Annotated in this window: 3 protein-coding genes (1 of these 3 only partly in view); all 3 read left to right on the plus strand. The window is 73.9% G+C overall.

From position 1 onward, the window contains the following. Positions 1 to 5,282, plus strand: the 3' portion of a protein-coding gene (locus ABZ883_RS22795; RefSeq protein ID WP_360908796.1) for a type I polyketide synthase. Its footprint begins 4,339 nt before the window's first position; only the last 5,282 of its 9,621 coding nucleotides appear in the window; the start codon falls outside the window, past its left edge; it ends in the stop codon at positions 5,280 to 5,282. A 60-nt stretch (positions 5,283 to 5,342) separates the two neighbouring features. Next, positions 5,343 to 32,900 (plus strand): SDR family NAD(P)-dependent oxidoreductase, encoded by a 27,558-nt coding sequence (locus ABZ883_RS22800; RefSeq protein ID WP_360908798.1) that lies wholly within the window; start codon positions 5,343 to 5,345, stop codon positions 32,898 to 32,900. A 65-nt stretch (positions 32,901 to 32,965) separates the two neighbouring features. Beyond that, positions 32,966 to 49,810, plus strand: coding sequence for a type I polyketide synthase (locus ABZ883_RS22805; protein WP_360908800.1), 16,845 nt, complete (start codon positions 32,966 to 32,968; stop codon positions 49,808 to 49,810). Positions 49,811 to 49,953 lie beyond the last annotated feature (143 nt).

Here is a 49,953-nt window from a genome sequence, read left to right on the forward strand (position 1 = left end):
GCGCCGCCGTCGAGAGCATCCGTGCCGACGCCACCGAGGGCGCCGGAGACGTCGGGGAGTTCTCCCGGCGGCTCGCCGGTCAGCCCGCGGCCGAGCAGGAGCGGCTGCTCCTCGACCTCGTCCGCACCGCTGTCGCCGCCGTGCTGGGGTACGCGGGTCCCGAAGCGGTCGAGGCCGGGCGGGCGTTCAAGGAGCTGGGCTTCGACTCACTCACCTCCGTCGAACTCCGCAACCGCCTGGTCGCCGCCAGCGGTCTCAAGCTCCCGCCCACCCTCGTCTTCGACTACCCGACGGCCACCGTCCTCGCCCGGTACCTGCGCGAGGAGATGTTCGGGCGGGACAGCGCGTCGGCCGTCGTGACGCCGAGTGCCGCGGTCCTCGACGCCGAGCCCGTGGCGATCGTCGCGATGGCGTGCCGCTTCCCCGGCGGGGTGCGTACCCCGGAGGAGCTGTGGCAGCTGCTGGTCTCCGACGGCGACGCCCTCTCCCGGTTCCCCGCCGACCGCGGCTGGGACATCGAGGCGCTGTACGACCCCGACCCCGACGCGCAGGGCACCTCGTACACCCGCGAGGGCGGATTCCTGTCCGGGGCGGCCGAGTTCGACTCCGGGTTCTTCGGGATCTCGCCGCGTGAGGCGCTGGCGATGGACCCGCAGCAGCGGCTGCTGCTGGAGACGTCCTGGGAGGCGTTCGAGCGGGCCGGCATCGACCCGCAGACCCTGCGCGGCAGCCAGGCCGGCGTCTTCGTCGGCACGAACGGCTCGGACTACGCCGAACTCGCCCGCACCGCGACCGAAGGCCTCGAAGGCCACCTCGCCAGCGGCAGCGCCGGAAGCGTCGTCTCCGGCCGCATCTCGTACACCTTCGGTCTCGAAGGCCCGGCGGTCACCGTCGACACCGCCTGCTCCGCCTCGCTCGTCGCCCTGCACCTCGCCGTCCAGGCGCTGCGGGCGGGGGAGTGCTCGGTGGCCCTGGCCGGCGGCGTGACGGTCATGTCGACGCCCGGCACCTTCATCGAGTTCAGCCGCCAGCGCGGACTGTCCACGGACGGCCGCTGCAAGGCGTTCTCCTCCGACGCCGACGGCTTCAGCCCCGCCGAGGGCGTCGGCATGCTGCTCGTGGAGCGGCTGTCGGACGCGCGCCGCAACGGCCACCCGGTGCTCGCGGTCGTCCGCGGCTCCGCCATCAACCAGGACGGCGCCAGCAACGGCCTCACCGCCCCCAACGGCCCGTCCCAGCAGCGCGTCATCCGTCAGGCCCTCGCCAACGCGCGTCTGTCGGCGGCGGACGTCGACGTCGTCGAGGCGCACGGCACCGGCACGACGCTCGGTGACCCCATCGAGGCGCAGGCCCTGCTCGCCACCTACGGCCAGGACCGCCCCGACGGCCGGCCCCTGCTGCTCGGCTCGATCAAGTCGAACATCGGCCACGCGCAGGCCGCCGCGGGTGTCGCGGGCGTCATGAAGATCGTGCTTGCCATGGAGCACGGCGTGCTGCCGCGCAGCCTCCACATCGCCGAGCCCACCCCGCACGTCGACTGGACCGCGGGCGACATCGACCTCCTGACCGAGGCGCGGCCCTGGCCGGACACCGACCGCCCCTGGCGAGCCGGAGTCTCGTCGTTCGGCTTCAGCGGCACCAACGCGCATGCCATCATCGAGCAGGCCCCCGACGCCGCCGACGACACGACCCCGGAGCCGGCGCCGACACCCCTACTGGCCGGGGTGACCCCTGACGGCTCCCCGTCGGGCCCGTCGACCACCCTGCCCTGGGTCCTCACCGCACGGACGCCGAAGGCCCTGCGCGGGCAGGCCGAACGCCTCCTCACTCATCTCGCCGCCCATCCTGACCTGCGACTTGTCGACGCGGCCCACTCCCTGGCCACGACCCGCGGCGCACTGGACGAACGCGCCGTCGTCGTCGGTCGCGAGCGCGCCGATGTGGTCACCGCCCTGACCGCCCTGGCCGCGGGGGAGACCTCACCGGTCCTGGTGCAGGGGTCCGCGATCGGGGGAAGGACGGTGTTCGTCTTCCCCGGACAGGGGTCGCAATGGGTAGGCATGGCCGAAGGGCTGTTGGACGCTTCAGCCGTGTTCGCTGCCCGGATGGAGGAGTGCGCTCAGGCGCTGGAGCCGTTGACCGGCTGGTCGCTGGTCGATGTGCTGCGCGGTGTCGAGGGCGCTCCGTCGCTGGAGCGCGTGGACGTGGTCCAGCCTGCGCTGTTCGCGGTGATGGTGTCGCTGGCGGAGGTCTGGAAGGCCGCCGGCGTGCGTCCGGCTGCGGTGATCGGGCATTCGCAGGGCGAGATCGCGGCGGCCTGTGTTGCCGGGATCCTGTCGCTGGAGGACGCGGCCCGGGTGGTGGCTCTGCGCAGTCAGGCGATCGGCCGGGTGCTGGCGGGTCTGGGCGGGATGGTGTCGGTGGCGCTGCCGGCCGCACAGGTGCGGGAGCGGATCGCGGCGTGGGGTGAGGAGCGGATCTCCGTTGCCGCGGTGAACGGCCCCTCCTCGGTTGTGGTCTCCGGCGAAGTGCAGGCCCTGGAGGAGCTGCTGGCTTCGTGTGAGGCGGACGGGGTGCGGGCGCGGCGGATCGCGGTGGACTACGCCTCCCACTCCGCACAGGTTGACCTCCTGCGGGACGAGCTGGCCGAGCTTCTTGCGCCGATCACCCCGGGCGATGCACAGGTGCCGTTCCTGTCGACGGTGACCGGCGAGTGGATGACCGGACCCGAGCTGAACGCCGGGTACTGGTTCAGCAACCTGCGCCAGACCGTCGAGCTGGAGCAGGCGGTCCGAACCTTGCTGGAGCAGGGCTTCGGGGTGTTCATCGAGTCCAGCCCCCACCCGGTGCTGACGGTCGGTCTTCAGGAGACCGTCGAGGACGCCGGCCGTGACGCGGCGGTCCTGGGTTCGCTGCGCCGCAACGAAGGCGGTCTGGAGCGGTTCTGGCTCTCGCTTGGTGAGGCTTACGTCCACGGTGCCTCCGTGGACTGGCAGGCGGTGTTCGCCGGAACCGGCGCGCAGCGCGTGGACCTGCCCACCTACGCCTTCCAGTCGCAGCGGTTCTGGCCCGAGATCGCCCCGGCGCCCGCGTTCGAGGCGCCGGTGGAGAGCGAGATCGACGCCCGCTTCTGGGCGGCCGTCGAACGCGAGGACCTCGACACCATCACCTCTGAACTCGCCGTCGACGCCGACCAGCCGCTGACCGCGCTGCTTCCGGCGCTGTCGTCGTGGCGCCGGCAGAGCCGTGAGCAGTCCACCGTCGACGGCTGGCGCTACCGCGTCACGTGGAAGCCGGTGTCCGAGCCGGCCTCCGGCCGCCTCACCGGGACCTGGCTGCTCGCCGTCCCCGGCACGCTCACCGGCCCGGACGAGGAGTGGACGGCCGCAGTCGAGCGCACGCTCACCGACCGCGGAGCGCAGGTGCGCACCGTGCGCGTCGACCACGGCACGGCCGACCGCGAGCAGCTGGCGGCAGAGCTGAAGGCCGCACTCGACGACACCGCGCCCAGCGGTGTCCTCTCCCTCCTCGCCCTCGGCGGCGGCAGCGCCCCGCTGCGCGAGCACGCCGGACTGCTGGCGACTGCCGCCCTGGTCCAGGCACTCGGCGACGCCGAGGTCACCGCGCCCCTGTGGTGCGTGACCCGCGGCGCGATCGCCACCGGCCGCTCCGAGCAGGTGACCGATCCCGCCCAGGCACTCATCTGGGGCTTCGGCCGGACGGCCGACCTGGAGTACCCCGACCGCTGGGGCGGTCTCGTCGACTTGCCCGGCACGGACACCGCGGACGACCGTACGCTCACCCGCCTCGCGGGCCTGCTGGCAGGGGACGGCGCGGAGGACGAGGTCGCGGTCCGCGCCTCCGGTGTCTTCGTGCGTCGGCTCGCCCACGCGTCCGGTGCCGACGCGCCCGCCGGCAAGGTGTGGAACCCGCACGGCACGGTGCTGGTCACCGGCGGCACGGGTGCGCTCGGCGCGCACGTCGCCCGCTGGCTCGCGTCCAACGGCGCCGAGAACCTGGTGCTCACGAGCCGCCGGGGCATCGACGCCCCCGGCGCCGCCGAGCTGCGCGACGAACTGACCGCGCTGGGAACGGAAGTGACCGTGGCCGCCTGCGACGTCGCCGACCGCGACGCCCTGGTCGCGCTCCTCGGGGACGTCCCCGCGAACCGTCCCCTGACCGCCGTCGTCCACACCGCCGGTGTGCTCGACGACGGTGTCATCGACGCGCTCACGCCCGAGCGGTTCGCGACCGTCCTCGCCCCCAAGGCGGAGGCGGCGCTCGCCCTGCACGAGCTCACCCGCGACCTGGACCTGTCCGCGTTCGTGCTCTTCTCCGGGGTCGCCGGCACGCTCGGCGACGGCGGGCAGGGCAACTACGCGGCGGCCAACGCCTATCTGGACGCCCTCGCGGAGCAGCGGCACGCCGAGGGGCTGGCCGCGACTTCCGTGGCATGGGGCCGGTGGGGCGACAGCGGACTGGCGGCGGGCGGCGCGATCGGCGAACGCCTCGATCGCGGCGGCGTGCCCGCGATGGCGCCCGGTTCCGCGATCCGTGCGCTTCAGCAGGCCCTCGACCTGGGCGACGTGACCGTCGCGGTCGCCGACATCCAGTGGGAGCGGTTCGCGCCCGGTCACACCGCCGTGCGGCCGAGCCCGTTCCTGGCCGACCTGCCCGCGGTGCGGCGGCTGGCGGAGGCGGCGCGTTCCGGCGGGGCGGACGGCGATCCGTCCGGTGCCGGGCTCTCCCCGGCGGAGGCGCTGCGCCGCCGCCTGGAGGTCATGCCGCGGGCCGAACAGGGCCTGGCCGTCGCCGAGCTGGTCCGTACCCACGCGGCCGCGGCGCTCGGCCACCCGAACACCGACGAGGTCGGCGCGCAGCGCGCGTTCAAGGAGCTCGGCTTCGACTCCCTCATCGCGCTGGAGCTGCGCAACCGGCTGAACGCCGCGACCGGACTGCGGCTCCCGGCCACCCTCGTCTTCGACCACCCGAACCCGGCCGTCCTGGCCGACTTCCTGCTCGGCGAGATCGTCCCGGACGGCGGCCCCGGCGCCGCCCCCGGCATGGCGGAACTCGACAAGCTCGAGTCCGCGCTGTCCGTGCTCGACCCGGACGCCGCGGACACCCCGACCCGTACCGACATCGCGCTGCGTCTGCAGGCCCTCCTGGCGAAGTGGGGTGAACCGCACACCGATTCCCGTGGCGAGGCCGTCACCGAAAAGCTCCAAGAGGCCACGCCCGACGAGCTCTTCGCCTTCATCGACAAGGAGCTCGGGATTTAAGCAGGCGGACAGCAGGCAGCACGCAGCAGGCAGCAGCAGCGCGAAGGTGTGACGAGAAGCATGGGTGAGGTTCCAATGGCAGATCAGGACAAGATCCTCGGCTACCTGAAGCGGGTGACGGCCGATCTGCACCAGACCCGGCAGCGGCTCCGCGAGGTCGAGTCGGCGGAGCCGGAGCCGATCGCGATCGTCGGCATGAGCTGCAGGTTCCCCGGCGGCATCACGTCGCCGGAGGGCCTGTGGGACCTGGTCGCCCAGGGCCGCGACGCCATCACCGACTTCCCGTCCGACCGCGGCTGGGACATCGACTCGCTGTACGACGCCGACCCCGACCAGGAGGGCACCAGCTACACCCGCGAGGGCGGATTCCTCAACGGCGTCGGGGAGTTCGACGCCGCGTTCTTCGGGATCAGCCCTCGCGAGACCCTCGGCATGGACCCTCAGCAGCGCCTGCTGCTGGAGACCGCCTGGGAGACCTTCGAGCGGGCCGGGGTCGACCCGGGCACGCTGCGCGGCAGCAAGGCCGGTGTGTTCATCGGCACCAACGGCCAGGACTATCCCGAGATGCTGCACGACGTCCCCAAGGGCGTCGAGGGATACCTGATGACCGGCAACGCGGCCAGCGTCATCTCCGGCCGCCTGTCGTACACCTTCGGGCTCGAGGGCCCTGCCGTCACCGTCGACACCGCCTGCTCCGCCTCGCTCGTCGCGCTGCACCTGGCCGTCCAGGCGCTGCGCAACGACGAGTGCACGATCGCCCTCGCGGGCGGCGTCACCGTCATGTCGAGCCCGCGCGCCTTCATCCAGTTCAGCCGGCAGCGCGGGCTGGCCCCCGACGGCCGCTGCAAGCCGTTCGCCGACGGCGCCGACGGCACGGGCTGGGGCGAGGGCGTCGGCATGCTGCTCGTCGAGCGGCTCTCCGACGCCCGCCGCAACGGGCACCCCGTGCTGGCGATCGTCCGCGGCTCCGCCATCAACCAGGACGGCGCCAGCAACGGCCTCACCGCCCCCAACGGCCCGTCCCAGCAGCGCGTCATCCGCCAGGCGCTGACCAACGCCGGGCTGAGCCCCGCGCAGGTCGACGTCGTCGAGGCGCACGGCACCGGCACCACCCTCGGCGACCCCATCGAGGCGCAGGCGATCCTCGCCACCTACGGCCAGAACCGTCCCGACGGGCGCCCGCTGTGGCTGGGCTCGGTCAAGTCCAACATCGGCCACACGCAGGCCGCCGCCGGTGTCGCGGGCATCATCAAGATGGTGCAGGCGATCCGGCACGGCGTCCTGCCCAAGTCGCTCCACATCGACGCGCCCTCCACCAACGTCGACTGGACCTCCGGCGACGTCGCCCTGCTCACCGAGTCGGTGCCGTGGCCCGCGACCGGGCAGCCGCGCCGCGCCGGCATCTCCTCCTTCGGCGTCAGCGGCACCAACGCGCACACCGTCATCGAGGAGGCCCCGAGCGCCGACGAGCCGCAGGAGCCCGCCGACGACGCCGCCGCCCCCGCGGCCGAGGCCGTCCAGGGCGCCGACGGCCCGGTGCCGCTGCTGCTGTCCGGCCACGGCGACACCGCCCTGCGCGCACAGGCGGAGCGCCTCGCCGCCCACCTGCGCGCCCACCCCGAACTGGCCGCCGACGCCGCGGGCCTGACCGACCTCGGCTTCTCGCTCGCCACGAGCCGCGCTGCCCTGGACCGCCGGGCCGTGCTGTTCCCCGCCGACCGCCAGGCCCTGCTCGCCGGCCTCGACCTGCTGGCGGATGCCGACCGCACCGAGCAGCCCGCGGAGGCCGTCCTCGGCACGGCGGGCGAGGGCAAGACCGCGTTCCTCTTCACCGGACAGGGCAGCCAGCGCCCCGGCATGGGCCGCGACCTGTACGCGACCCACCCGGGCTTCGCGCGCGCCCTGGACGAGGTCCGCGACGAGCTCGACCGGCACCTCGACATCCCGCTGTACGACGTGCTGTTCGCGCCGCAGGACAGCCCGCGCGCCGCCCTGCTGGACCAGACCGCCTACGCCCAGACCGCCCTGTTCGCGGTCGAGGTCGCCCTCTTCCGCCAGCTGGAACAGTGGGGCGTGGCCCCCGACTTCCTCATCGGCCACTCCATCGGCGAACTGGCCGCCGCCCACGTCTCCGGCGTCCTCACCCTGCCCGACGCGGCCCGCCTGGTCGCCGCCCGCGGTCGGCTGATGCAGGCGCTGCCCACCGGCGGCGCCATGATCGCCGTCGAGGCCGCCGAGGAGGAAGTGACGCTGCTGCTCACCGGCCGCGTGGGCATCGCCGCCGTCAACGGCCCGCGCTCCGTCGTCGTCTCCGGCGAGGAGGACGCCGCCGAGGCCATTGCAGAGGAACTGCGCGCCCAGGGCCGCAGGACCAAGCGCCTGACGGTCAGCCACGCCTTCCACTCCCCGCTGATGGACGGCATGCTGGAGGCGTTCCGCGACATCGCCGGGACCATTGACTACCGGCCGCCGGTCATCCCGATCGTCTCCAACCTCACCGGCGCCTCCGTCACCGCCGACGAGATCGGCACCGCCGACTACTGGGTCCGCCACGTCCGCGAGGCCGTCCGCTTCCACGACGGCGTGCGCCGGCTGGCCGCGCAGGGCGTCACCGCCTTCGTCGAGGTGGGACCCGGGGGCGTGCTGACGGCCCTCGCCCAGGAGTGCGTCGACGACCCGGACGCCCTGTTCGTGCCCGTGCTGCGTGCGGACCGCGCCGAACCGGCCGCCCTGGCCGGCGCCGTCGCCCAGGCCCACGTGCACGGTGTCGCCGTCGACTGGCGGGCCGTGTTCGCGGGCCGCGGCGCCGGCCGCGTGGACCTGCCCACGTACGCCTTCCAGCGCGAGCTGTTCTGGCCCGAGCAGCCCACCGCCTGGGCGGGCGACGTCACCGCCGTCGGCATCGGCTCCGCCGACCACCCGCTGCTGGGCGCGGCCATCGCCCTGGCCGGCGGCGACGGCCACCTCTTCACCGGCCGGCTCTCGCTCGCCACCCACCCCTGGCTCGCCGACCACACGGTGATGGACACCGTGCTGCTGCCCGGCACCGCCATGGTCGAACTCGCCCTCCAGGCCGGCGACCACACCGGCTGCCCCCTGCTGGACGAACTCACCCTCGAAGCGCCGCTCGCGCTGCCCCCGCACGGCGGCGTGCAGATCCAGCTCGCCGTCGGCGCGCCCGACGCCGAGGGACGCCGCGCGCTCACCCTGCACTCGCGTCCCGAGGACGCGGCGGACGACACCTGGGGCGAGGGCGCCTGGACCCGCCACGCCACCGGTGTCCTCGCCCCCGCCGCGCCGGGCGCCACCGCGCCCGCGGGCGACCTCGCCGCCTGGCCGCCCGCGGGCGCCGACGAGGTCGTCGTCGACGGCCTGTACGACTACCTGACGGAGTCCGGCTTCGCCTACGGCCCCGTCTTCCAGGGCCTGACCGCCGCCTGGCAGCGCGGCGACGAGGTGTTCGCCGAGGTCCGCCTGCCGCAGCAGGCGCACGCCGAGGCCGGACTGTTCGGCGTCCACCCCGCGCTGCTGGACGCGGCCCTGCACGCCGTCGGCATCGGGTCGCTCCTGGAGGACACCGAGCACGGCAGGCTCCCGTTCTCCTGGAGCGGTGTCGCCCTCCACGCCGTCGGCGCCCGCGCCCTGCGGGTCCGCCTCGCGCCCGCGGGCAACGACACCGTCTCCGTCACCCTCGCCGACGAGACCGGCGCCCCCGTCGCTTCCGTCGACGGGCTGCTGCTGCGGCCGGTCTCGCCCGAGCAGGTCCACGCCGCGCGCACGGCCTTCCACGAGTCGCTGTTCCGCGTCGAGTGGACGGGCGTCCCGGCGCCCGCCGCGACCACCGTCGCCGCCGGCCAGTGGGCCGTGCTGGGCGAGGCGGGCGGCGCGTTCACGGACGCCCTGCCCACCGCGGCCGTCCACGCCGGCCTCGACGCGCTCGGCGCCGCCCTGGCGGCCGGCGGGCCCGTCCCGCAGGCCGTCGTCGTGCCCTTCGGCGACGGCGGGGAGACCTCCCTCGACGCCGACCTGCCGGGCGCCGTCCGCACCGCCCTGCACGACGCCCTCGTGCTCGCCCAGGCCTGGCTCGCCGACGACCGCTTCGCCGCCTCCCGCCTGGTGTTCGTCACCCGCGGCGCCGTCGCCACCACGGCCGGATCCGACGTCGCCGACCTCGCCCACGCTCCGCTGTGGGGCATGCTGCGCTCCGCCCAGTCCGAGCACCCCGACCGCTTCGTCCTGGCCGACCTGGACGGACGCGAGGAGTCCCTGCGCGCCCTGCCCGGCGCGCTCGCCCTCGCCACCGCGGAACCCCAACTCGCCGTCCGCGACGGCAAGGTTCTCGTACCCCGCCTGACGCGGGTCGCCGCCACGCCCGAGCAGCAGGCGCCCGCCCTCGACCCCGACGGCACCGCCCTCGTCACCGGCGCCACCGGCACCCTCGGCGGGCTCGTCGCCCGCGACCTCGTCACCCGGCACGGCATACGCCGGCTGCTGCTGACCAGCCGCCGCGGCGAGGCCGCCCCCGGCGCCGCCGAACTCCTCGCCGACCTGCGCGAGCTGGGCGCCGAGGTCACCCTCGCCGCCTGCGACACCGCCGACCGCGACGCGCTGGCCGCACTGCTCGACTCCGTACCGGCCGAGCACCCCCTGACGGCCGTCGTGCACACCGCGGGCGTCCTCGACGACGGCATCCTCGAAGCGCTCACCCCCGAGCGCGTCGACCGCGTCCTGCCCGCCAAGGTCGACGCCGCCGTGCACCTGCACGAGCTGACCCGCGACAACGACCTCGCCGCCTTCGTCCTGTTCTCCGCCGCCGCCGGCACCCTCGGCGGTCCCGGCCAGGCCAACTACGCCGCCGCCAACGCCTTCCTCGACGCGCTCGCCCACCGCCGCCACGCCGAGGGGCTGCCCGCCACCGCGCTCGCCTGGGGCCTGTGGGCCGAACGCAGCGGCATGACCGCCGACCTCGCCGACACCGACCTGGAGCGGATCTCCCGCGCCGGCGTGGCCGCGCTCTCCTCCGAGCAGGGCCTGGCGCTGCTCGACACCGCCCGCGCCGTCGGCGAGCCCACCGCCGTCCCCATGCACCTGGACCTGGCGTCCCTGCGCCAGGCCGACGCGAGCATGGTGCCCGCCCTGCTGCGCGCACTCGTCCGCCCTGCGGCCCGCCGCGCCGCCGACACCGCCGAGGCCGCCCCGGCCGGCGGGCTCGCCGGCCGGCTCCTGCCGCTGACCCCCGCCGAGCGCGACCGCCTCCTGCTGGACACCGTCCGCGTCCAGGTCGCCGCCGTCCTCGGCTTCCCCGGCCCCGAGGCCGTCGACCCGGCACGCGCCTTCAAGGAACTCGGCTTCGACTCGCTGACCGCCGTCGAACTGCGCAACCGCCTCGGCTCGGCGACCGGGGTGCGCCTGCCCGCCACCCTCGTCTTCGACTACCCGACCCCGAACGCGCTCGTCGCGTTCCTGCGCACCGAACTCCTCGGCGCCGAAGCCGACTCCGCCCCGGTCAAGGTCGTCACCACCGTCACCGCGACCGACGACGAGCCGATCGCCATCGTCGGCATGAGCTGCCGCTACCCGGGCGGAGTCACCACCCCCGACGAGCTGTGGCAGCTCGTCGCCGGCTCGGTCGACGCCATCACCCCGTTCCCCACCGACCGCGGCTGGAACCTCGCCGCGCTCTACGACGCCGACCCCGGACGGGCGGGCACCAGCTACACCCGCGAGGGCGGCTTCCTCCACGACGCCGCCGACTTCGACCCGGACTTCTTCGGCATCAACCCGCGCGAAGCCCTCGCCATGGACCCGCACCAGCGGCTGCTGCTGGAGACGTCCTGGGAGGCCTTCGAGCGCGCCGGCATCGACCCCACCTCGATGCGCGGCAGCCGCACCGGCGTCTACGCCGGCGTGATGTACCACGACTACCTGACCCGGCTGGCCGCGCTTCCCGAGGGCCTGGAGGGCTACCTCGGCACCGGCACTGCGGGCAGCGTCGCCTCCGGCCGCGTCTCGTACACCCTCGGCCTGGAGGGCCCGGCCGTCACCGTCGACACCGCGTGCTCCTCCTCGCTGGTCGCCCTGCACCTGGCCGTCCAGGCGCTGCGCAGCGGCGAGTGCGACATGGCCCTCGCCGGCGGCGTCACGGTCATGTCGACCCCCGACACCTTCATCGACTTCAGCCGCCAGCGCGGCCTGTCCACCAACGGCCGCTGCAAGTCCTTCTCCGCCGACGCCGACGGCACCGGCTGGGCCGAGGGCGCCGGCATGCTCCTCGTCGAACGGCTCTCCGACGCCCGCCGCAACGGCCACCGCGTCCTCGCCGTCGTCCGCGGCACCGCCGTCAACCAGGACGGCGCCAGCAACGGCCTCACCGCGCCCAACGGCCCCTCCCAGCAGCGCGTCATCCGCGCCGCGTTGGCCGGGGCGGGCCTGACGACCGCCGACGTCGACGCCGTCGAGGCGCACGGCACGGGCACCACGCTCGGCGACCCCATCGAGGCGCAGGCGCTGCTCGCCACCTACGGCCAGGGCCGCGCCGCGGACCAGCCGCTGCGCCTGGGCTCCATCAAGTCCAACATCGGCCACACCCAGGCCGCCGCCGGCGCCGCCGGCATCATCAAGATGATCCTCGCCATGCGGCACGGCGTCCTGCCGCAGTCCCTGCACATCGGCGAGCCGTCCCCGCACATCGACTGGTCCGCCGGCGCCGTCTCCCTGCTGACGGAGGCCGAGCCCTGGCCGGCGGCGGACCGCCCCCGCCGCGCGGGCATCTCCTCCTTCGGCGTCAGCGGCACCAATGCGCACGTCATCATCGAGGAGCCCCCCGCCGACGCCGCCGACGTCACCGCGGTCGCCCCGGCGGCCGTCCCCGCGACCGCCCCGCTGCCCTTCGTACTGTCCGGCCGCACCCCCGCTGCGCTGCGCGCCCAGGCCGCCCGCCTGGCCGCCCACCTCGCCGAGCGGCCCGAGGCCGCCCCCGCCGACGTGGCGCTGTCGCTGGCCACCACCCGCACCGCCCTGGACCGCCGGGCCGCCGTCGTCGCCCACGACCGCGACGGGCTGTTCGCCGGCCTCGCCGCGCTCGCCGGGGACCAGGACGGCGCCCACGTCGTCCGGCACACCGCCGCCGACGGCAGGACCGCGATCCTGTTCACCGGACAGGGCAGCCAGCGCCCCGGCATGGGCCGTGAACTGTACGACACCCACGCCGTGTTCGCCGCCGCGCTGGACGCCGTGTGCGAGGAGTTCGCCCCGTACCTCGAACGCCCCCTGAAGGACGTGCTGTTCGCGTCCGACGGCGACGAACTCGACCGCACCGCGTACACCCAGCCCGCCCTTTTCGCCCTGGAGACCGCGCTCTACCGGCTCGTCGAGTCCTGGGGCGTCCGCCCCGACTACGTCTCCGGCCACTCCATCGGCGAGATCACCGCGGCCCACGTCGCCGGTGTCCTCACGCTCCCCGACGCGGCCCGGCTCGTCGCCGCCCGCGGACGGCTCATGCAGGCCCTGCCCGAGGGCGGCGCCATGATCGCCCTGGCGGCCGCCGAGGACGAGGTGCTGCCGCTGCTGGCCGGCCACGAGGACCGGATCGGCATCGCCGCCGTCAACGCCGCCGACGCCGTCGTCATCTCCGGCGAGGAGACCCTCGCCCTGGAGATCGCGGCCGAGTTCGAGCGCCGCGGCCGCCGCACCCGGCGCCTGACCGTCAGCCACGCCTTCCACTCCCCGCTGATGGACGGCATGCTCGACGCCTTCCGCGACGTCGCCGAATCGCTGACCTACCACCGGGCGACCATCCCCGTCGTCAGCAACCTCACCGGGCGGCTCGCCGGCGACGAACTGGCCACCGCCGGCCACTGGGTCGCGCACGTCCGCGAGGCCGTCCGCTTCCTCGACGGCATCCGCGCCCTGGACGCCGAACACGTCACCACCTACCTCGAACTCGGCCCCCAGGGCGTGCTGTCCGGCCTCGGCCGCGACTGCCTCCCCGAGACCGCCGACCCCGCCGACGCCCCCGTCTTCCTGCCCGCCCTGCGCCGCGACCGCGGCGAGGCCGAGGCCCTGACCGAGGCCCTGGCCGCCGCCCACACCCGGGGCATCGCGGTCGACTGGCAGGCGTACTTCGCCGGGACCGCCGCGCAGCGCACCGAGCTGCCCACCTACGCCTTCCAGCGGGAACGGTTCTGGCTGGAGACGCCGGCCGGATTCGTCGGCGACGTCGAGTCCGCCGGTCTGGGCGCCGCCCACCACCCGCTGCTCGGCGCCGCTGTCGCCCTCGCCGACGGCGAGGGGTTCCTGCTGACAGGCCGCCTCTCCCTCGACACCCACCCCTGGCTCGCCGACCACGCCGTCATGGGCTCCGTCCTCCTGCCCGGCACCGCCTTCGTCGAACTCGCCGTCCGCGCGGGCGACCAGGCCGGCTGCGACCTGCTGGAGGAACTCACCCTCGAAGCCCCCCTCGTCCTCGCGCCCGGCGCCGTCGTCCGCATCCAGCTCGCCGTCGGCGCCCCCGACACGACCGGACGCCGCGCCCTGGACGTGTGGTCCACCGACCACGACGCCCCCGCCGACGAGCCGTGGACCCGGCACGCCACCGGCCTGCTCGCCGGCGGAGCGCCCGCCCCCGCCTTCGACCTCGCCGCCTGGCCCCCGCAGGGCGCCGAAGCCGTCGGCGTCGACGGCCTGTACGAGCACCTCGGCCAGGGCGGCTTCGCCTACGGCCCGCTCTTCCAGGGCCTGCGCGCCGCTTGGGTTGCCGGCGACGACGTCTACGCCGAAGTCGCGCTGCCCGACGACCAGCAGGGCGAGGCCGCCCGCTTCGGCCTGCACCCGGCACTGCTCGACGCCGCCTTGCACGGCACCTTCGTCCAGCCCGCCCCCGACGGCGAACGCCCCGGCCGGTTGCCCTTCTCCTGGCGCCAGGTGTCCCTGCACGCAGCCGGCGCCTCCGCACTGCGCGTCCACCTCACCAGCAGCGGCGAGGACACCCTCTCCCTGCTCATCGCCGACACCACCGGCGCACCCGTCGCCACCGTCGGCAGCCTCATGGTGCGGCCGGTCGCCGCAGGCCAGATCGGCGGCGGCGCGCGTTCCGCCCACCACGAGTCCCTGTACCGCGTCGACTGGGCCACCCTGCCCCTGCCCGCCGACGCCCCCGCCGCCGGCGCGCCGTGGGCCTGTGTCGGGCCGGACGCGCTGGACGTCCCCGGCGTCGAGACCACCGCCCACAGCGGCCTGGACGCCCTCACCGCCGCCATCGAGGCGGCCAGTGCCCCCGCGCCCGCGTACGTCCTCGCCCACCTCGCCCGCGCCGCGGCCCCCGACACCCTTGCGGACTCCGCGCACAGCGCCGCACATGAGGCGCTGGCCCTGGTCAAGGACTGGCTCGCCGACGACCGGCTCGCCGCCTCCCGCCTGGTGCTCGTCACCCGGGGCGCCGTCGCCACCCAGAGCGACTGGGACGTCGCCGACCTCGCCCACGCGGCCGTGTGGGGCCTGGTCCGCACCGCGCAGTCCGAGAACCCCGACCGGTTCGTCCTCGTCGACCTCGACGGCGACCCCGCCTCCGCGCAGGCGCTGCCCGCGGCCCTCGCCACCGGCGAACCCCAACTCGCCGTCCGCCGCGGCACCGTCCACGCGCCCCGCCTGGCCCGGGTGCCCGCCACGACAGCGCTGACCCCGCCCGCGGACACCACCGCCTGGCGCATGGACATCCAGGACAAGGGCACCCTGGACAACCTCACCCTGCTGCCCAGCCCCGAGTCCGAGGCACCGCTGGAGCCCGGCCAGGTCCGCGTCGCCGTCCGCGCCGCCGGCCTCAACTTCCGTGACGTCCTCAACGCCCTCGGCATGTACCCGGGCGACCCGGGCCTCATGGGCAGTGAGGGCGCCGGCCTCGTCGTGGAGACCGGCCCCGGCGTCACCGACCTCGCCCCCGGCGACCGTGTGATGGGCATGCTGCCGGGTGCGTTCGGCCCGCTGGCCGTCGTCGACCGGCGCATGGTCGCGCCGATGCCGGACGGCTGGACCTTCGCCGAGGCGGCGTCGGTGCCGATCGTCTTCATGACGGCGTACTACGCGCTCCACGACCTCGCGGGACTGCACGGCGGTGAGTCCGTCCTCATCCAGGCGGCCGCGGGCGGCGTCGGCATGGCCGCCGTCCAGCTCGCCCGCCACTGGGGCGCCGAGGTGTACGCCACCGCCAGCCCCGGCAAGTGGGACACCCTGCGCGGACTCGGCCTCACCGACGACCGCATCGCCTCCTCCCGCACCCTCGACTTCGAGGACGCCTTCCGCACCGCCACCGGTGGGCGGGGTGTCGACGTCGTCCTGGATTCCCTGGCGCGGGAGTTCGTGGATGCCTCGCTGCGGCTGCTGCCGCGAGGCGGACGCTTCGTGGAGATGGGCAAGACCGACGTCCGCTCGCCCGAGGACGTCGCCGCTGCCCACCCCGGCGTCGCCTACCAGGCCTTCGACCTGACCGAGGCCGGCCTCGACCGCATCCAGGAGATGCTCACCGAGCTGCTGGTCCTCTTCGACGCCGGCGCCCTGCGGCCGGTCCCGGTCTCCGCCTGGGACCTGCGCCAGGCCCCCGAGGCCTTCCGGTACCTCAGCCAGGCCCGCCACGTCGGCAAGATCGTGCTGACCCTGCCCACCGGCTGGGACCCCGAGGGCACCGTCCTCATCACCGGCGGCACCGGCACCCTCGGCGCGCTCGTCGCCCGGCACGCCGTCACCGCGCGCGGGGCCCGCCACCTGCTGCTCACCAGCCGCCGCGGCGAATCCGCGGCCGGAGCCCGTGAACTCGCCGATGAACTGCGCGAGCTGGGCGCCGAGGTCACCCTCGCCGCCTGCGACACCGCCGACCGCGACGCGCTGGCCGCGCTGCTCGACTCCGTACCGGCCGAGCACCCTCTGACGGCCGTCGTGCACACCGCGGGCGTCCTCGACGACGGCGTCCTGGACTCCCTCACCCCGGAGCGGCTCGACACCGTCCTGCGTCCGAAGGCCGACGCGGCGCTCCACCTGCACGAGCTCACCCGCCGGTTCGACCTCGCGGACTTCGTCCTCTTCTCCTCCGCCGCGGGCACCTTCGGCGGCGCCGGCCAGGCCAACTACGCCGCCGCCAACGCCTTCCTCGACGCCCTCGCCCGCCACCGGCAGGCCCACGGCCTCGCCGGTACCTCCCTCGCGTGGGGACTGTGGGCCGAGGCCAGCGGCATGACCGGCGAACTCGACACCGCCGACAAGGACCGCATGACCCGCTCCGGGGTCCTCGGCCTGTCCTCCGACGAGGGCCTGGCCCTCCTCGACACCGCCCGCGGCACCGGCGACGCCCTCCTCGTCCCCATGCACCTCGACCTCGCGCCGCTGCGCCGGGCCGACGCGAGCATGGTGCCCCACCTCCTGCGCGGCCTGGTCCGCACCACGACCCGCCGCGCCGCCGCCGGGGCTCCCGCGGCAGGCGGCGGGACGCCGCTCGTGGAGCGGCTCGTCCGCCTGCCCGAGGACGAACGCGAAGCCCTCCTGCTCGACCTCGTCCGCGGCCAGGTCGCCGCCGTCCTCGGCCACGCCACCCCGGACGCCGTCGAACCCACCCGCGCGTTCAAGGACCTCGGCTTCGACTCGCTGACCGCCGTCGAGTTCCGCAACCGGCTCGGCGCGACCGCCGGCATCCGCCTGCCCGCCACCCTCGTCTTCGACTACCCGACGCCGATGGTGCTCGCCGGCTACCTCAAGGACGAACTCCTCGGCTCGCAGGCGGCGGTTGCCGCAGCGGCCGCCGCCGTCCCCGGCCGGGCCGCGAACGCCGCCGAGGCCGACGACCCCATCGCGATCGTCGCCATGAGCTGCCGCTTCCCCGGCGACGTCCGCACCCCCGAGGACCTCTGGAGCCTGCTCGCCGACGGCCGCGACGGCATCGGCCACCTCCCCACCGACCGCGGCTGGGACCTCGACGGCCTCTACAACCCCGACCCCGACAGCCCCGGCACCTCGTACGCCCGCGAAGGCGGCTTCTTCTACGACGCCCACCACTTCGACCCCGCGTTCTTCGGGATCAACCCGCGCGAGGCCCTGGCCATGGACCCCCAGCAGCGGCTGCTCCTGGAGACGTCCTGGGAGGCGTTCGAGCGGGCCGGCATCGACCCGGGCGACCTGCGCGGCCGCCAAGTCGGCGTGTTCGTCGGCCAGATGCACAACGACTACGTCTCGCGGCTGAACACGGTCCCCGAAGGCGTCGAGGGCTACCTCGGCACGGGCGGCTCCAGCAGCATCGCGTCGGGTCGCGTGTCGTACACCTTCGGCTTCGAGGGCCCGGCCGTCACCGTCGACACCGCGTGCTCGTCGTCGCTGGTCGCCCTGCACCTCGCCGCGCAGGCCCTGCGCAACGGCGAGTGCACGATCGCCCTCGCGGGCGGCGTCACCATCATCACCACCCCCGACGTCTTCACCGAGTTCAGCCGGCAGCGCGGCCTGGCCGCCGACGGCCGCTGCAAGCCCTTCGCGGCCGCCGCCGACGGCACCGCGTGGGGCGAGGGCGCCGGCATGCTGCTCGTGGAGCGGCTGTCGGACGCGCGCCGCAACGGCCACCCGGTCCTGGCGGTGGTCCGCGGCTCGGCGGTCAACCAGGACGGTGCGAGCAACGGCCTCACGGCCCCGAACGGCCCGTCCCAGCAGCGGGTGATCCGCGCCGCGCTCGCGAACGCCGGCCTGACGGCCGCGGACGTTGACGCGGTTGAGGCGCACGGTACGGGCACGACTCTGGGCGACCCGATCGAGGCCCAGGCGCTCCTGGCCACCTACGGCCGCGACAAGACCGAGGACCAGCCGCTGTGGCTGGGCTCCATCAAGTCCAACTTCGGCCACACGCAGGCCGCGGCCGGTGTCGCGGGCATCATCAAGATGGTCCTCGCGATGCAGCACGGCGTGCTGCCGGAGACCCTGCACGTGGACGCGCCCAGCCCGCACGTCGACTGGTCCGAGGGCGCGGTCTCGCTGCTGACCGAGCAGATGGACTGGCCCGAGACCGGTCGCCCGCGCCGTGCCGGCATCTCCTCGTTCGGCATGAGCGGCACCAATGCCCACGCCATCATCGAGCAGGCCCCCGACACGGTTTCGGCCCCGGTCCCGGCCCCGGCCCCGGCTGGGGACGTGCCCGCCGCGCGCACCCTCCCGTGGCTCCTCTCCGCCCGGACGCCGGAAGCGCTGCGCGCCCAGGCCGGCGCCCTGCACGCCCACGTCGAGGCCCACCCCGACGCCCGCCCCGCCGACATCGGCCACTCCCTCGTCACCAGCCGCGCCCTGTTCGACCAGCGTGCGGCGGTCGTGGCGGCGGACCGGGACGAGCTGCTGCGCGGCCTGGCCGCTCTGGCGGCGGATGCCACGTCGGGTTCGGTGACGCGGGGCGCCGCCGGTGCCGGGAAGCTGGCGTTCCTGTTCACGGGGCAGGGGAGTCAGCGGCTGGGGATGGGGCGTGAGTTGTACGACGCCTATCCGGTGTTTGCGCAGGCGCTGGACGCGGTGCGTGAACGGCTGGGTCTGGATGCGCTGTTCGGTGACGACGCGAAGGCGTTGGACCGTACGGAGTTCGCGCAGCCGGCGCTTTTCGCGGTGGAGGTCGCTCTCTTCCGGCTGCTGGAGTCCTGGGGTGTGAAGCCGGACTTCGTGTCCGGCCACTCCATCGGCGAGATCGCCGCCGCCCACGTTGCCGGTGTGCTGTCGCTTGAGGACGCGTGCACGCTGGTCGAGGCGCGTGGGCGGTTGATGCAGGCGCTGCCCACGGGCGGTGTGATGATCGCGGTGCAGGCGTCGGAGGACGAGGTCCTGCCGCTGCTCACCGAGCGTGTGAGCATCGCCACCGTCAACGGTCCGCAGGCGGTGGTGATTGCCGGTGACGAGGATGCCGCGGTCGCGATCGTGGAGTCCTTCGGCGACCGGAAGTCGAAGCGTCTGACGGTCAGTCATGCGTTCCACTCGCCGAACATGGACGGCATGCTCGACGCCTTCCGTGAGGTCGTGACAGGGCTCTCCTTCGAAGCCCCCCGTATCCCGGTCGTCTCGAACCTCACCGGTGCCGTCGTCACCGACGAGATGTCCTCGCCCGAGTTCTGGGTGCGCCATGTCCGTGAGGCCGTGCGCTTCCTGGCCGGTGTCCGTGCCCTGGAGGCCGCGGGCGTCACCACGTACCTCGAACTCGGCCCCGACGGTGTGCTGTCGGCCATGGCTCAGGAGTGCCTGACCGGCGAGAACGCCGCCTTCGCCCCGGCCCTGAGGAACGGCCGGCCGGAGGCCGAGACGCTGCTCACGGCAGTCGCGACCGCCCACGTCCGCGGTGTTCCCGTCGACTGGCAGACGTACTTCGCCCCCGACCGCCCCCAGCGCGTCGACCTGCCGACCTACGCCTTCCAGCGCTCCGTCTACTGGCTGGACGCGGGTCGCTCGCAGGGCGATGTCGCGTCGGCCGGTCTCGGTGCGGCGGATCACCCGTTGCTGGGTGCGGCGGTCGAGCTGCCGGATTCGGATGGGGTGGTGTTCACCGGTCGTCTGTCGCTGACGACGCATCCGTGGCTTGCGGATCATGCGGTCATGGGCTCGGTGTTGCTGCCGGGTACGGCCTTCGTCGAGTTGGCGGTGCGTGCGGGTGAGCTGGTCGGGTGTGAGGTTCTTGAGGATCTGACGCTTGAGGCGCCGTTGGTGCTGCCGGAGCACGGTGGTGTGCAGCTGCGGCTGTCGGTGGGTGCCGGTGACGGTGAGGGCCGGCGGGCGCTGGTGCTGCATTCGCGGTTCGAGGGTGCGGCGGAGGATGCGTCGTGGGTGCGGCATGCCGCTGGTGTGTTGGCCGAGCGAGGCGCGGTGCCGGGCTTCGAACTGGCGGTGTGGCCGCCGGTCGGGGCGGAGCCGGTCGCGATTGACGGTCTGTACGAGGGTCTGGCGGAGGCCGGGTTCGGTTACGGGCCGGTGTTCCGTGGTCTGCGGTCGGTGTGGCGTCTCGGTGACGACGTGTTCGCCGAGGTGCGGCTGCCGGAGTCGGTGGAGGCCGAGGCGGCTGCCTTCGGGCTGCATCCGGCGCTGCTCGACGCGGCGCTGCACGCGCTGGGCGTGAGTGCAACCGAAGGCGCGGACGGTGAGGCGAAGCTGCCGTTCTCCTGGCAGGGCGTGACCGTCCACGCCGTCGGCGCGTCCGCGCTGCGCGTGCGGTTCACCCCCGTCCACGGCGACGAGGTCGCCCTGCAGATCGCCGACACCACCGGTGCGCCGGTGGCGTCCGTGGCCGGCCTCGCACTCCGCGGCGTGAGCCGCGACCAGCTGAGCACGGCCCAGGACGCCACCCGCGACTCCCTGTTCCGCGTGGACTGGCCCGAGCTCCGGACCGCCGCTGCCGCCGGTTCCGTGGCGGACGACTGGATGCTGCTGGGCGCCGGATCCCAGGCGTTCGCCGACCTGGCGGCGCTGCGTGGTGTGGCCGCCGAGGGCGGGACCGTCCCGGCGGTGCTGGTCGTACCGTGCGTGACCGACGACCCGATGCGAGATGTCGTCGATGCGGCGCATGCCGCCGCGCAGTGGGCGCTGGATCTCGTGCAGGAGTGGCTGGGTGACGAGCGCTTCGGCGACTCGCGTCTGGTGTTCCTGACGCGTGGCGCCGTCGCGGCCCTGCCCGGTGAGGACGTGGCGGACCTCGCGCACGCCTCGCTGTGGGGCCTGGTGCGGTCGGCGCAGTCGGAGAACCCGGGCCGTTTCGGCCTGATGGACGTCGACACCGACATCAACTCGCTTTCCGTGGGCGTTCTGCCGAAGGCGCTGGCGACCGCCGAGGCCCAGTTGGCCGTACGCGGCGACACCCTCCGCGTGCCGCGACTGGCCGCCGCTGCCGCGGCCGGCGACACCGTCCCTGCGCTGGACGCACAGGGCACGGTGCTGGTGACGGGTGCCAGCGGTGAGCTGGGCGGTCTGTTCGTGCGTCATCTCGTGTCCGAGTACGGGGTGCGGGATCTGCTGCTGGTCAGCCGCCGTGGCGAGGACGCCCCGGGCGCGGCGGCCCTGTCCGCTGAACTGGCAGAGCTGGGTGCGTCGGTGTCGTGGGCGGCGTGCGATGTGGCGGACCGGGACGCCTTGGCCGGGCTGCTGGCGGAGCGGCCGCTGACGGCGGTGGTCCACACTGCCGGTGTCCTGGACGACGGTGTGGTCGGGTCGCTGACGGCGGAGCGTTTGTCGGCGGTGCTGCGTCCGAAGGTGGACGCTGCGTGGAATCTCCACGAGCTGACGCGGGACATGGATCTGTCGGCGTTCGTGCTGTTCTCCTCCGCTGCCGGTGTCTTCGGTGGCGCGGGTCAGGCGAACTACGCGGCGGCGAACGTCTTCCTGGACGCCCTCGCCGCGCACCGCAGGTCGCAGGGGCTGGCGGCGACGTCGCTGGCCTGGGGCCTGTGGGACGGCGGCATGGGCGGGGACCTGGGGGAGACCGATCGCGAACGGATCAACCGCGGCGGCATCACCGTACTGGCCCCTGAGACCGGCCTCGCCCTCTTCGACGCCTCGCAGCGCACGACCGAGCCGCTGCTCGTCCCGCTGCCGCTGGACATGCCCGCCCTGCGCCTCCAGGCGCGCAGCGGGATGCTGCCCGACCTGCTGCGCGGGCTCGTTCGCGTCCCGGCGCGACGGGCGGCCGCGCACGGTGCCGCGGCCGGCGCGTCCGCACTGCGTGAGCGGGTGGCCGGACTCGCCGAGAACGAGCGCCTCGCCGCGCTGCTGGACGTGGTGCGGGGTGAGGTGGCGGGTGTTCTGGGTCATGGTTCGGTCGACGAGGTGCCTGCGGACCGTGCGTTCAAGGAGCTGGGCTTCGACTCGCTGACCGCGGTGGAGTTGCGGAACCGGTTGGGTTCGGTGGCGGGTGTGCGGCTGCCGGCGACGCTGGTCTTCGACTACCCGACGGCCGGCGCGCTGGCGGAGTTCTTGCTGGGTGAGGTTCTGGGTCTGGTCGAGCAGCCGACTGGCGCGGCGTCGGTGCCGGTACGGGCCGGGGTGCTGGACGACGAGCCGATCGCGATCGTGGGCATGAGCTGCCGGTATCCGGGTGGGGTGGAGACCCCGGAGGATCTGTGGCGGCTGGTGGTCGGTGGCGGGGATGCCATCTCGGTGTTCCCGCAGGGTCGTGGGTGGGATCTGGACGCGCTGTTCGATCCGGACCCGGACGGCCGCGGGACGAGCTACACGCAGTCGGGTGGCTTCCTGCACGACGCGGGTCGCTTCGACCCTGCGTTCTTCGGGATCTCGCCGCGTGAGGCGGTGGCGATGGATCCGCAGCAGCGGCTGCTGCTGGAGACCTCGTGGGAGGCGTTCGAGCGGGCGGGCATCGACCCGGCCGCGATGCGCGGCAGCCGTACCGGCGTCTTCGCGGGCATCATGTACCACGACTACGCCACCCGGATCACCTCCGTGCCTGACGGCGTCGAGGGATACCTCGGCACCGGCAATTCCGGGAGCATCGCATCGGGCCGTGTGTCCTACGCGTTCGGGCTCGAGGGCCCGGCGGTCACGGTCGACACCGCGTGTTCGTCGTCGCTGGTGGCACTGCACTGGGCGATCCAGGCGCTGCGCAACGGCGAGTGCACGATGGCGCTCGCCGGTGGTGTGACGGTCATGGCGACGCCGGGCACCTTCACGGAGTTCAGCCGGCAGCGCGGCCTGGCCCCCGACGGCCGGATCAAGTCCTTCGCTGCGGCGGCGGACGGTACGAGCTGGGCCGAAGGCGCGGGCATGCTGCTCGTGGAGCGGCTGTCGGACGCGCGCCGCAACGGCCACCCGGTGCTGGCGGTGGTCCGCGGTTCGGCGATCAACCAGGACGGCGCGAGCAACGGTCTGACGGCGCCGAACGGTCCGTCGCAGCAGCGGGTGATCCGCGCCGCGCTCGCGAGCGCGGGCCTGTCGGGCGACGAGATCGACGCGGTCGAGGCGCACGGCACGGGCACGACCCTGGGTGACCCGATCGAGGCCCAGGCGCTCCTTGCCACTTACGGCCAGGAGCACAGTGACGAGCAGCCGCTCTGGATCGGCTCCATCAAGTCCAACATGGGCCACACCCAGGCCGCGGCCGGTGTCGCGGGCATCATCAAGATGATCATGGCGATGCGCCACGGCGTGCTGCCGCGGACCCTGCATGTGGACGAGCCGACCCCGCACGTCGACTGGTCCGAAGGCGCGGTCTCCCTCCTGACCGACTCGGTTCCGTGGCCCGAGACGGGCCGCCCGCGGCGCGCCGGCATCTCGTCCTTCGGTATCAGCGGCACCAACGCCCACACGATCATCGAGCAGGCCCCCGACGACCTCGCCCCGATCACGAAGGCAAGGCCGACTCCCGCCGCTCCGGCAACCACCGTACTGCCCTACGTGCTGTCGGCGAAGACCGAGGACGCCGTGCGCGACCAGGCGGCCCGCCTGCGTACGCACCTCCTCGAAGAGGCCCCGGAGATCGGCACCGCCGATGTGGCCTACTCGCTGGCCACCAAACGCGCCGCATTCCAGCAGCGTGCGGCGGTCGTGGCGGCGGACCGGGACGAGCTGCTGCGCGGCCTGGCCGCCCTCGCCGAGGGACAGGGTGCCGCGGGCCTGGTGCGGGGTTCGTCCCCGACCACGGGCAAGCTCGCGTTCCTGTTCACGGGGCAGGGCAGCCAGCGGCTCGGGATGGGGCGTGAGTTGTACGACGCCTATCCGGTGTTCGCGGAGGCGCTGGATGCGGTGCGTGAGCGGCTGGGTCTGGATGTGCTGTTCGGGGACGACGCCGAGGCCTTGGACCGTACGGAGTCCGCGCAGCCGGCGCTGTTCGCGGTCGAGGTCGCTCTCTTCCGGCTGCTGGAGTCCTGGGGTGTGAAGCCGGACTTCGTGTCCGGCCACTCCATCGGCGAGATCGCCGCCGCCCACGTTGCCGGGGTGCTGTCGCTGGAGGACGCGTGCACGCTGGTCGAGGCGCGTGGGCGGTTGATGCAGGCGCTTCCGGCCGGTGGCGTGATGATCGCGGTGCAGGCGTCGGAGGACGAGGTCCTGCCGTTGCTGAACGACCGCGTGAGCATCGCCGCGGTCAACGGCCCTCAGGCGGTGGTGATCGCGGGTGACGAGGACGCTGCGACGGCGATCGTGGAGTCCTTCGGTGACCGCAAGTCGAAGCGCCTGACGGTCAGTCACGCCTTCCACTCCCCGCACATGGACGGGATGCTGGACGCGTTCCGCGAGGTTGTTGCCGGGCTGTCGTTCGGCGCCCCGCGTATCGCGGTCGTCTCGAACCTGACCGGTGCCGTCGTCACCGACGAGATGTCCTCGCCCGACTTCTGGGTCCGGCACGTCCGCGAGGCTGTCCGCTTCCTCGACGGCGTCCGCGCTCTGGAGGCCGCGGGCGTCACCACCTATCTCGAACTCGGCCCCGACGGCGTCCTGTCGGCCATGGCCCAGGACTGCCTGACCGAGGACGGGGCGACCTTCGCCCCGGCACTGCGCGGCGGCCGACCCGAGGTCGGCACCCTGACCGCTGCTCTGGCCCAGGCCTACACCGCCGGAGTCACCGTGGACTGGGAGGCGTACTTCGCGCCGACCGGCAGTCGGCAGGTCGAACTGCCCACCTACGCCTTCCAGCGCGAGTGGTTCTGGCTCGAGTCGGGCGGCGCACAGGCCGGCCGCGGCGATGCCACAGGATTCGGTCTCGGTGTGGCGGATCACCCGTTGCTGGGTGCGGCGGTCGAGCTGCCGGATTCGGACGGGGTCGTCTTCACCGGGCGTCTGTCGCTGACGACGCATCCGTGGCTTGCGGATCACGCGGTCATGGGCTCGGTGTTGCTGCCGGGTACTGCCTTCGTCGAGTTGGCGGTGCGTGCGGGTGAGCTGGTCGGGTGTGAGGTCCTGGAGGATCTGACGCTTGAGGCGCCGTTGGTGCTGCCGGAGCACGGTGGAGTGCAGCTGCGGCTGTCGGTGGGTGCCGAGGACGGTGAGGGCCGTCGTGCGCTGGTGCTGCATTCGCGGTTCGAGGGCGCGGCGGAGGATGCGTCGTGGGTGCGGCATGCCGCTGGTGTGCTGGCCGGGCGAGGTGCGGTGCCGGGCTTCGATCTGGCGGTGTGGCCGCCGGTCGGGGCCGAGCCGGTCGCGATTGACGGCTTGTACGAGGGTCTGGCGGATGCGGGCTTCGGATATGGGCCGGTGTTCCGCGGTCTGCGGTCGGTGTGGCGTCTCGGTGAGGACGTGTTCGCCGAGGTGCGGCTGCCGGAGTCGGTGGAGGCCGAGGCGGCTGCCTTCGGAGTGCATCCGGCGCTGCTGGACGCGGCGCTGCACGCGTTGGGTGTGAGCGGCACCGACAGCGCGGACGGTGAGGCGAAGCTGCCGTTCTCCTGGCAGGGCGTGACCGTCCACGCCGTCGGCGCGTCCGAGGTACGGGTGCGGCTGTCGCGTACGGGCCGCGATGTCGTGGCGCTGGAGCTGGCGGACGCCGAGGGCGTTCCGGTGGCGTCCGTGGCCGGTCTTGTGCTGCGGGCGTTCTCGCCGGAGCAGTTCGCCGGGCCGGGTGCCGGTCAAAGTGACCAGCTGTTCCGCGTCGAGTGGTCGCCGGTGCAGGCCGGCGGTTCGGTCGGCGACTGGACGCTGGCGAGTGCCGGACTCCAGACCTTCGATGCTGAGGGCGGCGCGGTTCCGGCGGTGCTGGTCGTGCCGTGTGTGGTCGACGAGTCGGTGCCGGACGTGGCCGGTGTGGTGCATGCGGAGACCGGGCGGGTGCTCGCGCTGGTGCAGGAGTGGCTGGGCGATGAGCGGTTCGCCGACTCGCGTCTGGTGTTCCTGACCCGGGGCGCGGTGGCCGCTGCACCCGGCGACGAGGTCGCGGATCTGGTGCACGCCCCGGTGTGGGGCTTGGTCCGTTCGGCGCAGTCGGAGAACCCGGGCCGTTTCGGTCTGGTCGACCTCGACGGTGAGATCGCCCCGGAGACCGTGGCGGTGGCGTTGGCCACCGGTGAGCCGGAGATCGCGGTCCGGGCCGGGGAGTTCCTGGCGCCGCGTCTGACGCGGGCCGTCGCGGATCCCGACGTCGAACTCCCGGTGCTCGATGGCACGGTGTTGGTGACGGGTGCCAGTGGTGCGCTGGGCGGCCTGTTCGCCCGCCATCTGGTGTCCGAGTACGGGGTGCGGGATCTGCTGCTGGTGAGCCGCCGGGGTGAGGACGCTCCGGGTGCTGCGGAGCTGACGGCGGAGCTCACGGATCTGGGTGCGTCGGTGGCCTGGGCGGCGTGCGACGTGGCCGACCGGGACGCACTGGCCGGGCTGCTGGCGGAGCGTCCGCTGACAGCGGTGGTGCACACCGCCGGTGTCCTGGACGACGGCGTCATCGCGTCCCTGGACCAGGAGCGTCTGTCGGCGGTCCTGCGTCCGAAGGTCGACGCGGCGTGGAACCTCCACCAGCTCACGCAGGACATGGACCTGGCGGCGTTCGTGCTGTTCTCCTCCGCTGCCGGTGTCTTCGGTGGCGCGGGTCAGGCGAACTACGCGGCCGCCAACGTCTTCCTGGACGCCCTCGCCGCGCACCGCCGGGCGCAGGGCCTGGCCGCGACCTCACTGGCCTGGGGCCTGTGGGACGGCGGCATGGCCGGCGAGGTGGCGCGTTCCGGTCGGGGCGGCGTGGACGCCCTGACGGAGGACGAGGGCCTCGCGCTCTTCGACACCGCCAACGCCACTCAGGCCCCGGTCCTCGTGCCCATGAAGCTCGACCTGGCCGCGCTCCGCGCTCAAGCGGGCAGTGGGATGCTGCCGCCGCTGCTGAGCGGCCTGGTCCGCGTTCCCACTCGCCGTGCCGCGAAGGCCGGTTCGGCCGCGGCGGGCAAGCTCGCCCGGCAGCTCGCAACGCTGCCCCAGGACGAGCGGGCCGAGGCCGTACTCGATGTGGTGCGGGGTGAGGTGGCGGGTGTTCTGGGCCATGGTTCGGTCGACCAGGTGCCTGCGGACCGTGCGTTCAAGGAGTTGGGCTTCGACTCGCTGACCGCGGTCGAGCTGCGGAACCGGTTGGGTTCTGTGGCGGGTGTGCGGCTGCCGGCGACGCTGGTCTTCGACTACCCGACGGCCGGGGCCCTCGCGGAGTTCTTGCTGGGCGAGGTTCTGGGTCTGGTGGAGCCGGCCGGTGCCGCGTTGGTGCCGGTGCGGGCCGGGACGCTGGACGACGAGCCGATCGCGATCGTGGGCATGAGCTGTCGCTATCCGGGTGGGGTGGAGACCCCCGAGGATCTCTGGCGCTTGGTGCTGGGTGGCGGCGATGCGATCTCGCCGTTCCCGCAGGGTCGTGGCTGGGATCTGGACGCGCTGTTCGACCCGGACCCGGACGGCCGGGGGACGAGCTACACGCAGTCGGGTGGCTTCCTGCACGACGCGGGTCGGTTCGACCCCGCGTTCTTCGGGATCTCGCCGCGTGAGGCGGTGGCGATGGATCCGCAGCAGCGGCTGCTGCTGGAGACCTCGTGGGAGGCGTTCGAGCGGGCGGGCATCGACCCGGCCGCGATGCGCGGCAGCCACACGGGCGTCTTCGCCGGTGTGATGTACCACGACTACTCGAGTCGTCTGACGGCTGTTCCCGAGGGCGTCGAGGGATATCTCGGCACCGGCAATTCCGGGAGCATCGCGTCGGGCCGTGTGTCCTACGCGTTCGGCCTGGAGGGTCCGGCGGTCACGGTCGACACCGCGTGCTCGTCGTCGCTGGTGGCACTGCACTGGGCGATCCAGGCGCTGCGCAACGGCGAGTGCACGATGGCACTGGCCGGTGGTGTGACCGTCATGGCGTCGCCCGGCACCTTCACCGAGTTCAGCCGCCAGCGTGGCCTGGCCCCCGACGGCCGGATCAAGTCCTTCGCTGCCGCTGCCGACGGCACCAGCTGGGCCGAAGGCGCGGGCATGCTGCTCGTCGAGCGGCTGTCCGACGCCCGCCGCAACGGCCACCCGGTCCTCGCGGTGGTCCGCGGCTCGGCGATCAACCAGGACGGTGCCAGCAACGGCCTCACCGCCCCCAACGGTCCCTCCCAGCAGCGTGTGATCCGGCAGGCCCTGGCCAATGCCCGGCTCACCGCCGCCGAGATCGACGCGGTCGAGGCGCACGGTACGGGCACGACGCTGGGCGACCCGATCGAGGCCCAGGCCCTCCTGGCCACCTACGGTCAGGAGCACGGCGACGAGCAGCCGCTGTGGCTGGGCTCGGTCAAGTCCAACATCGGCCACACCCAAGCCGCGGCAGGCGTGGCGGGCATCATCAAGATGATCATGGCGATGCGCCACGGCGTGCTGCCGCGGACGCTGCACGTGGACGAGCCGACTCCGCACGTGGACTGGTCCGAGGGCGCGGTCTCGCTGCTGACCGAGCAGACGGACTGGCCGGAGACCGGCCGCCCGCGCCGCGCCGGCATCTCGTCGTTCGGCATCAGCGGCACCAACGCCCACACGATCATCGAGCAGGCCCCCGACGACCTCGCCCCGCGCCAGAGCGTCGCCCAGGCTCCCGCCGAGGACGACGGTTCCGTCCGCGCGTACGTGCTGTCGGCCAAGACCCCGGACGGCCTCCGCGACCAGGCGGCCCGACTGCGGGCCCACCTCGAAGAGGCACCTGGCCTCGCCGCCGCCGATGTGGCGTACACCCTCGCCACCCGGCGCGCCGCCTTCGAGCACCGTGCGGTCGTTGTCGCCCCCGGCCGGGACGAGCTGCTGCGCGGCCTGGCGGCCGTGGAGGCCGACGGCCCGGCGGCCTCGGTGGTGCGGGGCACGGCAGGCGCCGGAAAGCTCGCCTTCCTCTTCACCGGGCAGGGCAGCCAGCGACTCGGCATGGGCCGGGAGCTGTACGACACCTACCCGGTGTTCGCCGGCGCGCTCGACGCGGTCTGCGCGCACCTCGATGTGCCGCTGAAGGACGTCCTGTTCGGCGACGACAGCGACCTGCTGAACGAGACCGCGAACACGCAGCCGGCCCTCTTCGCCGTCGAAGTGGCGCTCTTCCGACTGGTCGAGTCGTGGGGCGTGAAGCCGGACTACCTCTCCGGTCACTCCATCGGCGAGATCGCCGCCGCCCACGTCGCCGGGGTGCTGTCCCTGGCGGACGCCAGCACGCTGGTCGAGGCGCGCGGACGGCTGATGCAGGCACTGCCCACGGGCGGTGTGATGATCGCCCTCGAAGCGGCCGAGGACGAAGTCCTGCCGCTGCTGAACGAGCGGGTGAGCATCGCCGCCGTCAACGGGCCGCGCTCGGTGGTCATCGCCGGTGACGAGGACGCCGCGGTCGCCATCGCCGCGGAGTTCCCGGACCGCAAGTCGAAGCGGCTGACGGTCAGCCACGCCTTCCACTCCCCGCACATGGACCCCATGCTCGCGGACTTCCGCAAGGTCGCCGAGGGCCTGTCCTACGCCTCGCCCCGCATCCCCCTCGTCTCCAACCTCACCGGCGCCCTGGTCACCGACGAGGTGACGTCGCCCGACTTCTGGGTGCGGCACGTCCGTGAGGCCGTCCGCTTCCTCGACGGCGTCCGGGCCCTGGAGACGGCGGGCGTCACCACGTATCTCGAACTCGGCCCCGACGGCGTCCTCTCCGCCATGGCCCAGGACTGCCTGACCGCCGAAGGCGCCGCCTTCGCCCCGGCCCTGCGCGGCGGCCGGCCCGAGGCCGAGACCGTCACCACCGCACTCGCCCAGGCCCACGCCACGGGAGTGACCGTGGACTGGGAGGCGTACTTCGCGCGGACCGGTGGCCGGCAGGTCGAACTGCCCACCTACGCCTTCCAGCGCGAGTGGTACTGGCTGGAGTCGGGCGGCCACTTCATCGGCGACGTCACCTCGGCCGGACTCGGCGCGGCGGACCACCCGCTGCTCGGCGCGGCGGTCGAGCTGCCGGACTCGGACGGGGTCCTCTTCACCGGGCGCCTGTCGCTGACCACGCACCCGTGGCTCGCGGACCACGCCGTCATGGGCTCGGTGCTCCTGCCGGGCACCGCCTTCGTCGAACTGGCGCTGCGCGCCGGCGAGCAGGTCGGCAGCGAGGTCCTGGACGACCTGACGCTGGAGGCGCCGCTGGTGCTGCCGGAGTCGGGCGGTGTGCAGCTGCGGCTCTCCGTCGCCGGCGCGGACGACGACGGCCGCCGGGCCGTGGCGCTCCACTCGCGCGGCGAGAACGCACCCGCCGACGAGCCGTGGACGCGGCACGCGGGCGGTGTGCTCGCCCCCGCGGCGGCGGTCCCGGCCCCCGCTTCCGACCTGGCGGCCTGGCCGCCGCCGGGTGCGGAGCCGATCGCCATCGACGGGCTGTACGACGGCATGGCAGCCGCCGGATTCGACTACGGCCCGGTCTTCCAGGGCCTGCGCGCGGCCTGGCGACTTGGTGACGAGGTCTTCGCCGAGGTGGGCCTCGACGAGGACGCGGCCGCGACGGCGGAGTGGTTCGGGCTGCACCCGGCCCTCCTCGACGCCACCCTCCACGCCGCCGGCCTCGGCGGACTCGTGGAGGACACCGGGCAGGGACGTCTGCCGTTCGCGTGGGGCGGAGTGCGCCTGCACGCCACCGGCGCGGCGGCGGTACGCGTCCGGCTGGCCCCGGCCGGCCGCGACACGGTGTCCCTGCACCTGGCCGACGCGACCGGGGCGCCCGTCGCCTCGGTGGAGTCGCTCGTGCTGCGGGCCGTCTCGCCCGAGCAGATCGGTGCCGCGGCGCGCGGCGGGCGCATGGAGTCGCTGTTCGAGGTCGACTGGACGGCGCTGCACCTCGCCCCGGTGCCGGCCGCCCAGCAGCGCCCCATGGCACTGCTGATGGCCGACGGTTCCGGCCACGCGGGTCTCGACGCCGCGGGCGTCCGCTACGAGATGTGCGCGGGTCTGACCGCCCTCGCCGGCGACGGCGAGGCCCTGCCGGAGGTCGTCGTGGTGCCGCTGGCCGGTGCCGCGTCCGACGACCTGCCGGGTGCGGCGCACGCCGGGACCGGACGGGTGCTCGCACTGCTGCAGGAGTGGCTCGGCGACGAGCGGTTCGCCGATTCACGCCTGGCCTTCCTGACGCGGGGCGCGGTGGCGTCCGTCCCGGACGAGGAGGTCGCGGACCTGGCGCATGCCCCGGTGTGGGGCCTGGTGCGGTCGGCGCAGTCGGAGAACCCGGGCCGCTTCCTCCTGATCGACACCGACGACGCAGAAGCCTCCTACCAGGTGCTGCCCGCCGTGCTCGCCGCGGGCGAGCCGGAGGCCGCCGTGCGGGACGGCGCGGTCCGCGTGCCGCGCCTCGTCCGCGCGGTCGTGGCACCGGACGCCGAGCCGCTCGCCCTGGACGGCACGGTGCTGGTGACGGGTGCCAGTGGTGCGCTGGGCAGCCTGTTCGCCCGCCATCTGGTGACCGAGTACGGCGTACGGGACCTGCTCCTGGTCAGCCGCCGCGGCGAGGACGCCCCCGGTGCCGGGGACCTGACCGCCGAACTGGCGGGTCTGGGTGCGTCGGTGGCGTGGGCGGCGTGCGACGTGGCCGACCGCGATGCGCTGTCCGGGGTGCTGGCGGAGCGTCCGCTGTCGGCGGTGGTGCACACCGCCGGTGTCCTGGACGACGGCGTGATCGCGTCCCTTGACCAGGAGCGCCTGTCGAGGGTCCTGCGTCCGAAGGTGGACGCGGCGTGGAACCTCCACGAACTCACGCAGGACATGGACCTGGCGGCCTTCGTCCTCTTCTCCTCCGCCGCCGGTGTCTTCGGCGGCGCGGGTCAGGCGAACTACGCCGCCGCCAACTCCTTCCTCGACGCACTCGCCGCGCACCGCAGGGCGCAGGGCCTCGCGGCCACGTCACTGGCGTGGGGCCTGTGGGACGGCGGCATGGCAGGCGAGCTGGAGGCCGGCGAGGTGTCCCGCCTCGGACGCGGTGGCGTCAATGCCCTGTCCGAGCAGGAGGGCCTGGCCCTCTTCGACAGCGCCGCCGCCTCAACGACCGCGGCCCTCGTACCCGTCAAACTCGACCTGACCGCCCTGCGCGCCCAGGTCACCGGCGGAGGCATGCTGCCGCCGCTGCTCAGCGGTCTGGTCCGCGTCCCCAACCGGCGCGCGGCGGGTGCCGCCGACGGAGGTGCGCAGGGAGGCGCCGCCCTGCGGGAGCGCCTGGCCGGACTGTCGAAGGAGGGACGCGAGGAGGCGCTGCTGGAGCTGGTCCGCGGTCACGTCGCGGGCGTGCTCGGCTTCGCCGGTCCCGAAGCGGTCGACGGCGCACGGTCGTTCAGCGACGTCGGCTTCGACTCCCTCACCGCGGTCGAACTCCGCAACCGCCTGGGCGCGGCAACGGGAGTGCGGCTGCCGGCCACGCTCGTCTTCGACTACCCGACCCCGAACGCCATCGTGGAATTCCTGCGCGACGAGCTCTGGCAGGGCGGCGCCGCGGCGGTTCCCCCGCTGCTCGCCGAACTGGACCGCCTGGAGCGGACGCTCGTCGAAGCCGTGCCGGACGACGACGGCCGGAACCGGATCACCGAGCGACTGCAGGCCCTGCTGGCGGCGTGGAGCGCGGCAGGTGAGACCGAGGGCTCCGACGGCGCCGACGTGGCCGAAGTGCTGGAGACCGCCACCGATGACGACCTCTTCGACTTCATCGGCAAGGAATTCGGGATCTCCTGACGCGACGGTCCGGCCCGCCCTTCCCACGACTCCGCCTTTCTGACTTCCGTACGAGGGATGCAAGCATGAACGAGGAAAAGCTTCGGTACTTCCTGAAGCGCGTGACGGCAGATCTCCACGAGACCCGTCGCCGGCTTCAAGAGGTCGAGTCGGCGGAGGCGGAGCCGATCGCGATCGTCGGCATGAGCTGCCGCTACCCGGGCGGCGTCGAGTCGCCCGAGGACCTGTGGCGGCTCGTGTCGGAGGGGGCCGACGCCATCTCCCCGTTCCCCACCGACCGGGGCTGGGACATGGAGCGGCTGTTCGACGCCGACCCCGACGGGCAGGGCACGAGCTACGTGCAGCAGGGCGGCTTCCTGCACGACGCCAACTGGTTCGACCCCGCGTTCTTCGGGATATCGCCGCGCGAGGCACTGGCCATGGACCCGCAGCAGCGGCTCCTGCTGGAGACCTCGTGGGAGGTGTTCGAGCGCGCCGGCATCGACCCGGCCTCGCTGCGCGGCAGCCGGACCGGTGTCTTCGCGGGCGTCATGTACCACGACTACGCGGCGCGCCTGCGGTCCATCCCCGAGGAGGCCGAGGGCTACCTCGTCACCGGCGCCTCCAGCAGCGTCGCCTCGGGCCGCGTGTCGTACACCTTCGGCCTGGAGGGGCCGGCCCTCACCGTCGACACGGCCTGCTCGTCCTCCCTCGTCACCCTGCACCTCGCCATGCAGTCGCTCCGCAAGGGCGAGTGCTCGCTCGCCCTCGCCGGCGGCGCCACCGTCATGGCCACGCCGGGCACCTTCACCGAGTTCAGCCGGCAGCGCGGCCTGTCCTTCGACGGCCGCTGCAAGTCCTTCGCCGACGCGGCCGACGGCACCGGCTGGGCCGAGGGCGCGGGCATGCTCCTGGTCGAGCGCCTGTCGGACGCGCGGCGCAACGGCCACCCCGTGCTCGCCGTGGTCCGCGGCTCCGCCGTCAACCAGGACGGCGCGAGCAACGGCCTCACCGCCCCCAACGGCCCGTCCCAGCAGCGCGTGATCCGCGCCGCCCTGGCCGACGCGCGCCTCACGCCCTCCGATGTCGACGCCGTCGAGGCACACGGCACCGGCACGACGCTGGGCGACCCCATCGAGGCGCAGGCCCTGCTGGCCACCTACGGCAAGGAGCACAGCGACGACCAGCCGCTGTGGCTCGGCTCGATCAAGTCGAACATCGGCCACACGCAGGCCGCCGCCGGCGTCGCCGGCATCATCAAGATGGTCATGGCGATCCGCCACGGCAGGCTCCCCAGGACCCTGCACGTGGACACGCCCTCGTCCAACGTGGACTGGTCGGCCGGCGCGGTCTCCCTGTTGACGGAGGGTCAGGCCTGGCCGGAGACCGGTCGCGCGCGCCGGGCCGCCGTCTCCTCGTTCGGTGTCAGCGGCACCAACGCGCACATCATCATCGAGGAGGCGACTGCCCCCGCTCCTGCGGAGGCCGAGACCCACGCCGAGACCGACGCCGAGGTCGCGGAGACCGCCGACGAGGCGGCGACCGCGGAGCCGGAGCAGCCTCCCGTCCTGATCGCGTCGAGCCTTTCGGACGTCCTGCCCTGGACGCTGACCGCCAAGAGCGAGAACGCGCTGCGCGGCCAGGCCGAACGTCTCCTCGCCCACCTGGAGGCCCATCCCGGCCTGCGCCCCGCCGACGTGGGCCACTCCCTGGCCACCACCCGCGCCGCACACGCACGGCGCGCGGTCCTGGTCGGCCGCGAGCGTGCCGACTACGTACGGGCCCTCACCGCTATGGCCGCGGGCGAGCCGTCGTCCCACGTCGTCCAGGGGTCGACCCACAGCGGCAAGACGGTGTTCGTGTTCCCGGGCCAGGGCTCGCAGTGGGTCGGTATGGCGGCGGAGTTGCTGGATTCCTCGCCGGTGTTCGCGGAGCGGCTGGGGGAGTGTGCGCGGGCGCTGGAGCCGTTCACCGATTGGTCGCTGGTGGATGTGCTGCGCGGTGCGGAGGGCGCTCCTTCGCTGGAGCGCGTGGATGTGGTGCAGCCCGCGTTGTTCGCGGTGATGGTGTCGCTGGCGGAGGTGTGGAAGGCCGCGGGGGTGCGTCCGGCTGCGGTGATCGGTCACTCGCAGGGCGAGATCGCGGCCGCGTGTGTGGCGGGGATCTTGTCGCTGGAGGATGCGGCCCGTGTCGTGGCTCTGCGCAGTCAGGCGATCGGCCGGGTGCTCGCGGGTCTGGGTGGCATGGTGTCGGTGGCGCTGCCGGCCGCGCAGGTGCGCGAGCGGATCGCTGCGTGGGGCGAGGACCGGATCTCCGTTGCCGCGGTGAACGGCCCCTCCTCGGTCGTGGTCTCCGGCGAAGTAGAGGCCCTGGACGAGCTGTTGGCCTCCTGCGAGGCGGACGGGGTGCGGGCGCGGCGGATCGCGGTCGACTACGCGTCGCATTCGGCGCAGGTCGACCTCCTCGAAGAAGAACTCGGGAAGCTTCTGGCGCCGATCACCCCGGGTGAGGCGCAGGTGCCGTTCCTGTCGACGGTGACCGGCGAGTGGATGACCGGACCCGAGCTGGACGGCGGTTACTGGTTCCGCAACCTGCGCCAGACCGTCGAGCTGGAGCAGGCGGTCCGAACCCTGCTGGAGCAGGGCTTCGGGGTGTTCATCGAGTCCAGCCCCCACCCGGTGCTGACGGTCGGGCTGCAGGAGACCGTCGAGGACGCCGGCCGCGAGGCCGCGGTCCTCGGCTCGCTGCGCCGCAACGAAGGCGGCTTGGAGCGGTTCTGGCTCTCCCTGGGTGAGGCCTACGTCCACGGCGCGTCCGTGGACTGGCAGGCCGTGTTCGCCGCGACCGGCGCACAGCGCGTGGACCTCCCCACCTACGCCTTTGAACGCGAGCATTACTGGCTCGACGCCGGAACCATCGGCTGGGACGTGACCTCGGCCGGCTTCCGCTCCGCCGATCACCCGCTGCTGGCGACCTCCGTGGCGCTCGCCGACGCCGAGGGCCTGCTCCTCACCGGCCGGCTGTCGCTCGACACGCACCCGTGGCTCGCCGACCACGCCGTCTCCGGCACGGTGCTGCTCCCCGGTACGGCCTTCGTCGAACTGGCCGTCCGCGCCGGCGACCAGGTCGGCTGCGGCCTGGTCGAGGACCTGACCCTGGAAGCCCCGCTGGTGCTCCCCGAAGAGGGCGCCGTCGAGTTGCAGATCAGCGTCGGCGCGCCCGACGAGTCGGGACGCCGCCCGGTCGCCTTCCACTCCCGTGCGGACCGTGCCGGGGACGACGAGCCGTGGGTGCGGCACGCGACCGCGGTCCTGGCGGACAGGGCGGAGGAGCCGGCGTTCGACCTGGCGGCGTGGCCGCCGCCCGGCGCCGAGCCGGTCGCGATCGACGGACTGTACGAGGCGCTGGCCGTGGCCGGGTTCGAGTACGGCCCGCTCTTCCAGGGACTGCGAGGGGTCTGGCGCGAGGGCGAGGACGTCTTCGCCGAGGTGAACCTCGGGGACGAGACCGAGCCGGGCGCCGAACAGTTCGCCCTCCACCCGGCCCTCCTGGACGGCGCGTTGCACGCCATCGGTGTCGGTGGCCTCGTCGACGACACCCGGCAGGGGCGTCTGCCGTTCGCGTGGTCGGGTGTGTCCGTGCACGCCGTCGGCGCGTCCGAGCTGAGGGTGCGGCTCTCGCGCGCGGGCCGCGACGCGGTGGCGTTGCAGGTGGCGGACGCCGAGGGCGCGCCGGTGGCGTCCGTGCGCAGTCTCGCGCTGAGGACGTTCTCGCCGGAGCAGTTCGCCGGACCGGGCGGCCGTCAGGGTGACGCGCTCTTCCAGGTCCAGTGGACGACCGTCCCGTCCGGCGGTTCCGCGGCCGCCGCCGAGGAGTGGACGACGCTCGGCGGCCCCGAGTCGGCGTACGCCGACCTGGCGGCGCTGGGCGCGGCGCTCACCGAGGGCGACGCCGTCCCCTCGGTGGTGGTCGTACCGTGCGTGAAGGACGACGCCGTACGGGACCTGCCCGACGCGGTGCACGCCGAGACCGGGCGGGCCCTGGGCCTGGTGCAGGAGTGGCTGGCCGACGGGCGGTTCGCCGGCTCGCGCCTGGTGTTCCTGACCCGGGGCGCGATGGCCGTGCTTCCGGACGAGGACGTGACGGACCTGGTGCACGCCCCGGTGTGGGGCCTGGTGCGGGCGGCGCAGTCGGAGAACCCGGGGCGCTTCGGTCTGGTCGACCTCGACGGCGAGGGCGACGCCGAAGCGGACGCGCGGGCGCTGTCGTCGGCCCTCGCCTCCGGTGAGCCGGAGATTGCCGTCCGGGCCGGGGAGTTCCTGGCGCCGCGCCTGGCGCGGGCCGTCGCGGATCCCGACGCCGAACCTCCGGTCCTCGAGGGCACGGTGCTGGTGACGGGCGCGAGCGGCCTGCTGGGCGGGATGTTCGCGCGTCACCTGGTGACTGAGTACGGCGTGCGCAGCCTCCTGCTGGTCAGCCGTCGCGGCGAGGACGCCCCGGGTGCTGAGGACCTGACCGCTGAACTGGCGGGTCTGGGTGCGTCGGTGGTGTGGGCGGCGTGCGATGTGGCCGACCGGGACGGGCTGTCCGCGGTGCTGGAGGCGATTCCGGCGGAGGTGCCGCTGTCGGCGGTGGTGCACACCGCGGGTGTGCTGGACGACGGCGTGATCGCCTCCCTGGACCAGGAGCGCCTGTCGTCGGTGCTGCGTCCGAAGGTGGACGCGGCGTGGAACCTCCACGAGCTCACGCGGGACATAGACCTGGCGGCCTTCGTGCTGTTCTCCTCCGCCGCCGGTGTCTTCGGTGGCGCCGGTCAGGCGAACTACGCGGCGGCGAACGTCTTCCTCGACACGCTGGCCGCGCACCGCAGGGCGCAGGGTCTGGCGGCGACGTCGCTGGCGTGGGGCCTGTGGGACGGCGGCCTGGCGAGCGACCTGGACGCCGATGACGTCTCGCGCCTGGGACGCGGCGGTGTGAATGCCCTCTCGGAGCAGGAGGGCCTGGCGCTCTTCGACACCGCCACGGCTTCCGGCACCGCGCTGTTCGTGCCCGTGAAGCTCGACCTTGGCGCCCTGCGTGCCCAGGTCGCCGGTGGCGGGATGCTGCCGCCGTTGCTCAGCGGTCTGGTCCGCGTTCCCAACCGGCGCGCCGCCCGCGCTGCTTCGGCCTCCGCGGGCAAGCTCGCCCGGCAGCTGGCCGCCCTGCCCGTGGCCGAGCGTGAGGCGTCCGTACTGGAACTCGTCCGCACCCAGGTCGCCTCGGTGCTCGGGTTCGACGGGCCGGACGCGGTCGACCCGGCGCGCGCGTTCAGCGAGGTCGGCTTCGACTCGCTGACCGCCGTCGAGCTGCGCAACCGGCTCGGCACCGCGACCGGTGTGCGGCTGCCCGCCACCCTCGTTTTCGACTACCCGACGCCCACCGTCCTGGCCCGGTACCTCACTGCCGAACTGCTCGGCGCACAGGAAGCGGCTGCTCAGACCAGGGTCGCGGTCCGTGACGACGAGCCGATCGCGATCGTGGCGATGGCCTGCCGCTTCCCCGGCGGGGTCAGCTCTCCCGAGGGCCTGTGGGACCTGGTCTCGCAGGGGCGGGACGCCATCTCCGAGATGCCGGACGACCGCGGCTGGGACATCGCCGAGCTGTTCGACCCGGACTCCGACCGTCCGGGCACGACCTACAGCATGAACGGCGCGTTCCTGTACGACGCGCACCACTTCGACCCGACGTTCTTCGGTATGTCGCCGCGAGAGGCGCTCGCGACCGACCCGCAGCAGCGGCTGCTGCTGGAGACGTCGTGGGAGGCGTTCGAGCGGGCCGGCATCGACCCGGCGACGGTGCGCGGCAGCCGTACGGGCGTCTTCGCGGGCGTGATGTACAACGACTACGGCACTCTGCTCCACCGCGCACCGGAAGGCCTCGAAGGCTACATCGGCACGTCGAGTTCGGGCAGCGTCGCCTCCGGTCGCGTGTCCTACACCTTCGGCCTGGAGGGCCCTGCCGTCACCGTCGACACCGCGTGCTCCTCCTCGCTGGTGTCACTGCACCTTGCCGCTCAGGCGCTGCGCAACGGCGAGTGCGATCTCGCGCTGGCCGGCGGCGTGACCGTGATGGCGACGCCGGGCACCTTTGTGGCGTTCAGCATTCAGCGCGGACTGTCCGCCGACGGGCGCTGCAAGCCGTTCGCGGCTGCCGCCGACGGCACGGGCTGGGGTGAGGGCGTCGGCATGCTGCTCGTGGAGCGGCTGTCGGACGCCCGCCGCAACGGCCACCCGGTGCTGGCGCTGCTCCGCGGCTCGGCAGTGAACCAGGACGGTGCGAGCAACGGCCTGACGGCGCCGAACGGCCCGTCCCAGCAGCGCGTGATCCGTGCCGCGCTCGCGAGTGCGAGCCTGTCGGCGGCCGAGATCGACGTGGTCGAGGCGCACGGCACCGGCACGACGCTCGGCGACCCGATCGAGGCGCAGGCGCTGCTGGCGACGTACGGCCAGGAGCACAGCGACGAGCAGCCGCTCTGGCTCGGCTCGGTGAAGTCCAACTTCGGCCACACGCAGGCCGCCGCCGGCGTCGCCGGCGTGATCAAGATGGTGATGGCCCTGCGGCACGGGGTGCTGCCGCAGACCCTCCACGTGGACGAGCCCAGCCCGCACGTGGACTGGTCCGAGGGCGCGGTCTCGCTGCTGACCGAGCGCATGGACTGGCCGGAGACGGGACGACCCCGTCGCGCCGCCGTGTCGTCGTTCGGCATCAGCGGCACCAACGCCCACACGATCATCGAGCAGGCCCCCGACGGCCTCGCGCCGGCCGTCGGCGCGGCGGAGCCGGCGCCCGCGGAGGACGCCGGGCCGGCCCTGCCGTATGTGCTGTCGGCGAAGTCCGCGGAAGCGCTGCGCGACCAGGCGTCCCGTCTGCGCGATTCCGGGCTCGCCGGTGCCGACGTGGCCTACACGCTCGCCACGAAGCGCGCGGCTTTCGAGTACCGCGCGGTGGTCGTGGCCTCGGGCCGGGACGATCTGCTGCGAGGCCTGTCCGCTGTCGAGGGCGACGGCCCGGCGGCGTCGGTGACGCGCGGAACGGTGAACGCCGGAAAGCTCGCTTTCCTCTTCACGGGGCAGGGCAGTCAGCGGCTGGGGATGGGGCGTGAGCTGTACGCGGCCTACCCCGTGTTCGCGCAGGCGCTGGACGCGGTGTGCGCGCACCTCGACATCCCGCTGAAGGATGTGCTGTTCGGCGACGACGCGGAGGCCTTGGACCGGACGGAGTTCACGCAGCCGGCGCTGTTCGCGGTGGAAGTGGCCCTGTTCCGGCTGCTGGAGAGCTGGGGCGTGAAGCCGGACTTCGTGTCCGGCCACTCCATCGGTGAGATCGCCGCTGCCCACGTCGCCGGGGTGTTCTCGCTGGAGGACGCGTGCACGCTGGTCGAGGCTCGTGGTCGGCTGATGCAGGCGCTGCCCACGGGCGGTGTGATGATCGCGCTGCAGACTTCGGAGGACGAGGTTCTGCCGTTGCTGAACGACCGCGTGAGCATCGCGGCCGTCAACGGCCCGCAGGCGGTGGTGATCGCGGGTGACGAGGATGCCGCGACGGCGATCGTGGAGGCTTTCCCGGACCGGAAGTCCAAGCGCCTGACGGTCAGCCACGCCTTCCACTCGCCCCACATGGACGGCATGCTGGCGGAATTCCGCGAGGTGGTGTCGGGGCTCTCCTTTGTAGCCCCGCGCATCCCGGTGGTCTCGAACCTCACCGGTGCGGTTGTCACCGACGAGATGGCCTCGGCCGACTTCTGGGTGCGGCATGTCCGTGAGGCGGTCCGCTTCCTGGACGGTGTCCGTGCCCTGGAGGCCGCGGGCGTCACCACGTACCTCGAAATCGGCCCGGACGGTGTGCTGTCGGCGATGTCGCAGGAGTGCCTGACCGCTGAGGGTGCCGCCTTCGCCCCCGCCCTGCGCTCCTCCCGCCCCGAGGCGGAGACGGTGACCGGTGCCCTCGGCCTCGTGCACGTGCGCGGTGGCAAGGTGGACTGGGAGGCGTACTTCGCCGGGACCGGCGCCCGCCTTGCGGACGTCCCGACGTACGCCTTCCAGCAGGAGCGGTACTGGATCGACGTGCCGGTCGCGCAGGTCGGCGACGTGGCGTCGGCCGGCCTCGGGCGGGCGGAGCACCCGCTGCTCGGAGCGGCGGTCGAACTCCCCGACTCCGAAGGGCTGTTGTTCACCGCTCGCCTCTCGCTCGACTCCCACCCGTGGCTGGCCGACCACGCTGTCTCCGGCGCGGTGCTGCTGCCGGGGACCGCGTTCGTCGAACTGGCTCTGCACGCCGGTCAGCGGGCCGGTACCGAGCTGCTGGAGGAGCTGACGCTGGAGGCGCCGCTCGTTCTGCCCGAACGCGGCGCGCTCCAACTGCAGATCAGCGTCGGAGCAACCGACGAGTCGGGCCGACGGCCGGTCGCCTTCCACTCCCGCGCCGATCGCGCGGTGGACGAGGTGTCGTGGGTGCGGCACGCGACCGGCCTGCTCGCGGAGCGGACGGCGGAGCCGGCGTTCGACCTGGCGGCGTGGCCGCCGCCCGGCGCGGAGCCGGTCGCGATCGACGGACTGTACGAGGCCCTGGCGATGGCCGGGTTCGCGTACGGATCGGTCTTCCAGGGGCTGCGCTCGGTGTGGCGCCGTGGCGAGGACGTGTTCGCCGAGGTCGGACTCGGTGACGAGACCGTTCCCGGGGCCGAGCAGTTCGGGCTCCACCCCGCGCTGCTGGACGCGGCCCTGCACGCCATCACCGTCGGCGGTCTCGTCGAGGACACCGGGCAGGGACGACTGCCGTTCTCCTGGTCGGGCGTGGCCGTGCACGCGGTGGGCGCGTCCGAGGTCCGGGTGCGGTTGTCGCCGGCGGGCCGGGATGTGGTGGCGCTGGAGCTGGCGGACGCCGAGGGCGAGCCGGTGGCGTCGGTGCGGGGTCTGGCGTTGCGGGCCTTCTCGCCGGAGCAGTTCGCGGGGCCGGGTGCCGGGAGCGGCGATGCTCTGTTCGAGGTCCGCTGGTCACCTGTTTCCGGTGGCGGCGCGGCGGTCGAGGACTGGATGCTGCTGGGCGCCGGTTCTCAGGTGTTCGCGGATCTCGCGGCGCTGGGCGCGGTGGCCGCGGAGGGCGGGACCGTCCCCGCGGTCATGGTCGTGCCGTGTGTGCCGGACGAGCCGGTTCAGGACGTCGCGGACGCCGTGCACGCGGAGACCGGGCGCGTGCTGGACCTGGTGCGGGAGTGGCTGGGCGACGAGCGGTTCGCCGACTCGCGTCTCGTGTTCCTGACGCGGGGTGCGGCGGCTGCTGTGCCGGGTGACGGGGTCGCGGATCTGGTGCACGCGTCGGTGTGGGGTCTGATCCGTTCGGCGCAGTCGGAGAACCCGGGCCGGTTCGGTCTGGTCGACCTCGACGGTGAGATCGCCCCGGAGATCGTGGCAGCGGCGTTGGCCACCGGTGAGCCCGAAGTCGCCGTCCGGGACGGGGAGTTCCTGGCGCCGCGTCTGGCGCGGGCCGTCGCGGATCCCGACGTCGAACTCCCGGTCCTTGAGGGCACGGTGTTGGTGACGGGTGCCAGTGGTGCGCTGGGCGGGCTGTTCGCGCGTCATCTGGTGTCTGAGTACGGGGTGCGGGATCTGCTGCTGGTCAGCCGTCGCGGCGGGGACGCCCCGGGCGCGGCGGCCCTGTCCGCTGAACTGACGGAGCTGGGTGCGTCGGTGGTGTGGGCGGCGTGCGATGTGGCCGACCGGGACGCCCTGGCCGGGCTACTGGCGGAGCGTCCGCTGTCGGCGGTGGTGCACACCGCGGGTGTGCTGGACGACGGCGTGATCGCGTCTCTGGACCAGGAGCGTCTGTCGTCGGTGCTGCGTCCGAAGGTGGACGCGGCGTGGAACCTGCACGAGCTCACGCAGGACATGGACCTGGCGGCCTTCGTCCTGTTCTCCTCCGCCGCCGGTGTCTTCGGTGGCGCGGGTCAGGCGAACTACGCGGCCGCCAACGTCTTCCTCGACGCTCTCGCCGCTCACCGCCGGGCGCAGGGCCTAGCCGCGACCTCACTGGCCTGGGGTCTGTGGGACGGCGGTATGGCCGGCGAGCTCGCCGCCGGTGAGGTGTCCCGCCTCGGACGAGGCGGCGTCAACGCTCTGTCCGAGCAGGAGGGCCTGGCGCTCTTCGACACCGCCGCCGCCTCCGGCACCGCGCTGTTCGTGCCGATGAAGCTGGACCTTGGCGCCCTGCGTGCCCAGGTCGCCGGTGGCGGGATGCTGCCGCCGCTGCTCAGCGGTCTGGTCCGGGTCCCCAACCGGCGTGCCGCCCGGGCCGCTTCGGCCTCCGCGGGCAAGCTCGCCCGGCAGCTGGCCGCCCTGCCCGAGAGCGAGCGGGCCGACGCCGTGCTCGACCTCGTCCGCGCCCAGGTCGCGGCGGTGCTCGGGTTCGACGGGCCGGAGGCGGTCGTACCGGCGCGCGCGTTCAGTGAGGTCGGCTTCGACTCGCTGACGGCCGTCGAGCTGCGCAACCGGCTCGGCACCGCGACCGGTGTGCGGCTGCCCGCCACCCTCGTCTTCGACTACCCGACCCCCGCGGTCCTGGCCGACTACCTGCACTCCGAGCTGCTGGGCGGACAGCAGGCGATCGACGCGCCCGTGACGGTCGCCGTCCGCGACGACGAGCCGATCGCGATCGTGGCGATGGCCTGCCGCTTCCCCGGCGGTGTCCGCACTCCCGAGGACCTGTGGGAGCTGGTCTCGGAGGGCCGGGACGCCATCTCCGAGATGCCGGACGACCGCGGCTGGAACATGGCCGAGCTGTTCGACCCGGACTCCGACCGCCCGGGCACGAGTTACAGCATGAACGGTGGATTCCTCCACGACGCCCACCACTTCGACCCGACGTTCTTCGGGATGTCGCCGCGTGAGGCCCTGGCCACCGACCCGCAGCAGCGCCTGCTGCTGGACACGTCGTGGGAGGCGTTCGAGCGGGCGGGCATCGACCCGGCCTCGGTGAGAGGCAGCCGTACGGGTGTCTTCGCGGGCGTGATGTACAACGACTACGGCACTCTGCTCCACCGCGCTCCGGAAGGCCTCGAGGGCTACATGGGCACCGCCAGTTCCGGCAGCGTCGTCTCCGGTCGCGTGTCCTACACCTTCGGCCTGGAGGGCCCTGCCGTCACGGTCGACACAGCCTGCTCGTCCTCCCTCGTCACGCTCCACCTCGCCGCTCAGGCGCTGCGCAACGGCGAGTGCGATCTGGCGCTGGCCGGCGGTGTCACGGTGATGGCGACGCCGGGCACGTTCGTCGCGTTCAGCATTCAGCGCGGACTGTCCGCCGACGGCCGGTGCAAGCCGTTCGCCGCCGCGGCCGACGGCACCGCGTGGGGCGAGGGTGTCGGCATGCTGCTCGTGGAGCGGCTGTCGGACGCCCGCCGCAACGGCCACCCGGTGCTGGCGCTGCTGCGCGGCTCCGCCATCAACCAGGACGGCGCGAGCAACGGCCTCACCGCCCCGAACGGCCCGTCCCAGCAGCGCGTGATCCGGCAGGCCCTGGCCAATGCCCGGCTCACCGCCGCCGACGTGGATGTCGTGGAGGCGCACGGCACCGGAACCAGGCTCGGCGACCCGATCGAGGCGCAGGCGCTGCTGGCGACGTACGGCCAGGAGCACAGCGACGAGCAGCCGCTCTGGCTCGGCTCGGTGAAGTCCAACTTCGGTCACACGCAGGCCGCCGCCGGTGTCGCCGGCATCATGAAGATGATCCTGGCGATGCGGCACGGTGTGCTGCCCAGGACGCTGCACGTGGACGAGCCCAGCCCGCACGTGGACTGGTCCGAGGGCGCGGTCTCGCTGCTGACCGAGCCGAGGGACTGGCCGGAGACCGGACGCCCGCGCCGTGCCGGTATCTCGTCGTTCGGCATCAGCGGCACCAACGCCCACACGATCATCGAGCAGGCCCCCGACGACCCCGCTCAGCTGAGGAGGAACGCGACGCCGCCCGCCGGCGAGCGCGCCCTGCCCGTGCGGCCCCACGTGCTCTCCGCGAAGTCCGCGGAAGCGCTGCGCGACCAGGCGTCCCGTCTGCGGACGCACTTGGAGAGCGTCGCGGGCGGGGACGACCTCGCCGTCGCCTACACGCTCGCCACCAAGCGCGCGGTCTTTGAGCACCGTGCGGTGGTTGTGGCCTCCGACCGGGACGAGCTGCTGCGCGGCTTGTCCGCTGTGGAGGCGGATGGCCCGGCGGCGTCGGTGACGCGCGGAACGGTGAACGCCGGAAAGCTCGCCTTCCTCTTCACGGGGCAGGGCAGTCAGCGCCTGGGGATGGGGCGGGAGCTGTACGACGCCTACCCCGTGTTCGCGGACGCGCTGGACGCGGTCTGCGCGCACCTCGACATCCCGCTGAAGCAGGTGCTGTTCGGCGCCGACGTCGACGCGCTGAACGAGACCGCCTACACGCAGCCGGCACTGTTCGCGGTGGAGGTGGCCCTGTTCCGGCTGCTGGAGAGCTGGGGTGTGAAGCCGTACTTCCTGTCCGGCCACTCCATCGGCGAGATCGCCGCCGCCCACGTCGCCGGGGTGTTCTCGCTTGAGGACGCGTGTGCGCTGGTCGAAGCTCGTGGTCGGCTGATGCAGGCGCTGCCCAGGGGCGGCGTGATGATCGCGTTGCAGGCTTCGGAGGACGAGGTCCTGCCGCTGCTGAACGACCGCGTCAGCATCGCCGCTGTCAACGGCCCGCAGTCGGTCGTCATCGCCGGTGACGAGGACGCGGCAACGGCGATCGTGGAGGCTTTCCCGGACCGCAAGTCCAAGCGCCTGACGGTCAGCCACGCCTTCCACTCGCCGCACATGGACGGCATGCTCGACGCCTTCCGCGAGGTCGCCGCGGGCCTGGCCTACGCCGCCCCGCGCATCCCCGTCGTCTCCAACCTCACCGGCACCGTCGTCAGCGACGAGATGTCCTCGCCCGACTTCTGGGTGCGGCACGTCCGTGAGGCGGTCCGCTTCCTCGACGGCATCCGTGCCCTGGAGGCCGCGGGCGTCACCACGTACCTCGAACTCGGCCCGGACGGTGTGCTGTCGGCGATGGCGCAGGAGTGCCTGACGGCCGAAGGCGCCGCCTTCGCCCCCGCCCTGCGCTCCTCCCGCCCCGAGGCGGAGACGGTGACCGGTGCCCTCGGCCTCGTGCACGTGCGCGGTGGCAAGGTGGACTGGGAGGCGTACTTCGCCGGGACCGGCGCGCGCCTGGCAAACCTGCCCACGTACGCGTTCCAGCAGGAGCGGTACTGGATCGACGTGCCGGTCGCGCAGGTCGGCGACGTGGCGTCGGCCGGTCTCGGCCGGGCCGAGCACCCTCTGCTCGGAGCGGCCGTCGAACTCCCCGACTCCGAAGGACTGCTGTTCACCGGCCGCCTCTCGCTCGACTCCCACCCGTGGCTGGCCGACCACGCCGTCTCGGGCGCGGTGCTGCTGCCGGGGACCGCGTTCGTCGAACTGGCCCTGCACGCCGGCCAGCGGGCCGGCACCGAGCTGCTGGAGGAACTCACCCTGGAGGCGCCGCTCGTCCTGCCCGAACGCGGCGCGCTCCAGCTGCGGTTGTCGCTGGCCGAGCCGGACGCGAACGGGCGGCGCGCGCTGCACGTGCACTCGCGCCCCGAGGCCGCGAGCGGCGAGAGCGGCCTGGACGTGCCGTGGACGCGGCACGCGAGCGGACTGCTCGGCCCGGTGGCCGCGACGACCCCGCCGCCGGCGCTGGACGCGGCGGTCTGGCCCCCGGCCGGGGCGGAACCGCTGGACGTGACGGGCCTGTACGACGGCTTCGCCGCAGTCGGCTTCGCGTACGGCCCGGCGTTCCGCAACCTGCGGGCGGCCTGGCGCCGCGGTGACGAGCTCTTCGCCGAACTGCTGCTGCCCGACGAGGCCTTGGCCCAGGCCGGGCAGTTCGGGGTCCACCCCGCGCTGCTGGACGCGGGCCTCCACGGCATCGTGCTCGGCTCCTTCCTCGTCGCCGGCGACGAGCAGCCGGGCGAGGACGGCCCCCGCATGCGTCTGCCCTTCTCCTTCGGCGGTGTCGGCCTGCACGCCGTCGGCGCCGGCGCGCTGCGGGTGCGCCTGGCCCCCGCGGGCTCCGGCGCGGTCTCGCTCGCGGCGTTCGACGAGCGCGGCGAACCGGTCGTGTCGGTCGAGTCGCTGCTGCTGAGGGAAGTGAACCCCGCCGGACTGCGGGCGGCCGCCCCCGCGTTCCACGAGTCGCTGTTCCGGCTGGAGTGGCCCGCCGTGGCTGCCGGTGGCACCGCCCCGGAGACCGGCAGCTGGGCCGTGGTCGGCACCGACCCGCTCGGCCTCGAGGCCGAGCTGCGGGCAACGGGCGCCGCGGTCGAGGTGTACGCGGACCTCGACGCACTGGCCGGTGTGGTGGCGGCGGGCAAGCCGTCGCCGGACACCGTGCTGGTCTCGTTCGTCTCGTCCGTCTCGGCAGGCGCCGGGAGCGCGGCGCAGGTCGCGGAGGAGGCCCGGCACGCGGCGCACTCCGCGCTCGCGCTCGCGCAGGCGTGGTCGGCCGAGGAGTCGCTCGCCGCTTCACGGCTCGCGTTCGTGACACGCGGCGCCGTCGAGGCCTGGCCCGGCGAGGGCGTACGCGACGTGGCCCACGCGGCGGTGTGGGGCCTGGTGCGCTCGGCGCAGTCCGAGAACCCCGGCCGCCTCCTGCTGCTCGACCTCGACGCGCAGGACGACGGCGGCGACGCCCCGGCGAAGCTCGGCCCGCTCCTGGCGGCCGCCGCTGCCGCGCAGTCGGCCGGGGAGCAGCAACTCGCCCTCCGCGGGGGAACGCTGCACGCCGCACGGCTGGCCAGGGTCCCCGCGGCGCGCCCCGACGCGACCGAACTCGCCGAACTCGCCGAACTGACCGAGGACACACAGGTCCCCGCCCTCGACCCGAAGGGCACCGTCCTCATCACCGGAGGCACCGGCGTGCTGGGCGCCCTCCTGGCCCGGCACCTGGTCACGGAACAGGGCGTGGGGCACCTCGTGCTCACCAGCAGGCGCGGCCCCGACGCCGACGGAGCCGCGGAACTCGTCGCGGACCTCACCGCGCTCGGCGCCGAGGCGACCGTCGTCGCCTGCGACGCGTCCGACCGGGAAGCGCTGGCGGCGCTGCTCGCGGCCATCCCCGCCGAGCACCCGCTCACCGCGGTCGTCCACGCGGCCGGCCGCCTCGACGACGGACTCGTTCCGTCGCTGACGCCCGAGCGGATCGACACCGTCCTGCGTCCGAAGGTGGACGCGGCGCTGCACCTGCACGAGCTGACGCGGGACGCCGACCTCGCCGCCTTCGTGCTGTTCTCGTCGGTGGCCGGCACGCTCGGCAACCCCGGGCAGGCCAACTACGCGGCGGCGAACGCCTGTCTCGACGCTCTCGCCCAGCACCGGCGAGCGGCGGGGCTGCCCGCCGTGTCTCTGGCATGGGGACTGTGGGAGACGCCCAGCGGGATGACCGGCGAGCTCACGGCCGCCGACATGCAGCGCCTGGCGCGCGCCGGACTGTCCCCGCTGACCTCCGCGCAGGGCCTGGCCCTGTTCGACACGGCCTGTGCCCTGACCACCGCCGAGAACAGCGTCCTGGTCGCCATGCATCTGGACACCGCACCGCTGCGGGCCCGGGCGGAGACCGGTGCCCTTCCGGCGGTCTTCCGCGGGCTGGTGCGCGGTGGGCCCCGCAGGGCCGCCGGGCACAGTGCCGGTGAGGCGGCGGCATCGGCGGCCGCCCGACGGCTCGCGGAGCTGCCGGGGCTGTCCGAGGAGGAGCAGGAGCGGGTGCTGCTCGACGTCGTGCGCGCACAGGTCGCGGCCGTGCTCGCCTACCCCTCGCCCGACGCGGTGGGGGAGACCCAGGAGTTCCTGGAGCTCGGTCTGGACTCGCTGACCGCCGTGGAGCTGCGCAACCAGCTCAACGCGGCGACGGGCCTGCGGCTGCCTCCCACCCTGCTCTTCGACTACCCGACCCCCATCCTGGTCGCCGGGCTGCTGCGTGCCGAACTCGCCGGGGCCTCCGGCGGCGCGCAGTCGCCCGCGGGAGACACGGGCGAGGCGGGGAACGCCGCGGACGAGGGCTCCGGAGTGTTCGGCGCGATGCTCCAGGAGGCCGGCGCACAGGGCACCTCGGGCCAGTTCATGGAAATGCTGATGCAGGCCTCGCGGTTCCGGCCCTCGTTCGCCTCTCCGGCCGAACTGCGCAAGGCACCCGCCTTCGTGCGGCTGTCCCGGGGCGAGACGGGGCCCGGAGTGGTCTGCTTCCCCTCGATCCTGTCGATCTCGGGCCCGCACCAGTACGCCCGGTTCGCCTCCGGGTTCCGGGGCCACCGGGACGTGTGGGCGCTCGGCGTGCCGGGCTTCCTGCGCGGTGAGCAGCTGCCGACGTCCGTGGAGGCCGTGATCGAGGCGCAGGCGGAGGCCGTACTGCGCAACACCGGCGGCGCGCCGTTCGTGCTGCTCGGCCACTCGTCGGGCGGCATGCTCGCGCACGCGGTCGCCGAGCGGCTGGAGAGCGAGGGAACCCGTCCCGCGGCCGTGGTGCTGATCGACATCTACTCGCACGACGACGACGCGCTCGTGGGCCTGCAGCCCGGTCTCGGCCAGGGCATCGCAGAGCGCCAGGACACCTATGTGCCGGTCGACGACACCCGACTGCTGGCCATGGGCGCCTACTTCCGGCTCTTCGCGGGCTGGAAGCCGACGGCGGTGACGTCGCCGACGCTGCTGGTGCGGGCCGGGGAGCGGTTCTTCGACTGGTTCCGGCCCACGGACGGCGACTGGCGTTCGTACTGGGACCTGGAGCACACCGCCGTCGACGTGGAGGGCGACCACTTCACCATGATGGAGCAGCACGTGGCGACGACCACGCGGGCCGTGGAGGAGTGGCTGACCGAAAACCTCTGACGGGCAACTCCCGGCCTGAGGGCCGAACGGCGGAGGGCCGGGCCCCCCCCCCCCCGGGGGGGGCCCCCCCCCCCCCGGGCGGGCCCCGGGCCCCCCCCGCCCCCCCCCCCCCCCCGGGGGGGGGGGTGGGGGGCGCCCCCCCC

Origin of the sequence: Streptomyces sp. NPDC046977, from assembly GCF_040644455.1 — a bacterium.
Classification (GTDB): Bacteria; Actinomycetota; Actinomycetes; order Streptomycetales; family Streptomycetaceae; genus Actinacidiphila.

Coding starts and splice junctions, on each gene's coding strand:
- ABZ883_RS22800 (WP_360908798.1), top strand. CDS start 5,343: ATGGGTGAGGTTCCAATGGCAGATCAGGACAAGATCCTCGGCTACCTG.
- ABZ883_RS22805 (WP_360908800.1), top strand. CDS start 32,966: ATGAACGAGGAAAAGCTTCGGTACTTCCTGAAGCGCGTGACGGCAGAT.